The 54967-nt window shown below is 53.9% G+C and carries 58 protein-coding genes and 4 pseudogenes (1 of these 62 only partly in view); 42 read left to right on the top strand and 20 right to left on the bottom strand.

The genetic code is table 11. The features are described 5' to 3' along the window. Window positions 1-287: 287 nt before the first annotated feature. Window positions 288-896: a site-specific integrase gene (locus GRH90_RS15470; RefSeq protein WP_162366852.1), complete on the bottom strand. Its 609-nt coding sequence runs from the start codon at window positions 894-896 to the stop codon at window positions 288-290. A 372-nt stretch (window positions 897-1268) separates the two neighbouring features. Here GRH90_RS15470 and GRH90_RS15465 point away from each other — a divergent pair, with 372 nt between their 5' ends. Continuing rightward, window positions 1269-1520: a type II toxin-antitoxin system Phd/YefM family antitoxin gene (locus GRH90_RS15465; protein ID WP_162366851.1), complete on the top strand. Its 252-nt coding sequence runs from the start codon at window positions 1269-1271 to the stop codon at window positions 1518-1520. Continuing rightward, window positions 1510-1794 (top strand): type II toxin-antitoxin system RelE family toxin, encoded by a 285-nt coding sequence (locus GRH90_RS15460; RefSeq protein WP_162366850.1) that lies wholly within the window; start codon window positions 1510-1512, stop codon window positions 1792-1794. The genes GRH90_RS15465 and GRH90_RS15460 overlap by 11 nt, the downstream gene beginning before the upstream one ends. Window positions 1795-1997: 203 nt before the next feature. On the opposite strand, the gene GRH90_RS15455 is transcribed toward GRH90_RS15460, so the two are convergent. Beyond that, window positions 1998-2471, bottom strand: a complete 474-nt coding sequence (locus GRH90_RS15455) for an RICIN domain-containing protein (protein WP_162366849.1) — start codon at window positions 2469-2471, stop codon at window positions 1998-2000. A 226-nt stretch (window positions 2472-2697) separates the two neighbouring features. Between GRH90_RS15455 and GRH90_RS15450 the strand changes: the two are divergent. Continuing rightward, window positions 2698-2973: pseudogene (locus GRH90_RS15450) on the top strand (IS110 family transposase); the annotation flags it as partial. A 195-nt stretch (window positions 2974-3168) separates the two neighbouring features. Here GRH90_RS15450 and GRH90_RS15445 read toward each other — a convergent pair. The 3 genes from GRH90_RS15445 to GRH90_RS15435 form a co-directional block, all read right to left on the bottom strand. Continuing rightward, entirely contained in the window at window positions 3169-3651 is a 483-nt protein-coding gene (locus tag GRH90_RS15445) for a cold-shock protein (protein ID WP_162366848.1), read from the bottom strand. Window positions 3652-4234: 583 nt separating this feature from the next. Then, window positions 4235-4774 (bottom strand): DUF2058 domain-containing protein, encoded by a 540-nt coding sequence (locus tag GRH90_RS15440; protein WP_162366847.1) that lies wholly within the window; start codon window positions 4772-4774, stop codon window positions 4235-4237. A gap of 225 nt (window positions 4775-4999) precedes the next feature. Beyond that, a complete protein-coding gene (locus GRH90_RS15435) occupies window positions 5000-5872 on the bottom strand; it encodes an AraC family transcriptional regulator (RefSeq protein WP_162366864.1) in 873 nt (290 codons plus the stop codon). A 263-nt stretch (window positions 5873-6135) separates the two neighbouring features. Between GRH90_RS15435 and GRH90_RS26275 the strand changes: the two are divergent. The 21 genes and pseudogenes from GRH90_RS26275 to GRH90_RS26260 form a co-directional block, all read left to right on the top strand. Continuing rightward, a pseudogene (locus GRH90_RS26275) lies at window positions 6136-6363 on the top strand (SDR family oxidoreductase); the annotation flags it as partial. Between the two features lie 14 nt (window positions 6364-6377). Then, complete coding sequence (locus tag GRH90_RS15425; protein WP_162366846.1) at window positions 6378-6779, top strand: VOC family protein; 402 nt, start codon at window positions 6378-6380, stop codon at window positions 6777-6779. Then, the gene (locus tag GRH90_RS15420; protein WP_162366845.1) at window positions 6769-7131 is read left to right on the top strand and encodes a nuclear transport factor 2 family protein; all 363 of its coding nucleotides are present in this window, start codon (window positions 6769-6771) and stop codon (window positions 7129-7131) included. The genes GRH90_RS15425 and GRH90_RS15420 overlap by 11 nt, the downstream gene beginning before the upstream one ends. A 26-nt stretch (window positions 7132-7157) precedes the next feature. Continuing rightward, the gene (locus GRH90_RS15415) at window positions 7158-8135 is read left to right on the top strand and encodes a saccharopine dehydrogenase family protein (protein ID WP_162366844.1); all 978 of its coding nucleotides are present in this window, start codon (window positions 7158-7160) and stop codon (window positions 8133-8135) included. Between the two features lie 16 nt (window positions 8136-8151). Beyond that, window positions 8152-8466, top strand: coding sequence for a hypothetical protein (locus tag GRH90_RS15410; protein WP_162366843.1), 315 nt, complete (start codon window positions 8152-8154; stop codon window positions 8464-8466). Window positions 8467-8521: 55 nt separating this feature from the next. Beyond that, on the top strand, window positions 8522-8836 hold the full coding sequence (locus tag GRH90_RS15405; protein ID WP_162366842.1) for a hypothetical protein: 315 nt from the start codon (window positions 8522-8524) through the stop codon (window positions 8834-8836). Between the two features lie 399 nt (window positions 8837-9235). Continuing rightward, window positions 9236-10201 carry a glycosyltransferase family 2 protein gene (locus GRH90_RS15400; protein WP_162366841.1) on the top strand — a complete coding sequence of 322 codons (966 nt, stop codon included), beginning with the start codon at window positions 9236-9238 and terminating at the stop codon, window positions 10199-10201. Beyond that, window positions 10201-10764 carry a class I SAM-dependent methyltransferase gene (locus GRH90_RS15395; RefSeq protein ID WP_162366840.1) on the top strand — a complete coding sequence of 188 codons (564 nt, stop codon included), beginning with the start codon at window positions 10201-10203 and terminating at the stop codon, window positions 10762-10764. Before GRH90_RS15400 ends, GRH90_RS15395 begins: the two co-directional genes overlap by 1 nt. Continuing rightward, the gene (locus tag GRH90_RS15390; protein WP_162366839.1) at window positions 10761-11402 is read left to right on the top strand and encodes a class I SAM-dependent methyltransferase; all 642 of its coding nucleotides are present in this window, start codon (window positions 10761-10763) and stop codon (window positions 11400-11402) included. The genes GRH90_RS15395 and GRH90_RS15390 overlap by 4 nt, the downstream gene beginning before the upstream one ends. After that, window positions 11369-12259 (top strand): hypothetical protein, encoded by an 891-nt coding sequence (locus tag GRH90_RS15385; protein ID WP_162366838.1) that lies wholly within the window; start codon window positions 11369-11371, stop codon window positions 12257-12259. The genes GRH90_RS15390 and GRH90_RS15385 overlap by 34 nt, the downstream gene beginning before the upstream one ends. A 199-nt stretch (window positions 12260-12458) precedes the next feature. Continuing rightward, window positions 12459-14495: a DUF6077 domain-containing protein gene (locus GRH90_RS15380; RefSeq protein ID WP_162366837.1), complete on the top strand. Its 2037-nt coding sequence runs from the start codon at window positions 12459-12461 to the stop codon at window positions 14493-14495. Beyond that, the gene (locus GRH90_RS15375) at window positions 14482-15873 is read left to right on the top strand and encodes a hypothetical protein (protein ID WP_162366836.1); all 1392 of its coding nucleotides are present in this window, start codon (window positions 14482-14484) and stop codon (window positions 15871-15873) included. The genes GRH90_RS15380 and GRH90_RS15375 overlap by 14 nt, the downstream gene beginning before the upstream one ends. A gap of 383 nt (window positions 15874-16256) precedes the next feature. Continuing rightward, complete coding sequence (locus GRH90_RS26270; protein ID WP_246236071.1) at window positions 16257-16505, top strand: hypothetical protein; 249 nt, start codon at window positions 16257-16259, stop codon at window positions 16503-16505. Window positions 16506-16656: 151 nt separating this feature from the next. Beyond that, a complete protein-coding gene (locus GRH90_RS25935; RefSeq protein WP_178113166.1) occupies window positions 16657-16803 on the top strand; it encodes a hypothetical protein in 147 nt (48 codons plus the stop codon). Between the two features lie 511 nt (window positions 16804-17314). Continuing rightward, window positions 17315-18406 (top strand): ABC transporter ATP-binding protein, encoded by a 1092-nt coding sequence (locus GRH90_RS15365; protein WP_162366835.1) that lies wholly within the window; start codon window positions 17315-17317, stop codon window positions 18404-18406. 4 nt (window positions 18407-18410) lie between these two features. Then, on the top strand, window positions 18411-19061 hold the full coding sequence (locus GRH90_RS15360; RefSeq protein WP_162366834.1) for an ABC transporter permease: 651 nt from the start codon (window positions 18411-18413) through the stop codon (window positions 19059-19061). Beyond that, on the top strand, window positions 19058-19783 hold the full coding sequence (locus GRH90_RS15355) for an ABC transporter permease (protein ID WP_162366833.1): 726 nt from the start codon (window positions 19058-19060) through the stop codon (window positions 19781-19783). Before GRH90_RS15360 ends, GRH90_RS15355 begins: the two co-directional genes overlap by 4 nt. 1 nt (window position 19784) lies before the next feature. Next, window positions 19785-20687: an ABC transporter substrate-binding protein gene (locus GRH90_RS15350; RefSeq protein WP_162366832.1), complete on the top strand. Its 903-nt coding sequence runs from the start codon at window positions 19785-19787 to the stop codon at window positions 20685-20687. Window positions 20688-20724: 37 nt separating this feature from the next. Further along, on the top strand, window positions 20725-22272 hold the full coding sequence (locus tag GRH90_RS15345) for an HAL/PAL/TAL family ammonia-lyase (protein ID WP_162366831.1): 1548 nt from the start codon (window positions 20725-20727) through the stop codon (window positions 22270-22272). Between the two features lie 12 nt (window positions 22273-22284). Continuing rightward, window positions 22285-22538: pseudogene (locus tag GRH90_RS26265) on the top strand (CoA transferase); the annotation flags it as partial. Between the two features lie 84 nt (window positions 22539-22622). Continuing rightward, on the top strand, window positions 22623-22868 hold the full coding sequence (locus tag GRH90_RS26260; RefSeq protein WP_246236067.1) for a CoA transferase: 246 nt from the start codon (window positions 22623-22625) through the stop codon (window positions 22866-22868). Between the two features lie 10 nt (window positions 22869-22878). On the opposite strand, the gene GRH90_RS15335 is transcribed toward GRH90_RS26260, so the two are convergent. Beyond that, a complete protein-coding gene (locus GRH90_RS15335; RefSeq protein ID WP_162366830.1) occupies window positions 22879-23184 on the bottom strand; it encodes a hypothetical protein in 306 nt (101 codons plus the stop codon). A 1696-nt stretch (window positions 23185-24880) separates the two neighbouring features. Here GRH90_RS15335 and GRH90_RS15330 point away from each other — a divergent pair. Beyond that, complete coding sequence (locus GRH90_RS15330; protein ID WP_162366829.1) at window positions 24881-25870, top strand: GlxA family transcriptional regulator; 990 nt, start codon at window positions 24881-24883, stop codon at window positions 25868-25870. 12 nt (window positions 25871-25882) lie between these two features. Here the strand turns inward: GRH90_RS15330 and GRH90_RS15325 are convergent, their stop codons facing one another. Continuing rightward, a complete protein-coding gene (locus tag GRH90_RS15325) occupies window positions 25883-26551 on the bottom strand; it encodes a trypsin-like peptidase domain-containing protein (RefSeq protein ID WP_376766085.1) in 669 nt (222 codons plus the stop codon). A gap of 847 nt (window positions 26552-27398) precedes the next feature. On the opposite strand from GRH90_RS15325, the gene GRH90_RS15320 reads away from it, so the two are divergent. Continuing rightward, on the top strand, window positions 27399-27893 hold the full coding sequence (locus tag GRH90_RS15320; protein ID WP_162366827.1) for a GNAT family N-acetyltransferase: 495 nt from the start codon (window positions 27399-27401) through the stop codon (window positions 27891-27893). Here GRH90_RS15320 and GRH90_RS15315 read toward each other — a convergent pair. Continuing rightward, window positions 27869-28087 carry a hypothetical protein gene (locus GRH90_RS15315; protein ID WP_162366826.1) on the bottom strand — a complete coding sequence of 73 codons (219 nt, stop codon included), beginning with the start codon at window positions 28085-28087 and terminating at the stop codon, window positions 27869-27871. The two genes, GRH90_RS15320 and GRH90_RS15315, sit on opposite strands and share 25 nt — an antisense overlap. 132 nt (window positions 28088-28219) lie before the next feature. Here GRH90_RS15315 and GRH90_RS15310 point away from each other — a divergent pair, with 132 nt between their 5' ends. After that, window positions 28220-29092: a LysR family transcriptional regulator gene (locus GRH90_RS15310; protein ID WP_162366825.1), complete on the top strand. Its 873-nt coding sequence runs from the start codon at window positions 28220-28222 to the stop codon at window positions 29090-29092. Window positions 29093-29109: 17 nt separating this feature from the next. After that, entirely contained in the window at window positions 29110-29664 is a 555-nt protein-coding gene (locus tag GRH90_RS15305; RefSeq protein WP_162366824.1) for a sugar O-acetyltransferase, read from the top strand. A gap of 288 nt (window positions 29665-29952) precedes the next feature. On the opposite strand, the gene GRH90_RS15300 is transcribed toward GRH90_RS15305, so the two are convergent. The 3 genes and pseudogenes from GRH90_RS15300 to GRH90_RS15290 form a co-directional block, all read right to left on the bottom strand. Next, a complete protein-coding gene (locus GRH90_RS15300; RefSeq protein ID WP_162366823.1) occupies window positions 29953-30099 on the bottom strand; it encodes a hypothetical protein in 147 nt (48 codons plus the stop codon). A gap of 410 nt (window positions 30100-30509) precedes the next feature. Further along, a pseudogene (locus tag GRH90_RS15295) lies at window positions 30510-31067 on the bottom strand (methyl-accepting chemotaxis protein); the annotation flags it as partial. A gap of 418 nt (window positions 31068-31485) precedes the next feature. After that, window positions 31486-32946 carry a sensor domain-containing diguanylate cyclase gene (locus GRH90_RS15290; RefSeq protein ID WP_162366821.1) on the bottom strand — a complete coding sequence of 487 codons (1461 nt, stop codon included), beginning with the start codon at window positions 32944-32946 and terminating at the stop codon, window positions 31486-31488. 159 nt (window positions 32947-33105) lie between these two features. Between GRH90_RS15290 and GRH90_RS15285 the strand changes: the two genes are divergently transcribed. Continuing rightward, on the top strand, window positions 33106-33390 hold the full coding sequence (locus GRH90_RS15285; protein ID WP_162366820.1) for a YciI family protein: 285 nt from the start codon (window positions 33106-33108) through the stop codon (window positions 33388-33390). Between the two features lie 87 nt (window positions 33391-33477). Here the strand turns inward: GRH90_RS15285 and GRH90_RS15280 are convergent, their stop codons facing one another. Next, on the bottom strand, window positions 33478-35040 hold the full coding sequence (locus GRH90_RS15280; protein WP_246236066.1) for a sensor domain-containing diguanylate cyclase: 1563 nt from the start codon (window positions 35038-35040) through the stop codon (window positions 33478-33480). 527 nt (window positions 35041-35567) lie between these two features. Here GRH90_RS15280 and aldA point away from each other — a divergent pair. Next, window positions 35568-37010, top strand: coding sequence for an aldehyde dehydrogenase (gene aldA, locus GRH90_RS15275; protein ID WP_162366819.1), 1443 nt, complete (start codon window positions 35568-35570; stop codon window positions 37008-37010). 120 nt (window positions 37011-37130) lie between these two features. After that, window positions 37131-38096, top strand: a complete 966-nt coding sequence (locus GRH90_RS15270; RefSeq protein ID WP_162366818.1) for a 2-hydroxyacid dehydrogenase — start codon at window positions 37131-37133, stop codon at window positions 38094-38096. 104 nt (window positions 38097-38200) lie between these two features. On the opposite strand, the gene GRH90_RS15265 is transcribed toward GRH90_RS15270, so the two are convergent. The 3 genes from GRH90_RS15265 to GRH90_RS15255 all read right to left on the bottom strand — a co-directional run bounded on the left by GRH90_RS15265 (window position 38201) and on the right by GRH90_RS15255 (window position 40407). Further along, on the bottom strand, window positions 38201-38764 hold the full coding sequence (locus GRH90_RS15265) for a DUF1003 domain-containing protein (protein WP_162366817.1): 564 nt from the start codon (window positions 38762-38764) through the stop codon (window positions 38201-38203). A gap of 235 nt (window positions 38765-38999) precedes the next feature. Then, window positions 39000-39899: a hypothetical protein gene (locus GRH90_RS15260; RefSeq protein ID WP_162366816.1), complete on the bottom strand. Its 900-nt coding sequence runs from the start codon at window positions 39897-39899 to the stop codon at window positions 39000-39002. A 139-nt stretch (window positions 39900-40038) separates the two neighbouring features. Next, on the bottom strand, window positions 40039-40407 hold the full coding sequence (locus GRH90_RS15255; protein ID WP_162366815.1) for an ArsR/SmtB family transcription factor: 369 nt from the start codon (window positions 40405-40407) through the stop codon (window positions 40039-40041). A gap of 115 nt (window positions 40408-40522) precedes the next feature. Between GRH90_RS15255 and GRH90_RS15250 the strand changes: the two genes are divergently transcribed. The 4 genes from GRH90_RS15250 to GRH90_RS15235 all read left to right on the top strand — a co-directional run bounded on the left by GRH90_RS15250 (window position 40523) and on the right by GRH90_RS15235 (window position 43375). Next, complete coding sequence (locus GRH90_RS15250; RefSeq protein ID WP_162366814.1) at window positions 40523-41272, top strand: SDR family NAD(P)-dependent oxidoreductase; 750 nt, start codon at window positions 40523-40525, stop codon at window positions 41270-41272. 104 nt (window positions 41273-41376) lie between these two features. Continuing rightward, window positions 41377-41664, top strand: a complete 288-nt coding sequence (locus GRH90_RS15245) for a DUF1330 domain-containing protein (RefSeq protein WP_162366813.1) — start codon at window positions 41377-41379, stop codon at window positions 41662-41664. 27 nt (window positions 41665-41691) lie between these two features. Further along, window positions 41692-42381, top strand: a complete 690-nt coding sequence (locus tag GRH90_RS15240) for an NAD(P)H-binding protein (RefSeq protein WP_162366812.1) — start codon at window positions 41692-41694, stop codon at window positions 42379-42381. Between the two features lie 49 nt (window positions 42382-42430). After that, on the top strand, window positions 42431-43375 hold the full coding sequence (locus tag GRH90_RS15235; RefSeq protein WP_246236065.1) for an AEC family transporter: 945 nt from the start codon (window positions 42431-42433) through the stop codon (window positions 43373-43375). 40 nt (window positions 43376-43415) lie between these two features. Here the strand turns inward: GRH90_RS15235 and GRH90_RS15230 are convergent, their stop codons facing one another. Continuing rightward, window positions 43416-43715, bottom strand: a complete 300-nt coding sequence (locus GRH90_RS15230) for a hypothetical protein (protein WP_162366661.1) — start codon at window positions 43713-43715, stop codon at window positions 43416-43418. Here GRH90_RS15230 and GRH90_RS15225 point away from each other — a divergent pair. After that, window positions 43705-43935 carry an AMP-binding enzyme gene (locus GRH90_RS15225; RefSeq protein ID WP_162366811.1) on the top strand — a complete coding sequence of 77 codons (231 nt, stop codon included), beginning with the start codon at window positions 43705-43707 and terminating at the stop codon, window positions 43933-43935. The genes GRH90_RS15230 and GRH90_RS15225 overlap by 11 nt on opposite strands. 33 nt (window positions 43936-43968) lie before the next feature. Beyond that, complete coding sequence (locus tag GRH90_RS15220) at window positions 43969-44697, top strand: SDR family oxidoreductase (protein ID WP_162366810.1); 729 nt, start codon at window positions 43969-43971, stop codon at window positions 44695-44697. Between the two features lie 16 nt (window positions 44698-44713). On the opposite strand, the gene GRH90_RS15215 is transcribed toward GRH90_RS15220, so the two are convergent. Continuing rightward, complete coding sequence (locus tag GRH90_RS15215) at window positions 44714-45685, bottom strand: AMP-binding protein (RefSeq protein WP_162366809.1); 972 nt, start codon at window positions 45683-45685, stop codon at window positions 44714-44716. Window positions 45686-46040: 355 nt separating this feature from the next. On the opposite strand from GRH90_RS15215, the gene metQ reads away from it, so the two are divergent. After that, window positions 46041-46856 carry a methionine ABC transporter substrate-binding lipoprotein MetQ gene (metQ, locus tag GRH90_RS15210; protein ID WP_162366808.1) on the top strand — a complete coding sequence of 272 codons (816 nt, stop codon included), beginning with the start codon at window positions 46041-46043 and terminating at the stop codon, window positions 46854-46856. Window positions 46857-46922: 66 nt separating this feature from the next. Here metQ and GRH90_RS15205 read toward each other — a convergent pair whose 3' ends face one another. From GRH90_RS15205 to GRH90_RS15195, 3 genes are read right to left on the bottom strand one after another with little or no spacing between them, the layout of a single operon-like run. After that, window positions 46923-47741 (bottom strand): MetQ/NlpA family ABC transporter substrate-binding protein, encoded by an 819-nt coding sequence (locus GRH90_RS15205; RefSeq protein WP_162366807.1) that lies wholly within the window; start codon window positions 47739-47741, stop codon window positions 46923-46925. A gap of 18 nt (window positions 47742-47759) precedes the next feature. Next, entirely contained in the window at window positions 47760-48428 is a 669-nt protein-coding gene (locus GRH90_RS15200; protein ID WP_162366806.1) for a methionine ABC transporter permease, read from the bottom strand. Then, on the bottom strand, window positions 48421-49446 hold the full coding sequence (locus GRH90_RS15195; RefSeq protein WP_162366805.1) for a methionine ABC transporter ATP-binding protein: 1026 nt from the start codon (window positions 49444-49446) through the stop codon (window positions 48421-48423). The genes GRH90_RS15200 and GRH90_RS15195 overlap by 8 nt, the downstream gene beginning before the upstream one ends. 355 nt (window positions 49447-49801) lie before the next feature. On the opposite strand from GRH90_RS15195, the gene GRH90_RS15190 reads away from it, so the two are divergent. The 4 genes in view from GRH90_RS15190 to GRH90_RS15175 are tightly spaced (at most 35 nt apart) and all read left to right on the top strand, a layout consistent with a single transcriptional unit that may run on beyond the window. Further along, window positions 49802-51472, top strand: coding sequence for a TIGR04028 family ABC transporter substrate-binding protein (locus GRH90_RS15190; RefSeq protein ID WP_162366804.1), 1671 nt, complete (start codon window positions 49802-49804; stop codon window positions 51470-51472). Window positions 51473-51507: 35 nt separating this feature from the next. Continuing rightward, the gene (locus tag GRH90_RS15185) at window positions 51508-52452 is read left to right on the top strand and encodes an ABC transporter permease (RefSeq protein ID WP_162366803.1); all 945 of its coding nucleotides are present in this window, start codon (window positions 51508-51510) and stop codon (window positions 52450-52452) included. Next, complete coding sequence (locus tag GRH90_RS15180; protein ID WP_162366802.1) at window positions 52449-53345, top strand: ABC transporter permease; 897 nt, start codon at window positions 52449-52451, stop codon at window positions 53343-53345. Before GRH90_RS15185 ends, GRH90_RS15180 begins: the two co-directional genes overlap by 4 nt. Continuing rightward, on the top strand, window positions 53342-54967 hold the 5' portion of the coding sequence (locus GRH90_RS15175) for a dipeptide ABC transporter ATP-binding protein (protein WP_162366801.1). The gene runs 135 nt beyond the window's last position; 1626 of the gene's 1761 nt are visible here — the first part of the coding sequence; the start codon lies at window positions 53342-53344; its stop codon lies off the right edge, out of view. Before GRH90_RS15180 ends, GRH90_RS15175 begins: the two co-directional genes overlap by 4 nt.

Below are 54967 nucleotides of genomic sequence, written 5' to 3'. Positions count from 1 at the left end.
GAGATTTTTGGCCAGTTCGTTAGCCAGAGCTTGCAACTGCTTTTCGTCCATAAATTAACCTGTTTTTGATGTTGGATTGAAGATATCAAAATCAGGCAATTACACAAATCTATGTACAGGCTCCGTGATTTCCTCATCAATGAGGGAAACAGTTCCCATCGTCCGAAACCACAGCGCCGCCTTATCCCACCACACCCCATATTTGATCTGCTCTCCATTGATTAACACAGACAGATGTAAGCAACGTCTGCTACTGGCACAGGGCTGCTGTTGCAGCCCTGACAACTTTAGACTTCAATCGACTCAGAGATCTCTAACGCATCATCGACTTCAATGCCGAGATAACGCACTGTGCTTTCCAGTTTCTTATGACCCAACAGAAGTTGGATCACCCGGAGATTCTTGGTCTTCTTGTATATCAGGAAAGGTTTTGTTCTTCTCATGGAATGTGTGCTGTACAGCGAATCTTCGAGACCAAGCTTTTCTACCCATCCATGAAAAATACGGTTATATTGCCGGGTTGAAATGTGTTGGCAAGAACCGACCCGAGATTGGAACAAGTAGTCTTTACTGTGCAGATTGCCATTGCCCCGCTTTATTAGCGCTGCAACTGCTTCTCTTGTCCCTTTGGTTATCTCAAATTGGACGGGGCTACCGGTTTTCTGTTGTAACACCGTTGCTCTGCTCGAAACAGAACTGCCATATGCAACATCTGATACTTTGAGTTTTACCAAATCACAGCCCCGAAGTTTACTGTCTAAAGCCATGTTGAACAGGGCTAGATCGCGCGTTTTGCCTTCCAGTTCAAGTCTGATTCGAATCCCCCAGATATGAGATATCTGAAGCGGTCTTTTTTGTCCGATGATACGATTTTTGTTCCACGGTGACGTGCTCATGCTCAAACCTCCTGCAATGTAGGAGATTTAAGTATGATTGTCCCTCATGAGCGAGGAGCGGACGTAAATGTTTAAGGTATCGCTAACCAAGAGAATATCGGCGCAGGGGCAGTCCAACGAACCAACCGGCACCGGCCGGTTTTTTCGTATCTGCTACAAGGGTAGTCACCCTGGGGTGATGAGTTTAGGATAGCTATTCACCAACTCATCACCACTTATCATTATGTTTTATATAAATAAAGAACAAAAATGAGCAGGGTGAACAGTTTTGCGTAAAATCTTTTTTTTCCGGCAGACTTGCATAACACTGTTGCTGCCGTTTTGACTTAGTGCTAGATTTAGTATCAAATATCGTACTAAAAAGGACTCGTTATGGCTGTACAACCTATCCTGGCTAATGCGTCGGTGAGTATCAGCGATTTTAAAAAGTCACCCAATGGCGCCCTGAAAGAGGCCCACGGCCAACCGGTGGCGGTGTTGACCAACGGCCATATCTCCGGTTACTACATTTCACCGGAAACATGGGAAGCCATGGTGGATTATCAGGAAGATATCGAACTCGGCAAAATCGCCCGTTCACGGATGAAAGGTAAGCGCGTTAAGGTCAAGCTGGATGAGCTATGAGTTGGAGTTTGAAGAGCATGCCCTTAAGGAGTTTAAAAAGCTGGGCGCGCCGTTACGGGAGCAGTTCAAAAAGAAGTTAAACGAGATTTTGGTCAATCCCCATATTCCCGCCAATCGGCTCGGCGGCATGCCTGATTGTTATAAAATCAAGCTCAGGTCTGCCGGGTATCGGTTGGTTTACCAGGCGATCGATGAAGAGGTGATTGTGCTGGTGCTGGCGGTTGGCAAACGCGACCGCTCAGAAGTGTATAACGCAGCAAAAGCCCGGCTCTAACCGGCTGGCGTGTGCGGGAACAACGGTTCAAAATCTGACCACATAATCCCATCACTTTCCCGCATTGGTATACGTTTAGGTATATCCTGAAATCTGAATTGTCTTTTAATCCATATATACCAATACCTTACGTGAAAAATTCAGATTCCAGTCGCCCTGCGCATTATCGATGGCTCTCGTTGAAAGCCACCTGTAATGCTACTTTACCGAGGTAACATCCAATTCTGTGCGGGCAGACCAGCACATGCAGCCATCGTCACCGGCTTGCTCAACCCTGCAGTCGTCAGGCACTTATTTGATGCCATATTACGGACATCCGTACCAACACCTTGAAGAGCTTTCCATTGCTGTTTTGTGTCATTAAAGTCACAGGCAACCGTCACGGGTACTTTACCACCGTCATCAGACAGACACTGACCGCTTTTCAGTACGATGTAATGAAAAGTGTTTTTTACAGGGCTGGCTTTCGCCACGTTATCACAAGCTAACAAACTGGGTTTACCCTGGTCATTCTCATCCAAACAGTTACGGCCGTTTGCAATATTAAGATGACCAGATACTGTTTCAGTAGTCACAGTCACTACTTTGGCCCCTTGGATACCTTCTTGTGAAGCTGCTGCAATCGAAGAGAACGATACAGTTAAAGCAACAATTAATGCAGATAAACGAACTACCATATAATCACTCCTTGTGAATTAATTATCTTTTTGATTATTAACATGTTGCACTTAATAACTAGTTAATGACCTGTTTTTTAATACACTTGAATAATGTCCCAATCAAGACTTTATTTACAAATTATTAACTACGTTTATATAACGTTTAGCTGTGAGCATTGTTCGAGGTTTGTACATCAATATTATTAGCGCACAAAATTTGTATTAGTCCCCTGATGATCCATACGTAACCGAACGAAGTGGTCAGAAATCGTGGGTACACTGGCGATGGCAATGTGCCAGGTTTGTCCGGCAGACTTTTGTTGAATGGGCAGCCAAGACAGTTAAATCATCATACTGGGCCGAACTGTATTACCAGGGACGGCGCGAAAAAGGAAAGTCTGATCAATCCGCGATCCGGGCACTGGCGTTTAAATGGATACGGATAATTTACCATTGTTGGAAGAGTAGGATCTGTTACGACGAGGCGAAATACTTAAAGGCGCTCAAAGAGCGAAATTAGCCTTTGCTGAAAGCTTAAAAAGCGAGTCGAATGCCTCAGGGCGTGAAGCGGACATACCATGTATTTTATATGGCCTGGTAGCTGGCGGAGTTTGTGAAAAAGCCGTATATCACAGCGCACTGAGGTCAGTAAGCGATGCCGAAATTCTGCTTATGAATGGCGCAGGATTCAGGCACAGGGTCAGTCCGAATGATTTCAAACCTTGAGCAGTTTCACCGTGGCATCCACGTCTATCTCATCTTCCGAGAAGATTAACATCGTTCCCTGGAAGGTGGTAATCGCCAGTTTTTTCAGCGAGCGCATTTCACCAGGCTTCGCGGCTGATTTCGGCCTGATACTACTCATCAGTACACCCACAGACAGCACCGCATTTTCTTTATCGATGCGGGTATCGGCAGACACTTCTTCGCTGTAAACCAGGTAAGACTTGATCGACGTAAGCTTAAGGCGCTCGCCTGCGATATAGATGTATTTGCTTTCCGGTACGACTTTCACAGCATAGGCTGACAAACCCTTGTTATTAGTGGCGGCTTCGAAAGTCACCACCGCATCTTTCTTAATCAGCTCCGGGTTGGCGACCTTAATCACATGAAAATAACGGTTATCACCGTTTTCATCTTTGATAAATCCAAAACCTTTATCTTTAAACCACGTTGTGACCGTTCCGTTCATCGCCATTACCGCCTACTTAATCGTTTATCTACTCAGTTTTTACAGCGCGCAGTGTAAAGCACAATGCCTGCGCAGACTACGTCTTTGGTTCAAGTCTGGATGATAAATGTCTGGAATGCGAAGGGGACGGCCAGGTGAAGGCGTAAGCGACGCAGAGTGAAACGCTGCGGCCAGACGTGGCGGAAGAGTTAACGGGGCCGCTGCAGTATAGGGTCTGGCTGCCGGAGGGGGTTGCGGGGGAACCGTATATCGCTGCGCATCAAGCGCGGCTGAAAATCGCCGGGAGATTTCCGGGCACCGGGATTGGCAAGGGGCTGTGGAAGGACACGATGAAATTTGACGGACGGTCAAGAGCGAAAATTGGACTTTAATGCCGAACAACCTTCAAGATGAAGACGTTTTAACATCATTGTGTTAATCAACGGGGAACAGGTCAGGGCAGCCAAAAGACGTAATCCAGTCGGGCCGGCAGCAAAGTTGTTGGCAACTATCGAGAATAACCCTGCGTTTTCCATGAACTGGCTGAACATAAAATCTTGATGAAAAGCCCTGAGGGACTTTTCATACATAGGCATCCGCAAAACGTTAATTACCACATCAAGTCATCGGGCACTTTAAAATCGGCATACGGATCTTCTTCATCTTGCTCTTCCTGACTCAGCGCGCTATTTAATACAATACTGTTCGCATCCCGCTGCGCAATTTTATCGGCTACGCTCGCGGGGATAATAGCGTATTCACTCACGCCACTGTTATCAACAACCAAACGAGCAATGGCGAGACGACCACTAATCAGCTGAGCTTGAGTAATCTTATCCACAACTATTTTCTTGATTAAATTATTATCTGTGAAGTTAAAACCAATATCGCCTTTTGAAATATTAATTCTGTTCATTTCAATGAGCTGCTTCACCTGGGCTTTATACTCTTTAGATAAGGCAGCTTGTCTTTGTTGTTCGCTTAGCTGTTTATCACGTTCAAGTTGCGCTTTTTTATTTTCTTCCACAGCCTCTCTTGCCTCACGAGCCTGAACCCGTGATTTTTTAGCCGTTCTTTGGACTTTGGCCATTTTTTTGCTGGTCACTAATCCAGCTTTTAGCATCTGTTCTTGTAAGGTGAGTTTCGTCATCTTCGTTTCCAAACCAGTTGAATAATTTGTGGGATTATACCTGTAATTTTTGGGGCTGTACCAGATTGCAGGACCTGATCGCTGTGTGGCTTGAGTTTGGCGGGGTTATCAGAGGCTGGCGTGACCTGGGTTCGCTCATGTACCAGGCACCAACGGCACGGTTAACGAAACCTCTCACCGATACCGAGATAAAAGCCGCCAGGCCGCAGGAGCGGTCCAGCCGGGTTAATTCATCCTGCCGCGCTCAGTTGACGGTGGCCGCCCAAACAGTCGTGAATACTCCCGGCTGAACTGCGTATGACTCTGATAACCAACAGACAAAGCAATTGTCGTGATATTGGCGCTCCTGGTGGCAAGCATTGCCCGAGCCTGCATCAACCGGATCCGTTTCTGATATTGTACAGGGCTAAGCGCTGTAATTGCCTTAAAGTGGCGATGAAACGCCGAAACACTCAGCGCGGCCATGTCAGCCAGTTCTTCCACCCGTACGGCTTGCATATAGTTCTGCTTTATCCAGTTAATCACCGCATAAATCCGGGACAGATGCGTATCAGGCGTTGCAATATCCCGTAGCATCCAGCCAAGTGGCCCCTGAAGAACACGGAACAGGATTTCTCGTTCATACGCCGGAGCCAGCGCGGCAATTTCCTCCGGCTTGTTTATCAGACGCAGCATTCTCAGCCAGGCATCCAGTAATTCGGATGTAACAGGCGCGACAGCGAATCCAGAACCGTAGCGCGATGCTGTGCCGGAATCAGGCAAACCGGCAAGCAGGTCGGCGATAATTTCCGGTTCAGGCGTCAGGCTGACGGCAAGATAAGGGGCATCGGTCAGATCATCCGCATAAACCTGACCGACGGCCGGTAAATCCACCGACATCACAAAATAGGTCGCAGGGTCGTATCTGTAGGTTCTGTCCCCCACCGTCATGCTTTTCGATCCGGTCAGGATCAGATTAATCATCGGTTCATATACTGCGGCCAACCGGTGTTCAGGGATCTCCCCCTGAACCATCGCCACGCGCGGTATTCCTGTTTCAGTGCGCTGATTTCCGGCACCGGATGCCAGCTCACGTAGTTCATGCAATTGTTTTTCCATTTTCGATAAATAACATGCCCCTGCGCCTGCAACAAGAGAAAAGCAGTATCGGGCAACATCTAAAGAGGATTGCATGAGCCAGGCTAAAAAATCCCGCGTACTCTTGTTCTGGCCAAACTTTTCCACAAGAGTTGGGTTCTATGCGTTATGTTTTGATTACTGGTGGAAGCCGGGGAATAGGCGCCAGCACGGCACTTGAGTGTGCTCGCCGCGGGTTCAGCGTCATACTGACCTGAAATAACCAGCCTGATGCCGCCAGAGAGTTCGGGGAGCGGGGTATCCGGGTCAACGCCGTGTCGCCAGGCCCGATTAGCACTGAACTTGGCGGCGGTTTGAATGCCGGGTTCGACGCTTTGCTCGCTGCGCAGACGGCACTCGGACGGGTCGGCGAACCCGAAGAAGTCGCCAGTGTCATCGCTTCACGGCTCACCGCCGATGGAGGCTGGATTAATGCCCAGACAATTGAAGTCTCGGGCGGTTATATCATCTGACAAAGGAGCACAGCATGCTGGATCATATATTCATTACCGTAAGCAATATTGAGCGTTCAGTCGCCTTTTATGAAAGGGTACTCCCCCTCCTCGGGATCACCAGCCGTCATGACTATGACGGCAAAGACGGTCCTGCGGGCCATCCCGACCTGAAGGGCTTTGGCGCGAACGGTCGGGTCTTTTTCTGGCTCAGGCAGGGCAATGTTTCAGCCGATGCCGTCCACGTTGGTTTCGTTGCCGAATCGGAAGCGATGGTAAAGCTGGCCCACGCCGAGGCCCTGGCGGTTGGCGCGGTGGAAATTCATCCGCCTGGCGCGCAATTTCACTATGACCCACGCTACTACGCGGCGCAGGTCAGGGATCCGGACGGCTACAGCCTCGAGTTCGTTTACAAAAGCTGGCAGCATGGGAGTTGATGCCGTGACCATACGGACAAACCCATTGCGCGGGATAGCTGATGCGCTGCTCGCGGCAACCAACGCCTTCGACGTCGATCGTGCGTTAACGCTGTTTACACCAGATGCGGTAGTCGACGACCCATCCACCGGCCACCGTTTTGATGGTCATACCGGTATCCGAAACTATATCGAACAGTATTTCATCGGTTATCGCACGGTGACCCGCTTGCTGTCGATCGTCAGTGCGGGCGAAAGCCGTGTGCGTGCGCGGGTCGATTTCACCGGTAATTTCGGCCATGAGATTGGCGTGCTGGCGATGTCTGTTAATAGCGATGGGTTGATCGAGCGTATCGACGCCGATCTTGAATGACCCACTCCCCAGGACGAATAACAATTATGAAGAAACTGATGATTTATGGTGCGACAGGCTATACCGGCGGCATGATCGTTCAACATGCAATTGCTTGCGGCGTTCCGCTTATACTCGCCGGGCGTAACGAGGCAAAACTGGCTGCAATGGCCTCAGGGCTGAATCTGCCTTACCGCTCCTTTTCCCTGGGTGAGCCGGCAAGTATTGATGAGGCACTTGCCGATGTGGCGGTGCTTCTGAACTGTGCTGGCCCGTTTATGCACACGGCGAATGTGTTGATAAAGGCAGCGCTACGTAAACAGGTGCATTACCTTGATGTGGCTGCCGAACCCGACAGCTACAGGCTGGCTGAAACCCTGGACAGAGAAGCCGCCACCGCTGGCGTGATGCTGCTGCCGGGATGCGGGGGCAGCGTGGCGATGCTGGGGTGTCTCGCCGCCCACGCTAAAGAGCGGGCAACGGCCCCCAAAAGTATATCATTGGCTCTACACGTCGCCGGGCCGATGTCACGGGGTTCGGCAATCAGCGCGACTGAAAATCTGTCTCCGGAATGTCTGATACGCCGCGATGGTTTGCTGATACGGCAGGATCCCACCAAGGTGAGAACCTTCGATTTTGGCATGGGTCCACTGGAATGCTTCCCGGTAACGTTGCCGGACCTGACAACCGTCTGGAAGGCAACGAAAATCCCCGACATTGCTACCTTTGTGCATATCACCGGGGCAGGCTTTCCCCAGGGCGATCTGTCTGTTTTACCCGACGGCCCAACGCCCGAAGAGCGTGACGCCAACCGTTACCAGGCCGTTGCCGAGGTTGTCAGCGCCGATGGCAGTACAGTGCGTATGTTGCTGGACACATTAAACGGTTACAGCTTCACGGCAATGGCTGCCGCTGAGGCCGGACGAAGGGTACTAACAGGCCAGGCGCGTCCGGGCTTCCAGACCCCAGCGGAGTTGTTTGGCAAGGGTTTTGCAGAAACCATTGCAGATACCCGAATTACTTAATGCAGGCTAAAATGGAATGAGTGAGCAAGTCCCCTGGCCGGTAAGGGAAAGAGGATTGTTTAACCACATTACAAAAACAAAGCTGAAGCGCGTTGCCCATCCAAACAACGCATTTCCGTATTGGTTACCAAGGTTGTCCGCCTTCAGGCCCAAAGAACCTCCCGATCGGGCCATCTTTACCGATCAACGCCATCTTGATTGCGGGCTGCGCCCCTTCTTCCGATGTAAAGACTCCGGTATTATTGTTGTTGAGATCGGTTTGTACATGCCCAGGTTCAACCACATCCACATCCACCTTAATGCCAGGCTGCTCCAGCTCTTTGGCAAATGAGACGGTTACCGCATTGAGCGCAACGTTTGCCGTAGTGTAACTGAGACTGTTGACTGTGGAATATATTGAACCGGGATCAGGAAGAGATCACATTGGTGACGCAGGCAAGCGGTTGAGATTGATATTAGATACAGGCGCGAATGTCATTTTGTTACTTGAACAAGATTCCAAAACCAAAACATCAGGTATAACAGAAGTTGTGGCCGGGGAAAATCAGGTTAGTAGAGTCATCCGTGGTTTTAATGCACCTGGGCTCGCTAAAGATGACATAGATGGCGTTGTAGGCTGCGATTTTTTCAAAGGAAAACGCCTGATGAGAGAAAGACCTGACATCGCATCAGGAGAATTAATCATTTTATTACCGGCATGAGTGACTGAATAACGGGCATGTTAGCAAGCGCGTTAACGACAACATACTAATTTATAGATATATTATGGTTACTCATGCAACCGAACACATTATTTATTTGTTTAATTATATTTAGATATAATATTATTATGCTTTTAACACTCAATTTATTAATATAATAATACGCACATCAATAATTAAAATTAATCATTCCCGTTAAAACCAGGCTGCTATAATTTATTGTAAAATACCATCAGATGAATTAAGTAACAACACTCATATATTAGGATGCTTACTTATATAAAAACCGTTTCAATGCTGCAGTTTTAATTTAATAAGAATTTTTGGGTAGATAAAAAAACAAACTAGTAATAGAATCCATAAATATTTTTATGCCACAGATAAACAAAGGGCCATCGGTTGAAACTCATCATCCAAATACCCTGCCTCAATGAGGCAAAAACCCTTGGTGTCGTATTGGCGGCTTTACCCCGAGAAGTTGTCGGCTTTGAATGTGTCGAATGGTTGATTATCGATGATGGCAGTACCGACGAGACGCAGCGCGTAGCAAAGGAGAATGGGGTTGACCACATCGTGGTCCATCCAAGAAACCAAGGGCTGGCCAGGGCTTTCATGACAGGTATAAATGCATGCTTGCTTTTGGGCGCGGATGTCATTGTAAATACCGATGCCGATAATCAATATGAGGCGACCGATATTCCCTTGTTAACTCAGCCTATACTAGACAAGAAAGCCGATTTAGTTATCGGTGCTCGGCCGATAACAACGATTGCACATTTTTCGATAGTAAAGAAGATGCTCCAAAAGCTCGGCAGTTGGGTTGTTCGTGTTGCAAGTAAAACGGATATTCCCGATGCGCCGAGCGGGTTCAGGGCTATCAGCCGTTCAGCGGCGCGGCAGTTAATTGTTTTTAATGATTACACCTACACATTGGAAACAATTATACAAGCTGGTCAAAAAAACATGGCGATATTATCTATTCCTATTAGAGTAAATGAAGATTTACGCCCATCAAGATTGATGAGTAGCACTTCAAATTATATTAAGCGAAGCGTTATTACTATTGTACGAATATTTATCATCTACAGGCCATTCAGGTTTTTTGCATCGGTAGGTACGCTACTGTTTGGATTGGGTTTAGTGATAGGGATACGTTTTTTGGGCTATTACTTAAGCGGCTCTGGCGCAGGACATGTTCAATCGCTAATCTTATCAGCCACATTGCTTGGCATGGGTTTCCAAACCTTTCTGATTGCTTTTATTGCAGATTTATTGGCAGCAAATCGTAAATTACTTGAAGATATTCGCTTCAAGACCGCAAATTTGACATCCAACAAATTTCCACAATGGAGAGAAAAACAATAATGGCGGATCAAGGATCGGAAGGACTTTTATCACCTTATTTGCGAAGAAAGCGTATCCAGGCCGCAGCCCCCTATCTCACTGGGCGTACACTTGATTTTGGTTGTGGATCCGGCGCGCTGGCCGCGCAAATCGATGCAGGAAACTATGTGGGTGTTGAAATAGACAGTCTATCGCTTCGCCTCGCCCTAAAGTGCTTCCCAAAACATGCGTTTGTTGCAAAATCACCCGAATTATCCGAAAAATTCGACACCGTGGTTTCGCTGGCCGTTATCGAGCATGTCAAAGACTCCGCCGATTTTTTAAGGACCTTAGCCGCGTATATGAGGGAGAGCCCTTCATCACGGATAGTAGTCACCACGCCGCATCCTTCCGTTGATTGGGTTCACCATTTAGGGGCGTCGATCGGACTGTTCTCTAAGCACGCCAGTGAGGAACACGAGGCATTGCTGGATCGGTCAAAACTCGAGGCAGCGGGCAAACAAGCCGGGTTGGATCTTATTTATTATCGCCGATTTTTGTTCGGTGCGAATCAGATTGCGATATATGCGAAGAGTGCCCTATGAGTTTCAGGATTTCGGGTGGCGCTAAAGAAGATGGCATTGTTATCGGTAATGCCTATGACAAATATGGCTCACGTAATCCGGCCGTAAAATGGATGATGCAAAGGTTCGAATCGGCTTTGAGTGATTTCGTTTCCCAGGTCATGCCCCAATCGATCCATGAGATCGGTTGTGGCGAGGGTTATTGGGTTTTACGCTGGAATGAGCAGGGCCTGGCGGCCAGAGGTTGCGATTTTTCCCAGCAGGTCATCGAAATTGCGCGTGAAAATGCGCTCGCTCGGGAATTGCCACCGACACTGTTTGAAATCCGCAGCATTTACGATTTAAATTCCAAGCGTGACGGTGCCGATCTAGTTGTCTGTTGCGAAGTGCTTGAGCATTTGGAAAATCCAGAAGCCGGCCTGGAAGCACTCCAACGGGTGGAGTGCGGGCATTTGATCCTCAGCGTGCCACGGGAGCCCCTTTGGCGTTCGCTCAATTTAGCCCGCGGGAAATACATTGCCGACTGGGGTAATACGCCCGGTCATCTTCAGCATTGGTCGAAAAAAAGTTTTATCCGGCTGGTGTCGAAGTATTTTGCAGTCGTCGATCAAAAGAACCCACTACCTTGGACCATGCTGCTTTGTCGACCACGCAATTAAATTTGAAGCGAACCCTTCATTGGGCCGGTGGTGGATTGGCGTTTATCGCCATTGCCTTTTTAGCGTGGCGCCTGCATGGATACTGGGATCGCCTCGACGTTACACAGTTCACGCCCTCAGTTTGGGCTGCGGTAATGGTGCTTGTCCTGGTCTGCGGTGGCGCCAACCTGCTGCTGGCACTGTCCTGGTGGTTATTGCTGACGCAATCAGGCGTCAAAGCCACACGCTGGTGGGCAGTCAGCACCTACGGAATTTCCCAGCTTGGGAAATATCTGCCCGGCAATATTGTCCATTTGGCCGGGAGGCAGGTAATTGGCATGGCTGCGGGGGTTCCGGGGATTACACTGGCCAAGTCGACCTTATGGGAGCTGGGTTTGTTAGCCATCGCGGGATCGATGTATGGCCTTTTGGCAATGTCGCTGCTGTTCAACACGCTGCCGATATGGATAAGCGCGGGGCTATTTCTGAGCGTAGTGTGCGGTGCGGGATATTTTCTACAGGAGACCACCAATGCACGGGTGGCCGCGGCATTTTTTTTACATGTGGTTTTCCTGGCCTCTTCGGGCGCAATATTTGTTGCTTTGCAAGGGATATTAATCAGTACATCCGGGCTTGATATGCAGGTTGGGTTGCAGTTAGGCGCCGCATATATTATCGCCTGGCTGGCCGGGCTCATGACCCCTGGAGCGCCCGCAGGCGTGGGGGTGCGGGAGTTTGTGCTGATGGTTTTAACGAAAGGAATATTGTCGGAGCCTGATTTGTTGTTAATAGTATTAATGGCAAGAGCTGTCTCGGTAATGGGAGATTTCGTGTTTTTCCTTTTTTCTATCACGATGTCGACAATGAGCAGACGGTGAATAAAAACGGCACGTTCTTTCAGTCGGCATTTACCATTTTATAAGGACCGCAAGCCGGCTCAGGACGCATTGGCGATGTTGACAACCAATAATAAATAATGGACTACCGCTACAATACACGGCAAAGATGTTTGGATGATGTTCGCCCACAGCAATGCAATTTTATATATCAACTATAAACAAGCAGCGGGGAGGAAAAATGATTTTTTTCAAAAAATGGTATTCACACAAAAATGAAAGATTAGAACTAACAGTCTCATTCATTGTGTCTGCCGCATGTATTCTATTTTCGCTATGGACCATTTCAGTGCAAATGTCAAGTTTTTTACATATCCCATGGATGATATTATGTAAAACATTCACTTTATCCTTGACGGTTTTTATACCCCTGAGCGTTGTTTGTGCTGTTAAATTCTCAAGCCATTACCTCGACTTTTTAAAAACGACATCCCAGAACATAACAATACCAAACTTTAGAATTATATCGATAATTATTTTCGCAAGCATAATGACGCTAGCATTAGAAGATTACAAAATAAAATTTTCACTCATTATGTTATCTTTTTTATCAATTATCATTATAAAAAGCAATACCAAACAAGACATTGGGCAAACGCGCGCAATACCTACAGCCCAGGTGGCTTATAAGCATGGCTATTTACTATTTATTTTACTTGTTTTTATTTCAGTAATTATTAATATGGTCACTTATCGCTCAGATTTTGATGATTCGCATTTTATACAACTAGCATCCCAAACCCTCTTGCATCCTGAACTTGCGCCGCTCACGTTCGATACCACCCTTGGCTTTGTATATGACCATTTTCGCTTTGCACCCTACCGTATCGCCTCTTATGAAATGCTTATTGCCCTGATATCATATTATAGTAAAATTAATTTATTTGATGTTTATTACCTCGTCGTACCGGCAATTACATCAGCCCTAACCCTAGGTGTCGCTTTCCTCTTTTCCCGCGTTTTTTTAAATACCAACAAAGCGTTATTGGCCACCGCGCTGTTTTTGATAATTATGCTGGCCTGGGGGGATGTTCATGTCGCTTATGGGAATCGGGTGTTTGTCAGATTATTCCAAGGCAAGGGATTGCTCATCGCATTAACGACGCCAATCACGATTATTGCCGGATTAATGTTAATAAAAAAGCCAGGTTTAGCGAATATACTCCCATTACTGATTGCTCAAATAGTTACTATAGGCGTATCTTCATCCGGACTGGTACTCACGGTTTTTACCAGCGCATTAATCATGTTTTGCGCAATTAACAACAATATAATCTCAACGATTAAAAGATGCGCTTATATTGGATTATCTCTTATATACCCGGCGTTTTTCGTATTATGGCTGAAATTATTTAATCCGTCGATTGTGTCTTTAGAGCAGGTTGGCACTTATCTTCCGGTTAACTCATCGTTGGGATTGTCGTTTCGCGCCAGTCTCACACTCATTATACTGTTAATTGGATTTGCATTAACTTATCAACGATTAAAAGTATCATCGTATCCTATATTGGTATTTACAACCATACTCTTTATTCTCAATCCCTGGTTTGCTGATTTAGTTGCTGACTTTTCATCGCGTAATATGAGTTGGCGTCTTGGCTGGGCTGCGCCAGTCCCTCTATTGATAAGCATAGGGCTTGCTATGGCCATAACCCACTTTCCCAAGCCACCGTTTGTCGACCATAAACCCGCATTCGCCATCAGTACGGTGGGTTTAATCCTATTTATCATGTTTCTTTGCGGTGGGCGATGGGCAATCTCACCTACCAACAACGTTGTCTGGGGAAAACCTTCGATTAAGGTTTCACCAGAATACTACACAACTATCAAGATTGTTAATGAGATCACTAAAGCAAAACTGGCAGGAACAATACTGTCTGCCAGCCCTATTGCCGCCTGGATCCCATTGATTAAACCAAATACCGGTATTGTAATGCCTGGACATACCTATCCGGTAATGCTGCAGACCACAATGCCTGCCGGTGAATTCTCAAATAGAATGCGATTATATGATGCCATAAATAGTCAAGTACCTAATCTCACCTCCCTTGTTGACGAAATGAAAAAATACCATGTTGGAATACTTATCATTAATGCTGCGACTCGGCCCGGCGATATTCTTAAAAGCTCGGCACCAGGCAGCAACGAGATATCCATAATATTTATTTCCACTATAAACGAATATTCTATTTATCAGGTGAAGTATGAAAAACGATAAAATAAAAATATTATTTTCTTGTCTCATTTTAATAGCATGCTTTCATTTTCTTTCTGCATTAAAAGGGGACAATATAATAATTGGCGATGGGTATCAAAACATCCAAATTGCGACCAATTTGATGCAAAATCGCACATTCTCGTTACAAGGGGACGGTAGCCCGGATATGATACGGGAACCAGCGTGGCCATTTTTTACCGCAACAGTATTGGAATCGCTTCATTTTCAATCAACGCCCGCTCTTCAATTAGCCACAAAGCATAAGAATGTATTCAAGAACATCAATATCGTTATATATTCAATTATCATTTTGATCATATTTTTATTTATGCAGCATGAAACAAAAAATTACATTTATGCCTTATTAGCTGTGGCATTAGCCATTATAATAATTCACACAACCCCGCGCCTGATTTATCATTACAATAACGAAGCACTCAGCTCTTTATTATTACTATCATCATCCATTTTATTTTTACATGTTTGCCGAAAAAAAAAGCGCCATCTATCGTTTTTTCTAGGCATCAGCATTGGATTACTGACGTTAACAAAAGCGCAATACTTATATATAGCCGCGTTTCCTCTCTTAAGTCTGTATTTCATTGATAAAAAATCAATGGTGTTTGCCATATGTTCATCTATAATCATTATTTCACCTTGGCTAGCCAGAAATTATATTCTCTTTGATAAATATTCCATTGCAGAACGAGGACAGATTGTCGCATCTTTAAGATACATCCTGACCGTTGAGCCTGGAAGTAGCGAATACCCCTGTATGGCTTACTCTTTTTTAGCGCCTGATTTACGTCCACTGGTTAATGGATTTACCAATATCAGGCTAGATGACTACAAGCGCAACGGCCTTTGTGAACGATTCAATCGTGAAACATGTTATGATATGGGGACTAAAAAAATTCCCTGTTCAGCCTTCGCCGAGGACTCCTCTGCCACAGTTGCATGGAATAAAAAAATTCAATATTTTTACCGGGGATATGCGGCGGGGGAAGCAATCGAGGACGGGAAATTATCATTTCAGGACATCGCGCCGTTTAATTTGGCAACTATAGTCAAATATCTGAAAACATATCCCATTTTTACTTTGAGAGGTATCGGCTTCAGCAATCATCCCATATTGGTTTTAAGCATGGCGCTATGTATGTTTGCAACATTATTCACCCCCCTATGGCCGCTTTCACTATTAGCCGTTTTTTCCCATATATTTCATGCTACCCTGACACATAATATTCCACGATATCATGTGATAGAACTACCTATAATGATCATAGGATTTATTTATTGCATAAAAAAAATCTTGGACTATCTTTCCGGGCGGCACGTCTATCGTTTATTATTACCGCGACTGTTTTTTAAATCCTAAGGGCCGCCCATGAGTGCCAACCTTTTGATCTTTCATTATTTGCCAAACCCATTTTTTCGCGGCCATCTCCCGTTATCGGCCCGGGCAAAAACCCATGAGCGGTATTGAAGCTTGGGGCCATAAGGGGCCGCTTAAGGGAAAATTCAGCGGGGAAACCGGCAAGCACGCGCCTGTCGTGCTCATCCCCCCGGGGTCCGGCCCGACGGATCGCGACGGCGATAATCCACTTGGCATAAAGGCTTCGCCCTGCAGGCTACTGGCGGAAGGGCCGGCAGCCAGAGGCGTGGCCAGCGTACGCATAGATAAGCGGGGCATGTTCGCCAGCGCGCCAGCATACCGGCGCACGCGGTGTGTGGTTGCTTGGCCACAGCGAAGGAGGCCGGGTGGCGCTCTCGGCGGCAAAGCAAAGGCTGGAGCATATCTGCGGGCTGGTACTGGTCTCGACGCCGGGACGGCCGGCCGCTGGCTTAACGTTGCTTCCTGATACCAATCATGTGCCCAAGCCGGTTACCGCGGAGGGACCGGAGGCGAATCCGTCGACCCATGCCGATCCACATCTTCCCCTTGCTCCGGGCATCATCGATGCCATCGCGCGGTTCGTCATGTCAAGCCAAGGCGCGCGTGGCACTTAACGGGCAAGCCGCCACCATTGGCCGCCCACAATTTGTCAAATAATCTGAACGACAACAGCGAATTTATTCGATATCCAATTAAGTTAATGAGCGTTATATTTATCCCATCGAAAGCAAAACGCTTTCACTCTCACAACACAGGATATCAATCATGAAAAAGACAATCGCAGCGTTCGCACTTATTGCAGCCATTCTTGCACCAGCTGTTTCAATGGCCGCCGGTGGTGATTACCAGAGCTATGTGAACACCTACCCGGTGGCGCAAAGCGCCAATCAGCACGTTAATACCGCAGAATAATATTGCGTTAAAAACTGATACAAAAAATTTCATCAAATCGCAAATTCATGTCGGAAAATGACATTTGATATGCGATTTTTTTTGCATCTATCCCTGCGGCGTCCCCCCCCCTTTACATCGGATAGTGCATTTCACAACCAATCATACTCCCCGCCATTATCCTGCCTGGTCGCGCCGCCCGTTAACCCAGGTTCAAACCCTAAAGCCCCTTCAGGTGCCTCATTTAAGTGCGCCCCGCCTCATCATGGCACAGACAACCCGCTTAGCACGTTTAGCCCTCTGAAGGGCAACGCGGCGCAATGCCATGGCCGTGGGCAACAGTACCGATGCGTGGAGTTGGCATCTATATTGCTTGGTTGTACATACAAGAATATACATTCCCGATTTCCGGCCGCTGGCGAGGAATAAACCGGTCAGAGCCAGTGTACATCGCGTAGCGCGGGACAATGAATAACTGAAAAAATGTCATGTTATTATATATCTGATAAATAACAATATTAATGGATAAACAATGATTTCATTCGACAATGTCACCAAATTCTACGCCGATGGCACCGTTGCCGTGGACAGGCTGTCTTTCGAAGCGCCTACCTCAAAGATTACCATCCTGGTGGGTCCCTCGGGCTGCGGCAAAACCACCTCGCTGCGCATGATCAACCGCCTTATCGAACCGAGTTCGGGCGCCATTACGCTGAACGGGCAATCCACCCTGGATATGGATGTGGTCCAGCTGCGCCGGAAAATCGGCTATGTCATCCAGAACGCGGGCTTGTTTCCGCATAAAACCGTGCAGGACAATGTTGCCGTTACCGCACGGCTTAACGGCGCAACCAGGCGCGCCGCCAGGACAAAAGCGCTGGATTTATTGGCAAGGGTGGGCCTGTCGCCGGAGATGCACCAGCGTTATCCCTGGCAACTGTCCGGCGGACAACAGCAGCGGGTAGGCGTGGCCCGGGCATTGGCCTCGGATCCTGAATTCATGTTGATGGACGAGCCCTTCAGCGCGGTGGACCCGGTGGTGCGCGAGCAGCTGCAGGATGAATTCCTGCGTCTGCAAAGCGACATCGGTAAAACCATCATCATGGTCACGCATGATATTGATGAGGCCATGAAGCTGGGCGACCGGGTGGCGGTGTTCAGGCCCGGCGGCCGGCTGGCGCAGATCGATTCGCCGGCCATGTTGCTTAACCATCCCAAGGATCCGTTTGTCGCCGATTTTATCGGCCGGGACCGTGGCTATCGCAAGCTCGCCTTCAGCGCCATCCAACCCGGGCTGAGCTTATTCAGCGAACCCTGCGCCAGCCTGGGAATGACGGTTGCCGAGGCCCGCGAACGCGCGATCGGGCAATGGATACTGGTGACGGAAAATAACCAGCCCCTGGGCTGGTTTGATGTCACCCAGCCCAAAGACCAGATCCTTGCCGACGGCATTAACCTGAGCAGTACCTTTGCCCCGCTCACCGGCTCGTTAAGGCAGTTGATGGACGCGGTGCTGAGTTCGCCCTGCGGCAGGGGAATCGTCGTTGACGACCGGCGGCAGCTGCTTGGCTCGGTGAATGTCGAGCAGGCTTTCGGCACCGGTCAACCGATAAAGGCGGGGTAACACCATGCGATTCGATTGGCTGTGGGGGCAAAAAGAGGCCATTTTCAACCTGCTGTGCTGGCACCTGTACCTGTCCGTGGTGCCGGTGCTGATAGGGTTAATCCTGGCGATCCCGGCCGGGATCCTGATCTATCGCGCCGCGCATATCAAGCACCTGATCCTTAATATACTGGGCTTGTTATATACCATCCCTTCCCTGGCGCTGTTCGTCCTGCTGCCGGGTATCCTGGGCACCAAAATACTCGATACCCTGAACGTGGTGGTTGCGCTGACGCTGTACGCCTTTTCATTACTGGCGCGTACCGTATGCGACGGCCTTGATTCCGTGCCGGAGGATACCCGCCAGGCTGCCGTCGCCCTGGGTTACCGGCCGTTACAACGTTTTTTTAGGGTGGAGCTTCCCCTGGCGGTTCCCGTTATCGCCTCGGGGATGCGGGTAGTGCTGGTATCCAATGTGAGTATCGTTTCCATTGCCGCGGTGGTGGGCATGCCGCAGCTTGGGGCGCTGTTTACCCAGGGTTTCCAACTGCACTTCCTGACGCCGATTATCGCCGGCATCGTCTTATGTATCGCGTTGGCATTGATTCTCGATAATTTACTGCTGCTGGGCGCGAATAAAATCACCGCCTGGAAACCTAAACGGAGCGCGCGATGATTGACTGGTTTATGGATGGCGCCCATTGGCTGGGCGATGACGGCCTGCTGGTATTAATGGCCCAACATTTGGTTTATAGCGCCGAAGCGTTGCTAATCGCCTTGATCGTTGCCTTTCCCATCGGCTGTTATGTCGGACATACCGGTGAAGGGACGCGTACGCTTATCGGCATTGCCAATGCCATGCGGGCGTTGCCGTCATTTGGCCTGATTATTTTACTGGTGATTATCTTCGGGCCGGTGTTTGAATCGGATCTGGCGTTTATCGTCCCCTGCCTGATAGTGCTAATCATACTGGCGCTGCCGCCGATTATGCTGGGGGTGTATTCCGGCATGACCTCGATTGACCCGAGCGTCATCGACGCCGCCGTCGGCATGGGATATTCCCCCTGGCGTTTGCTGCTTACCGTGGAGATTCCCTGCGCGTTGGCGCTGATCCTGTCGGGGATTCGCAGCGCGGCGCTGCAAATCATCTCCACCGCCACGATTGCCGCCTATGTTTCACTGGGCGGCCTGGGGCGGCTGATCATTGACGGCCGCGCGCAAAACGATTATCCGCAGATGGTCGCCGGCGCCATTATGGTGGGCGCGCTTGCGCTGATGGTCGATTTTATTTTCTCTTTTTTAATCCGTTTCATGGTTTCGCCCGGCATACAGCGGCGCGAGCGCCGGCGCAACCCCCTTACCTTTTTATCCATCCTTGTGATTAACCGGAGCCTGTAAAATGAAAATGAATCAACTGCTCGCAGCAACGCTTTTTTCGACGGTTTTACTGCATGCCGCCCTGGCATCCGCTGATGATAAGGCCACCGCGACCGGTGATGTCGGCACCATTATCGTGGGTTCGGCGGATTTTCCTGAAAGCCAGCTGCTGGCCACGATTTATGCCGACGCGCTGGCCGCCAAAAACATTAAAGTTGAAAAGAAATTAAATATCGGCAGCCGCGAAGTGTATATGCCGGCGTTACTGGACGGTTCGATTAATCTAATCCCTGAATACAGCGGCGCGACCTTAAGTTATTTAGATGAAAAGACCCAGGCCCACAGCGCGGAAGATGTCGAGGCGGCGCTAGCCAAGGCCCTGCCGGCCAAGATCAAGATGCTGTCGATTTCCCCGGCCCAGGACAGCGACGTGCTGGCGGTGACAGCTAAAACCGCCAAGCAGCACAACCTGAAGACCATCGGCGATTTGCAACCCGTCGCCGGTAAGCTGGTGCTGGGCGGACCGGCGGAATGGAAAAGCCGCCGCGAAGGGGTCAAGGGTCTGCAGGAGGTCTACGGCCTGACCTTTAAAAACTTCAGGGTATTGGATGTGGCGGGCCCGCTGACCTTATCGGCATTGGTCAACAACCAGATCCAGGTGGCGGACATGACCTCCACCGATCCGGCAATGAAAAAAAATAACCTGGTGGCCCTTGAGGATCCCAAGCATCTGTTCCCCGCGCAAAATATCGTGCCGCTGATTGCCGCCGATAAGCTGAGTGCGCCGATCGAGGAAACGCTGAATAAAATATCCGCCCAGCTCACCACCGACGATCTGATCGTGATGAACGGCAAATTGGCCAATTTTGACAGCATCGACGCGGTGTCGAAGGAATGGCTGAGCCGGCATGGCCTGGATAAATAATGTCCGGCTATAAGCGCCATCAGGCCGGGAGTGAGAGATGACAATGATAAACAACGTCACGTTGGGCAAAGCCGCAACGACCACCCAGGATATCGCCGCTATCGCCGGAGGCGCTGAAGTCCGGCTCGATCCGCAGGCGCTGGCGGACATGCGGTCGGTACATCAGGAGATCAATAAGGCGCTCGCCGGGGATCGGGTGATTTACGGCCTGACCACCGGGGTCGGCGATCTGGTCACCCAGCGCCTGTCGTCCCCACAGATCGCCGCCGTGCAGCTGAATATGTTGAAAAGCCACGCCTGCGGCACCGGCCCCGACCTGGCGCCCAGGGACGTGCGCGCCATGATGGCGATTATGATCAAATCCCTGCTGCAGGGTTACAGCGGCGTGAACCCCGCGCTTCCCGCCACCATGGCCATGATGCTGAACAAAAGCGTTATCCCCTGGTCGCCCGCCAAAGGTTCGGTGGGCTATCTGATTGCCACCGCGCATATCGGCCTGGCGGTATTCGGTTATGGCAAAGCCTGGTACCAGGGAGAACTCCTGCCAGGCGGTGAGGCGCTGCGGCGGGCGGGCATCGAGGTAAGAACGCCCGGGCCGCGGGAAGGACATGCCCTGGTCAGCGGCACTTATGAAATAACCGCCTTGGGCTGCCTGGCGGTGGAGGATTTTAGCGCGCTGTTGCCCGTCGCCGACGCGGCCGGCGCGATAAGCCTTGAGGCGTTAAAAGGCAATACCCGTGGTTATGACGCCCGTTTGCACGCCCTGCGCCCACATCCGGGCCAGCAGGAGACGGCGCGCATCCTGAGGTGCCTGCTGACGGACAGTGAAATTTTGGACCAATATCGTGATTTCCGCGTGCAGGATGCGCTCAGCCTGCGCTGTATTCCGCAAATTCACGGCGCGGTGCGGGATGTATTGGCCTTTTGCCGGCAGGTGCTGACCACCGAGATCAATTCGGTCACCGATAATCCGATCTTTATGATGGAGAACGGCGAACTGCAGGTGTTGCCGGGCGGCAACGGCCACGGCGCGCCCATCGCCCTGTGCCTTGACGCGCTGGCTATCGCCATTGCGGAACTCAGCACGGCGTCGCAGGCGCGTTCCGATCGCTTGACCAACGGCCATCTTAGCGGACTGCCGGCGTTTTTGATTACGCCGGGCGCAGCCCATTCCGGCATGATGATCCCGCCCTACGCCGCCGCGGCGCTGGCCGGCGAGAACCGCGCCCTGGCGGCGCCGGCCAGCGTCCATACGGTGTCAACCTGCGCGGGCCAGGAGGATCATCTCAGCATGGGGGTTACCGCCGCGCGCAAAGCGCTGGACTCCATTGAGAATGTCATCGACATCGTGGCCATCGAACTGCTGTGCGCGACCCAGGCCATTGAGTTCCACCGCCCGCTGCGGCCCGCCCGCGGAACCAGGGCGGTGCTGGCGCTGATACGGCTGGAGGTTAAGTTCCGGCAACAGGACGACGAGATTTATCCGGATATGCTGGCCATCCGGCAACTGATCGCCCAGGGGCGGTTATTGCAGGTCCTGCAGCCCATTATCGCTGCCGACGCCGCTAACGGAGATCGCGCATGAGCGCCTCCTGCATTGCCCAGTCCGCTCGAAGGCAGCAAGTTGCTCGATCTCACCCGCGCGCCGGCGGGCGCTTATTGCGCCGCCCTGCTGAACGATTTGGGGGCGGATGTAATTAAGGCCGAAATGCCGGGAAAAGGCGACGGCTCCCGTGATTTCGCGCCGCATATCAATGGCGAAAGCAGCTATTTCATGCGGCTTAACCATGGCAAAAAAACCTCACCCTGAACCTTAAATCTCCTGAAGGCAGGCTACTGCTGGAAAAGCTAATCGAAAAGGCCGATGTGCTGGTGGAAAACTTCCGCCCCGGCGTGACCCAACGACTGGGCAACGCGCACCCCATCGGCGCCCCGATGGACAGTTACCGGGCCGCCCACGGCTATATCGCGATCGCGGTGGCGAACGATAATCTCTTTTCCCGCCTGGCGAGCACCATTAACCAGCCCGGACTGACCGGGGATCCGCGCTTCGCCGCCGATCCGCAGCGTCTGCGGCACCAGGCCGGGCTGCGCGTCCATATCGAGACGTGGCGGGGGACAAAAGCGTGGCGTGGGCAGGATAACGCCAACCGCCCGCGGGCGGCTGGCGTTGACGGGTAATAATTGATGGCTAATGCGCCGATGCGTGCCACAGTTGCCAATGCCGTTCGCACGCTTCGGTCGCGGTGTGCACATCTTTCGGCACCCGGGGTTCATTGCTTGCCTGGGCCTGGAACCCCGTCTTTTTTTGCCATCCCAGGTGGCTTAAATCGACATTTTCCAAACGCTGCCAGAGTTTTACCTCCCCCAGCGCCACCTCACGATAGGCAGTCGCGATGATGCCCTGATCGGTGCCGTCGGAGACAATCTCATATTTCAAATAGTCATTTTCATCCGTTCCCACATACAGTGTTTTTTTAACCGTTAAAGTAACCATTGATTACTCCTGCGAAAAATTTGAGTTGAAATTTTGTCACATACCGGCGGCGCGAAAACAGATCTGTATGCCATTTTTTGTTTAATCTTTGTTCTCGCCCGGAGGTAAAATTGCTTAAGTTAACCTTAAGGAGGAGAGCTATGGCTACCGTTGCCGCGTTTATAATCTATGCCGTGGTGATGACCGTGATTGCGGTCAAAGTACGCGAGTAGGCGGCGGGGATAACCCGCCAGCCGTGCCGCGTTATCTCGACGGCGCCGAGCGATACGCCACGCCGGGCAGTGCGCGGAGCATGTCATACCGCAGGTTGGCGCCCTGATATCATAAGGCGGCGAAACCGCCGCCGATCGCAGCCCGGCAGGCTAGGGCCGCGTTTTTTCACCACCGGTCTTTGTCGTAGCGCCGCCCAGCGCTGGGTACGCGATAAGCGGCTCAGGGCGCTGTTGCCCACGGGGTAGGGCTACCGGGCGCTTCGCCGCTGTTTTACCGCGGACGCGGCAAGAAAATCCTTATGCGCGCCACGCGCGGCTTGCCCAGGGGGTATTCGCTTGCAAAAAACCGTACGTTGGCGTTGTTGAGCTTGCCGGTCAACCCGGTAGTGTTAATTATTCGCGTGTTTTCGCCTGAAATTTGCCCTGGCTCACCTTGCCGGGCTGGTGGATTTTTTTAACCGCGCCCGCCATAAATTGAGTTTTCAGCCGAACGTATTACTGCAAATGCAGTAATGAAAGTATGAATTCAAGGCCAAACGGGTAAAATTTTGCCAGTATCGACGGGTAAAGTCTCAATATGTGGAACTCGACCCAGGACAGGTCCTGACGTGATATATCCACTCCGCGATAAGTATTCCATCATGAAATTATTTACTCAATGTTAATATATGTGAATGTATATGGATTCCGCGATGCTATTTTAGTTGAACTCTCCGGCTATAATTCACGTTACGCGACGGGGCGATTAATACCCCACTTTTTACCAGAAATGGCTTAACATATAGTTAACACTTATATGCAATATTAGGGTTGCGCCCTCAATCTGATGATTTTGCATTCGCAAAACTTATAATCCCTGCGGCGCAATTGTTACTCGCCCCGGGCTTGATATGTTTAATCTTGCGCCGATGTCAAGATATTACATTTTACGCAGGATTTCGTAACGATAGTTGGATGAAGACGGAAAACGAGGATATCAATTATTCCGCTAAAAAAAACCAGCCGTAAGCGTGCATTTAGTCAGCCCCAAAAGCCAAAAAACATCCTCAGTAAAATCCCATCATCCGATGTGGCAACCTGGGACAGGCATAAATAATTACCTTAATTTACAACATATTGCAAACATAGAATTTTCATCGATACGGACTCAACCGCCGCAGGATGAAAACCGGCAAGAAGCTTCGTTATAAAAAATATAAGGCTTACTGCTTTTTATCTTTATGCCGTTAAACAAACTTTTTAACTCTGGTCTGTGAAGATATAAATATTACCATAATATTAAAATGTATCTAATTATTTCAGCTTCTTGCCAAAAAGCTTTACATTACATTACTATCTGGCTATTAATATTTAAGCGAGCTTTATTTTCAGATGCTTACTCACTTTTACGCCAGGGGTAGTGAAATTCCAATTTGCCGACGATTTGTGTCAGATGTTAATAGCTACTATTGCAACACATGTTTATCCGCAGAAGGTAATTAATCATGCCGAATCGCGTGCCCACTAAAAAAATAGTGATTCTTAGCATTCCCCCCATTGATCTTTTGAATGTGGCCGGCCCGATGGAAGCGTTTCGCCTGGCTAACATGCTGGCGGAAAATAAATACCCCTATCAGGTGGAGCTGGTCTCCGCCGGCCCGGATAAAACCATTGAAACCGAAGCCGGAATAAGCCTGCTGGGCCACTCATGTCTGCGCGATAAAAAATGGGATAAGTTTGCCATCGACACCCTGATTATCACCACTAATATTGCGTCGTTCGGTATGTATCCGGCGCAAACCATCGAGTGGATACGCGGCCAGGAAAGTCGGGTGCGCCGCATCTGCACCGTTTCCGGCGGAATCTTCGCGCTGGCGCAAACGGGGATGCTGGAGGGAAAGCATGTGACGACCCACTGGCGCGTTATGGATGAATTTGCCAAACACCATCCCGGCGTGCATGTGGACGATCGGCCCATATGGGTAAAGGACGGGAAAATTTATTCCTCGGCCGGCATGTCTTCCGGCATGGACCTGGCGCTGAACCTGATAGCCGACGATCATGGCGATCGCCTGGCCGGGGAAGTGACCAAGGAGTTGGTGATGTTTTTGCGCAGGCCCGCCGATCAGGCGCAGCTGAGTTTTTCCCTGATGGCGCAATACTCCAGCCACCGCAGCCTGAAAACGCTGCAACCCTGGATACATGAGCATTTAGCCCAGGAACTTACCGTGGATGTACTGGCGGATCAGTTGGCCATGAGCAGGAGCACCCTGATCCGGATTTTCAAACATGAGCTGAATACTACGCCGGCTAAATATATTGAAAACATCCGCCTGGAAACCGCGCAACGTTTCCTGCAAATGACCCAGATGAATCTGGACAGCATTGCGGCCAAATGTGGTTTCACCAGCGCGGACGTGCTCCGGCGGGTTTTTCTGCGCAATATCGGTATCAGTCCCCTGACCTATCGCCAGCAGTTGAGCAAGCAGGAGTGATTGCAGCGCAGGTCAATCCAGGCCGCCGGCGACCACCTTGACCATGGGTAACGCCGCCGGGGGGTGTGGAACCTCAGGTAGTGCTTCCGATTTTTTCAGGCTGGCCAAATCCTTACCATCCATTTCTTTTGCCACCCAACCCGCGATGTTTTGGTAAGGAACAAAAATGCTTTGGTTTCGCTTGGGATGGGTGGCGGTGAATACCCCGACGATAGCGCCATCGGCGACGTATACCGGCCCGCCGCTCATGCCCTGTATGCCGCCGGCGTCGGTTAATCCCATCCGGCAGCTGGTGCCGGGCTTATCCCACCAGCCGAACGCTTGCAGCGTACCGGTCGACGATGTCGGTAACGTGGTGTAGGCGTTGTAGCCATAGAGATTTAGGCGTTCGCCTTTGACCGCCGATTCCAATTTCGGCAAAGCCCGGCCTTTATTATCATGATAGATAATCGCCACGTCACAGATGGGATTATAGGCTTTCACCCTGACCATCATTAATTTGGCCACATGGCCGGCGGTAAGACTATAATTTTCCGTCAGCGGAAAACTCGAGCCGACGGCGCCCGCCAGCACGGGAATACCGATGAAGTGAAAATCGGCTTTATTGCTGGCGGTTTTGTCGACATTATAATGACCTACCGCGCTGCAGCCGGTCAATAATGAGGTAAAGATAAAGGACATTAATTTCACGTTAGGGCCTGCTTATGACGTCCATTTGAAAGAATCGCTTTACGACTGCTAATATCATTCATGCCTTATTGTTCATAAGTAATACTGAACAATAGAAATCGCACTGATGCCTTTCATATTTTCAGGTATGCCCTAATTTCCTTATACGCGCGAGCTCACGGTCATTTTCGCTATTACGTCATTAAAACCGGATGTGCTTGATCGCTTGATTTATATCGTTTTTCACGCCGCTCTGTCCATCATGCTCCCATGCGATCCGGTGTTCGCCATGCCATTGTCTATGGATGTTAAACCCTGATGACTCGCCACGGTGGTGAACGGTCGTCTTACATGTCCATAAGTTCTTCTTACTTTTACATGATGTTGCCTGGGTAGGGTACGGCTTTCAATAAATTGAGCATGCCGGTAAAAGCTATATGCCATGACAACAATCAACATTGCAGATAACAATAACAAGTTCATTCATTAAAACTCTATTTACATTTTGAATAAATATGACAATATCATTACCATCAGATGGTCATACGGTATCTTTTTTCAGCGTAGGTTTATTTACAGTGAGCGCCAAAAATAGGTTCTATCATTTCAGCTGATATTTACCCAAGCGCGCTATTATATTAACGCTATAGGAAAATTCCTAGGTGTCATTGTTCCGACGATATGCTTCTTTTTTAGCAGGGGTGTTTTTACCGGCAATAGGTCGTTTTCCCTTTCACTGATATCCTGCGCTGACGACGGCGGTGAGTATCCGGCCCGTCATAATATAACCATTAAAAATCAGTTTGTTATGGTGTAATATATTGACCAGGGGATTCATAAAGCAGGGTAAGGGGGATGCGTGGTGAACATTATTATTCGTCACGCGGAAGCAGGCGATTATGAGCAAATCCACCTGATATACGCTCAACTACAGGTCTATAGCAACACGCTTCAGCTTCCGTATCCTTCCCAGGATCTTTGGAAAAACCGCACGGCCCAGCCGACTCCCGGGCATTATAGCCTGGCTGCCTGTATCGATGAACTTATCGTCGGCGAACTAGGGATAGAAACCAATCCACGGCCGCGACGGCGGCATGTCGCCTCATTTGGCATGGGTGCGCGTCCTGATTATCACCGACGCGGCGTCGCCGCCCAACTGATGACGGCGATGCTCGACCTGTGCGGTAACTGGCTGATTACTGGACGTATAGAACTGAACGTCTATATCGACAACCCTGCGGCTATCGCGTTATATAAAAAATTTGGCTTTACCATAGAAGGCACCGCCAGGAATTTTGCGTTCCGCAATGGCCAGTATGTTGACGTTTATTATATGAGCCGCGTCGGAGAATGATCGGCCTCCCCCGCCGTGACGCGCTGGAATTTATCCAGCGCCGCGTGGCTGCTTGCCGCCAGGATATGTACCGGGGAAATGCTGAACCCTTGCAACAGCACCGAGCGGATAATATCGCCCGCGTCCGGATCGTCCAGGGACTGGGGGGTAATCACGTCGGCCTTGCGCAAAAAGATAAAATGCTGTTGTTTCATACCAATCTCCTCAGATAAAGGGAACGTTATGTGAGCACGGTCACAACGGTGTCCATAGGGTACGGAAAGAGTAGAACGCAAAAAATGATTGAAATATAATCACTTAAATTTCGCTATCGATAACCAACCGGAATGGATACTCGTCTGCTGCGTGCTTTTGTCGTCCTGGCGGAAACCAAGAACTACCGCGAGGCGGCGCAACGGCTGTTTATTACCCAGCCCGCGCTGTCAAAACAGATCAAGACCCTGGAACATGAGCTGGGCGTCACCCTGTTTGTCCGGGGGAGACACGGCGCGCTGCTGACGCGACCGGGGGAACTGTTGCTGGGGCGAGCCGATGAACTGGTGCGCCGGGCGGGCGCGTTCCGGGACTATGCCCGCGGAGTGTCGAAGGGGACCACCGGCAACCTGAGCATTGGTTTCGGCATCTCCGCCATTAAAGTGGTGCCGGAACTGGTCGCCCGCTTCCGGTGTTCGTTTCCGGATGTGATTGTCAGCCTGGAAGATCTCTCATCGGAACAACAGCACGCCCGGTTGTTATCCGGCCAGCTGCAGCTGGCATTTATGCGCCTGCCCGTGGAGCCGCCGCTGGCGGGCCGGAAGTTTATGGCGGAATCCCTGGTGCTGGCGGTAAAAAAAAACGCCTGCCCGGCAATGGCCCGGGATGGCCGGGCGAATAAGCGCCGGTTGCTTGCGCAGCCCTGGGTTCAGCTGTTGCCGGATAAAGGGCCGGGACTGTTTCAGCAGATAGAAAACTACCTGGGGTATAACCATATTATCCCCGAGGTGGTGCAGCAAACCCGGGATATGCAGACCCTGATGGCGCTGGTGGCAGCCGGCGTGGGTGTCGCCATCGTGCCGGAGAGCGCCACGCATATCGCCCCCAAGAATATAGAAATGATGCCGCTTGAAGGTCCTTACGCCAGTTGGGATGTGGGCATGATCTGGAATCCCGCGCTTGCGGATCCGCTGCGGGATGTGTTTATCGGGATGGTTAACGTTTAACAGGAGGCGGCAATAACATGAGCGAACTGGATAAGATGCGGCGGGGCGAGCGCTATTTTATCAACGATCCGGAACTGGTTGAAATACGGCACGCCGTGAGGGATAACGTCGATCGATACAATGCCCTCGGCCACCGGGAAACCGCCCGGCAGCAGGCGTTGCTGCGGGAGATTTTCGCCCGGGTCGGCGATGATGTGCATATCGAGAAGAACCTGCGGATTGATTACGGCCTGAACACCACGCTTGGCAGCCATGTGTTTATCAATTTTAACTTTGTCCTGCTGGACTGCGCGCCGGTAACCATAGGGAACCATGTGTTTATCGGTCCGGAGGTCCAGCTCTACACCGCCCACCATCCCCTCGATCCGCTGGAGCGCGGCCAGCATATCGGCTGGGCCGAGCCGGTAACGCTTGGCGATAATGTGTGGATTGCCGGCGGCTGCGTTATCCTGCCCGGCGTCGCCATTGGCGACAATACCACCATCGGCGCCGGCAGCGTGGTGACGCGCCCAATCCCCGCCAACGTGGTGGCCTGCGGTAACCCTTGCCGGGTGGTGCGCTCCCTGCGGTGAACCGGTTACGTCTCCAGCAATTCCGCCATGCCGGCCAAAGAGGCTTGAGCTTATTTTGTCTTAATTTTTTGGCCAGGGCGCCGGCGGCGTCTTGTAGTTGCGCATTTATCATTATGCCCGCCGTCACGGCGCCAGCTTTTGTTTTAAATATAACCGCCAGCCAGCGAATAGCGCCAACTACATTATTGTATCAGCCCTTATTATCCCTCGGGTAAAAAAACATGGGCTGCTGACGTCGAGCATCAGCAGCCCATGGGCTTTGGCTAACAGGGTTGCCTGCCGGCGTCATTATTTTTTGGTACTGCTTTTTCCTTTGGCCTTATCGTCTTTTTTATCTTTGTCGTCACTTTTGGCTTTGGGAGGCGACTTCACTTTTTCAGACGGTTTGTCCTTTGACGGGGCAAACGTTCTCTTACCTTCATGATATTTGCTCATTTTGGCTCCAACTGATTGGATAATGATAATATGGTAAGAAATATACAAAGTGCCGTTGTCTGCTAATTACCGACATTAACCACAGGCACCTTTATCCTACGTGCCTTATTAGTTTAGACGGGGCACGGCTTAACACAACTTTATTTTACCCTGATATGAGATGCGCGGATTGAAGGGAAAGTTTTTATGTTTAATAATGTACCGTTGCTGCCGGGGGGATAGCACAACGCCGCCGGAATCAAGACACCGCGCCAGCGCCGAATCGAGGATAACGCCATGCCGACATTAGAGTTTATCAGTGAACTCCTGAAGCTTATACACAGCCTGTTCAACTGAGGAGCGAACCACGCGTCAGCCGCGGCTTGACCTCGAATGCAGACAGATACGGATGTTTACGGCATGGCGGCCCGCTATCGCCCGCCCTGAGCCAATACGTTTTGCACGCCGCCGGCGGCCAGCGTTTGGGATATGCGAAATATCGAGACCACGTTAATCAACAGTGAAGCCTGTTCTTCCAGCGATGCGGCGGTTGCGCCGGCTTCCCGCACCAACGCGGCATTTTGCCGGATCGGGGTTTCCATTTCGTTAATAGCCTTGCCGGGCCGGCCGATGCCGTAAACCGGCCCATCGGACGCCGAGGCGATTTCCCCGATGGTATCCGTCACGCTGATAACCGACGCCGCCATCTCCTTCATGGTTTGGCCCGCGCGGTCGACCAATATCGAACCGTTGCCCACCAGTTCCACCGATTCGTTCACCAGGCTGGCAATCTCTTTCGCCGCCTGTCCGCTATGCCGGGCCAGGTCTCTTACCTCACAGGCAATCTCCGCGAACCCCAGCCCCATTTCGCCGGCCCGCGCCGCCTTCACCGCCGCGTTTAGCGCCAGGATAGTGGTCTGGAAGGCAATGCTGTTAATCACCGACGTCATCTCGGTAATTTTCTTCGAATTGCCGAAAATATTATTCACGAAACGCTGGTCGCATAAAAAACGGTTTTTTTTCTGCTGCTGTGAAGGCGCCATTGTTTTCATTTTCCTTACTCTTAGATAAATAGATAAACCGTGATGAGATTGCTGGAAATTAGCGGTACATTTGCAGTGAGGACCGGAAAGAGAAGCAGGCTTCCATGCCTTTGTGCTATAGGTTATTGATCGGCATGGAAGAATAAAACTTTAGCCGGGCGGCGAATAATAAATCAATCGCACCGGTTCATTCTATTTGCAGGCAAACATGCCAAACATTAAATAAATTTAATAATACAACGTTATTATTGCAGGCGATTGTTCAGGCCTGTTTATAGATATATTCAATATCGGCCACTCTATTTATAAATGTCGGTGGTATGGAATTTATTTTCGCGCCGGCAAACGCAAACCGACGCGTTCGCTAATCGCGCATTTTAGCCTGGTTGCGTCCCGCTTGTTTAGCCTGGTATAAAACGATATCGGCGCGATCGATCAGGGCATCCAGGTTTTCCATCCCCCGGTGCTCCGCTACGCCGCAGCTGACCGTGACCTTTATCACCGCACGATCGGTACTCACTTCCGTCTGCTCGATAACCCGGGCCAGGGTTTCCATGCGCGCCAGCGCCTCATCGCCGCGACAACCTTTCAACAGCACCAAAAATTCATCGCCCCCCCAGCGGCATACGGAATCGGAGCGCCGCAGGGTGGCCTGGATTAAATGGGCAATGTGCTGGATAACCCGGTCGCCGGCGCCATGTCCATAACGATCGTTGATGTGTTTGAAATGGTCAATATCAATGATCGCCATGGAAAGCAGGCCGTTTTCGTCTAGGTTCTGACCGCGCAGGCGTTGGAAACGGTATTCAAACGCCTGCCGGTTCATGATGCCGGTCAGCTTATCGGTCGTGGCCATATATTCCAGCCGGCGCTGGTACCCGCCGATGGTCAGCCATAAAAGCAGGAGAAACAGCGCGCTGACGCCAATACCGATGCCAAGGTTCTTGATTAACGTCCTGAACAGGACCCGCTGCAGCGGATGTTCGCTTTGTTCAACCATTAAGTACCAGTCAAACTCGGGGATCAGCCGCGTATTAAGCAGCACCTTCCTGCCCCGATCATCATATTGGTAACTCCCGCCCGGCACGGTAAGAATCGACGTGGCCAGCTGGCTTAGGCCCGGCTGCAACCGGATTTGCAGCGGCCGTTTAAACGTTGTCCCGTGCAAGACCACCGCGCCGGTTTTATCTATAAAATAGATGGCGCGATTATAACGGCGCTCGTATTTTTCTATCAGGGCCCTGACCTTCTGGACGGAGATGCCGATACCGGTGATACCGATAAAATTGCCCTGGTAATCCATGACCTTATGGTTAACAAAAATATCCAGGTGGCTAGGGTCCTCCGGGTCGGGTCGGGCGTCGATAACATAGGCTTTGTCGTCCCCCATGGCTTTTATCTGGAAATACCAGCGGTCCCGGTCCGCCTGTTCGGAGATGGTTTCCAGCACCCGTTTGGGATCGTAGTAGCGGCGGGTTTTGTCGGAGGCAAAAAATGAAAAGAGGGTATCGAAACGACGATCGATTTCGCCCAGGTAACGGATCATCGCCGCGGGATCTTCTTCCCGATCCACCAACACCCAATCCCGCACGAAGGTGTCATGCGCCATCAGGGATGAAATAAATATGGGCTTCAACAGGTCCTGCTGGATCTCGGAATAGACATTGTCGCTGGTCAGCGGTAGCGTGTTTTCTTCAATTTCGTCGTTCAGGGATTGCCTTGCCACCTCATAACTGCTCCAACTGATGATTAAAAAAGCGGTCAGCAGCATCAGGGTAAATAAAATAATCGCCCGTGTTTTATTCAACCAATGCGGGTTGTTCATCAAGTTCCCCTGGGAGGTCGCATTCTTGCAACATTGTTATATACCTATCATAGTGCAAACGCGTTGGCGCATAAACCCGGGCCGGGCCCTATCGGTCGGTGGAGGTTGCCTTCGTTAAGGTTTATCCTTACCGCATCATAAATCGCGCAGGAGTTGCAGATGTTTATCGTTGATTTGACTTATGAAGAACCTATCGAAAAAGTCGAGGCGCTGCTCGAGGCGCATCTTGCCTGGTTGCAGAAATATTTTGCCGCCGGCGACTTCGTGGCTTCCGGCCGCAAAGTGCCGCGCATCGGCGGCATCATACTGACCCGTACGCTGGCGCGTCCCGACCTGGACAAGATCCTGGCGGAAGACCCCTTTACCGAAGTGGCCAACTACAGCATCACCGAGTTTGCCCCGTCCAGGACCAGCGAAGCGCTCAGCGCCCTGCAAACGATCTGACCCTTTCCCACCGGCGGCCGCGGCGGCCAGGCTAAACGCCAGGCGGCCAGGCGCGCATGGCGACCGGTAGACTGCGCCGCGGCGCCATCAGGCCATTACCACCTGGTCGCGTCCCTGCTTTTTGGCCCGGTAAAGCGCTTCGTCGGCCGATTTTAGCGCCCGATCGATTTCACCCATCGCCGGTGTCCATAACGCCACGCCCAGGGAGATGGTAATCCGCTCCACCACCGGAAACGTCGTCGCCGCGACGCGTTCGCGCAGACGCTCGGCAATCTCGCGGGCCGTTTCCCCGTCGGTGCCGGGCAACAGCATCAGGAACTCCTCGCCGCCGTTGCGGCATAAGATATCGCCGTCGCGCGACCCCGCGCGCAGCTGCTGGGCGAGCAGCCTTATCACCTCATCGCCCACATGATGCCCATAGGTATCATTGACGCGTTTAAACCTGTCGATATCGAGCGCCACCACCGCCAGGTCCTGTTTGCCGGCCCGGCAATACTCCAGCGCAAAAGAGAGCCCGCGCCGGTTAAACAGCCCGGTCAGCAGATCGGTTTGCGCCTCGGTCCTGAGTTTGCCGATTTTATTTTGCAGCAGGCTGATACCCAGGAGCATGGCGCGCTTAAGCTGCGCCACCTCAAAATACCAGGATGGAATGCGCTCGATGTCGTCGGAAATACCCACCCGATCCATATCATTGGCGCTACGCGCCAGCAGCCCGAGCGGTTGGGAAATCAGCCGGGAAAGCAGCCAAACCGCCAGCAGGGTCAGCAGGGTCAGCGGTGTGATCTGATGTAATACTTTTACCATCAGCCCCTGTAGCGACAACAAGGTGTTATCAGTGGTGCGCACGGTCACGATTACCCACCCGGCGGTGGGCACGGACGCGTAGCCCACCAGGCTGTTAACCCCCGAGGGTGTATCCTCCCTTACGCTGCCGTTACCCAGGGATTCGATGGCGTCGCCGATCGGCCCCTGCTTCAGGCTCTGGCCGATGCGGGCGGGATTCTGGTGATAGAGGATATGTTTATCCCGATCAACCACGAAGGTGTTCGCCCCCGCGTCATGGTAATCCTGCCCGAGCAGCTGGTTTAGGATGCCTTTTTGCCTCAGGTAGATGGCGCCGCCCACATAACCGAGATAGCTGCCGGCATCATCGCGGATTGGCGCGGACACAAATATCACCAGATTGCCGGCGGCGGAGATATAGGGTTCGCTGATCCTGGCCTGCCTGTCCTGGAGCGCCTGCAGCGCGCCGGGAGTGGTGAGCTGACGGCCCTTCATCCGGATGGTTTCGGGCGAGGTGGCTAGCACCACGCCGTTGGCATTTACCACCGCCACGGAATTAAAGGTGTTGGTTTGCAATAACAGGCGTCGCGTCTCCGCCCGCAGGAACGCGTCGTCGCCAAAACCTTTGGCCAACAGCGCGGCGCTATAGGCCAGCTGGCGTTGGGTGGTATCAAAGAATATTTCGGTGGTGGACGCCAGTTTGGCCGCATACAGTCGATTGGCGTCCAGCGTGCTGTCGATGAGCAGCTGGCGCTGGACCCGATAGGTGGCAAAAAAACCATTGGCCAGGGTGATCAGGGCGCTCATCACTGCGAGAATCAGGATAAGTCGTCTTAAATCCATGTGTAAAAAAGGTTTTTTTTGCATAACCACGGTTTTACATTGCCCGCCGCCTAATCAGTTACTTATCTTAAACTTTGAGCAACTTTCTGTAAAACCACACAATGTAATTGCAGGTAAATTACGGCGATGGCGGCTATTTCAGCGAATGGCGTAAGCGGGGATGATGCCGGCAGCCCATCGGCGGGCAGGGGTAAAATCGTTGGCCGGCGGAATGGACATGATATTCAGGCGAAAACGAGACAATAAATTTCTGTGATATTGCTCATAAATTTTAATTAATGCCGCCCGCCGTCCGTTCGCGGCACATTCGTGATATTAATCACAGGCTTCTTGAAATGGTTGCCAGGTTTTTTATCTTTTTGGCAGCACGGTGAAGGTATGGCCGGTAAAATACTGAAACAGGTGGGAGTTGGGCCGCCTATTTTGCTGGCGCATATTTTTGCCGACGTCACCCATGGCGCAGGGGGCCATTGATTTATCGCCATGGCCGTAGTAAAACTTTTATCCAATGCGCAACAATTACCCTACAATTTCTTAATGGAGTTGCAGCAATGGCAATTAAACAGCAACAGATGTATATCGACGGCGAGTTTGTCTCCAATCATAGCGATAAATGGATCGATGTCCTTAACCCCGCCACCGAGGAGGTCATTTCCCAGATACCGGACGCGGATGTGGACGATGTGCGCAACGCCATCGACGCCGCCGAACGGGCGCAGCATGATTGGGAAGATCTGCCGGCGCAGGAACGCGGGGTATGGCTGCATAAAATTGCCCAGGGCATCCGCGCCAGGGAGCAGGAGCTGACCGATATCATCGTGGCCGAAGGGGGAAAAACCCAGGGCCTGGCCAGGACCGAGGTATTGTTTACCGCTGATTATCTCGACTATATGGCCGAATGGGCGCGGCGCTACGAGGGCGAGATAATACAAAGCGACCGGCGCAATGAGAATATTTTTGTCTTCAAAAAAGCCATTGGCGTGACCACCGGTATCCTTCCCTGGAACTTTCCGTTTTTCCTGGTGGCGCGCAAGGCGGCGCCCGCGCTTATTACCGGCAATACCATCGTGGTGAAACCCAGCCAGCTGACGCCGAACAACGCCATTGCGTTTGCCGGCATCGTGCACCAGGTGGGCCTGCCCCGCGGCGTGTTTAACCTGGTGACCGGCCGCGGCTCGGTGGTTGGGCAGGAGCTGGCGGCCAATCCCAAGGTCGGCATGGTCAGCCTGACCGGGAGCGTGGCGGCGGGCGAACAGACCATGGCGGCGGCGGCGAAAAACATCACCAAGGTGTCGCTGGAACTGGGCGGCAAGGCGCCGGCCATCGTGATGAACGACGCCGATTTGGATCTGGCGGTCAAGGCGATCGTGGATTCCCGCATTATCAATACCGGCCAGGTCTGCAACTGCGCCGAGCGGGTGTATGTACAGGAAGATATCAAGGACGAATTTATCGCCCGGCTGACCGCCGCCTTTAAGCACATCACTTTTGGCGATCCGGCCAGGGAAAAGGATCTGGACATGGGGCCGCTGATTGACGCGGCCGCGCTGAAAAGCGTGCAGGACAAAGTGGATAACGCCGTGGCGCAAGGCGCCAGGGTGGTCACCGGCGGTCATCGCGCCGGCGACAAGGGCTATTTTTTCCAACCCACCCTGCTGGTGGATGTGCAGCATAAAATGGATATCATGCATGAGGAAACCTTCGGGCCGGTGCTGCCGGTCACGACCTTCCGCACGCTTGACGAGGCCGTTCGCATGGCCAACGACTGCGAGTTCGGCCTGACGTCCTCGATTTATACCAGCAACCTGAATACCGCCATGATGGCCATCAACAAGCTGAAGTTCGGCGAAACCTATATTAACCGGGAAAATTTCGAGGCGATGCAGGGCTTCCACGCCGGCTGGCGCAAGTCGGGCATCGGCGGCGCCGACGGGCGCCACGGGCTGGAAGAGTACCTGCAAACCCATGTGGTTTATCTGCAATACCAGCCTTAAGCCGTTGCGATCGCGGGTGATTGGCCCGCTTCTTTACCTGCGGTAGAATGGCGCTTGTCCGCGGCCTGCCAGGCCGCGGGATCCGGCGGCGGCGGATTGTGGATAAGCGACGAGGTTACCATGTCAGATAAACCGGTACTGTTTATGGCCTGCCCGCTGTTTGCGCAGGCCCATGCCTTATTAAGCGCGCATTTTACCCTGCGCCACACGACGGAGAACACGCTGGCCGGCACCCTGGCGTCGCTGTCCGCCATGGCCGATGTGGAAGCGCTGCTGGTGACGCTGGCGATGCCGCTGGATAGCCAGGCCATTGTAAGGCTGCCCCGCTCTGTCAAGGCCATCTGCACCTATTCGGTGGGCACCAATCATCTCGATCTGGCGGCGGCGAAAAAGCGCGGCATCAAAGTGTTGTATACCCCGAATGTCTTAAGCGAGTCCTGCGCCGACGCCGCCCTGCTGCTGATGCTCGGCGCGAGCCGGCGCGCCCTGGAGGGGCTGCGCCTGTTAAAGGGCGGAGAGTGGTCCGGATGGGCGCCCGACCAGCTGTTGGGCAAGGACGTCTGGAACCAGCGCCTGGGGATCTTCGGCATGGGCCGCATCGGCCAGGCCATTGCCCGGCGGGCGCGGGGTTTTGACATGGAAATTCATTATCATAACCGGCTGCGGCTGCCCCCCGCCGCCGAGCAAAAAGCCATTTATCACGACTCGCTCGCCGCGCTGGCCGCGCACAGTGATTATTTTTGCATTGCCTGTCCCCCCACCCCGGAAACCCTTGGGCTGGTGGATGCCGCCCTGCTGGCCCGGCTGCCCGAGGGCGCGGTGGTGGTGAACATTTCGCGCGGCGACATTGTTAACGATAACGCGCTGATAGCCGCGCTCAACGACGGTCATGTGGCCGCCGCCGGCCTTGACGTTTACGCCGGCGAGCCGGAGATCCATCCCGCCTACCGGCAAATGGATAACGTATTCGGCCTGCCGCATCTGGGCAGCGCCACCCTGGCCACGCGCCTGCGCATGGCCGCGCTGCTGCGCGACGGCCTGTCCAGCATCCTGGCGGGCAAGGCCGCGGCCAATGTGGCCAACTGACCCTCGCGCCTTTAGCCTTTTTCGCACCCGGTATCGCCCCGGCGTAAGTGATTAATTCACTGCCGGGGTCCAGCGCGTGGGCGGGCTAACACGGCGCACAGGCGCTAGGGCTGCGGTTTCGGCGCATCCTGCAAAAGTTTTTTATGCAATTCGGCGGCCAGCACTTCAATCCGCTCGCTCATGTTTTTAGTCAGGGTGGTCAGCTCGGTATTCTGCTGGAGCAACGCCATCATTTGCGCCGCGGTTTGCGCGGCCAGTTCCTGGCGCCCGGCGTTGGCGACGGCCAGCGCCTCGCGGTGCAGGGCATCCGCGTCGGCATGCGCCTTATCCCGCTCCGCCTGCCGTGTCTGCGCCAGCAGGATCAGCGGCGCCGCGTAGGCCGACTGTAAACTGAATGCCAGGTTAAGCAGGATGAACGGATAGATATCGAATTTGGCCCAGCCGAAGGTATTGACGCACACCCAGCCGATGACAATCAGCGTCTGCGCGCCTAAAAACATCGGCGTGCCGAAAAAACGGGCAAACCCTTCGGCCTTGCGCGCAAACCAGCCTTCGCCGAACGGCGTGGACAGATGGGCGTGGCGCCGGTGAAAACGCAGGTGGTCAATCTTAGGGGCGGCGGCGGGCTTCTCCCCGGCCACGATACTTAGGGTCTCTTTTTGACTCATGGTTTTCTCATTCCGGAAATGATGCCTGGTCTATCTGGCCAACAATATCCTTTACGCCAATGATGCGCTAAGGTAAAAAGATTGGCGCCTGAATCGATGCGCCAATTATAGTCGCCGGCGTACCTTGAAAGGGATAAATGATTTGTAACCAGGATACCCGTTCTGGATGGTTTTTTCACCGGAACGCTCGCCATTGCCTTCCAGTAAAGGAAATTAGGTATCCAGGCGCCGGCGTTTAGACAGCGGCGTTTGGCACGCTCCTGACAAATACATTATCAAGATTATTTTTCTTGGAATATTTATATTCCGAAAAAGTAATCGGCCTATAGCCTGTCCGGGAGGGTGTCATGGCGCTGTCGTGCGCAAAACTGGCGTCGAACATGACCGCGATCTTCAGTTCGCTGCTCCATTTCAGCGCCAGCTTCGAGGCGCGGCGGAAAAATATCGTTTTTACCACACTGTCCAGCGGGTGGAAGATCTTGCCGCCGCCATCCCTTATAGTCTTGAAACCGGCGGCGTCGTTTTTGCGTAAAAACATGATGAAGACCTCCATGGCCCTATTTTTTAGCGTGGGGGTGATATAGAGATCAAGAATATTATTTTTTATCAGCGTATATTCTAGGCAACCCCGGCATTGCTGAACGCACTTTGCCGTTTTTGTTTCAAGCCGCGATTTGATGGATAAAAATTCATAATTTTCGCTCAAATACCTTGACCAGGAGCGCAAGAGTTCTTCCGCAAGAGCGGTTTTAATGCCGGTAGGTTGTAAGAATTTTTTTATCATTATTTTGTCAACATTAATACCGCGTTGTATCTTTTTTATTTTATTATGATTTAGTCTTTTGTATGTTATGCCTAGCGCATGGTTGAGCTGATCGATAGAAAATTTTTTTATGCCGTCCCGATCGTCAAAATTTCTTGCGTACGCAAAACCATATACCAGAGCAACCCGCTTATTCAACGGTCGTTTAACGGTTTTTACCGATGCCGGCGCGAGTTTATTGTTAGCAGTATAATTTATTTCATTCGCCATATCAGCGGCAGCCCGGCCAGGGTGTTTATCCACGTCGGTTAGTTGATTAGCGGGAGGGTTATTAATTAAAACAGCATTACTTTTGTACATAATGTCAAACATAGGAGACCCTTCTATATTTAATAAAATAATTTTATTAAATTAATTACAGATTGAATAGACAGTCCGGAATTATATCCGGCGGCGTGCGGATTATGATATTTACCGTTGAATATTGCTAATATTTTTTCAGCGGAAAATATCAATCACCGTCGGCGGGGCAGCCCGGGTTTTTAGGCGTCCTGGCGCACTGCGCGCTATAGGATCCAAGGATCGCCTGGATAAGCGCGCCGAAGCGTTCTTGCAGATCGTCATGGCGCAGAGTATTGCGCACTTCCACGCCTTTGCGCTCGCTGCGGATAAGCCCGGCTTCCCGCAATATCTTGAAGTGCTGGGACAATGTGGATTTCGGCACGCTGCGCTCGCTGAACTCAAGAAACGCCGAGCAGGGCTGGGAGCATTCGGCGCGGGCGATGGCGGTGAAAATATGCACGCGCAGGGGATCGGACAGAGCGTGCAGGATCCCCTCTACGGTGATGTCTTCGGCGGCGGGGTGAATTATCGGTCTCATCGAATATTTATAACAGATGGTTGACAAATTGTCCAATAGTTCATATTTTACGAACTAATATAGTTCATTAATTCCGAACTATCGTACTTAACGTTTCATCATCAGGAGTCTTGTCATGACCCAGCTACAAGGTAAAGTCGCCGTCGTCACCGGCGCATCCAAAGGTATCGGCGCCGGTATCGCCAAAAGCTTCGCCGCCGCCGGCGCCTCGGTGGTGGTTAACTATGCCTCCAGCCGCGAGGATGCGGATAAGGTGGTGGCGGCCATCGTCGGCAGCGGCGGCAAGGCGATCGCCGTCCAGGGCGATGTCGCCAGCGCGCTTGACGTCCAGCGCATTTTCAGCGCGGCGCGAGACGCCTACGGCCCCCTCGACGTGCTGGTGAACAACGCCGGAGTGTTTGCCTTTGGCCCGCTGGAGGAAGTTACCGAAGCCGAGTTCCACCGGCAGTTTAATATCAATGTGCTCGGCACTATCCTCTCGACGCGGGAAGCGCTAAAGTATTTTAGTCCACTGGGCGGCAGCGTTATTAATATCACGTCGGTGGTCAGTACCCATCCAACGCCGGGCACCACCATTTACGCGGCGACCAAAGGGGCGATTGATACCCTGACCGTCGGGCTGTCGAAGGAGCTGGGCCCCCGCGGCATCCGGGTAAATGCCGTTGCGCCGGGCGGCGTGGCGACCGAAGGCGCTGCCCAGGCAGGCGTACTGGGCAGCGACTTTGAAAAAGAACTGGTGGCGCAAACGCCGCTGGGCCGCTTCGGGCAGCCGGCGGATATTGCCAAGGTTGCGCTGTTCCTGGCCTCGGATGCCGCCGCCTGGCTGACCGGCGAACGCATCAGCGCCTCCGGCGGCTGGCGCTGATACCGGGCCTGGCCTGTCCCGGCGACACCGCGTTTTCCGCCGGGACAGGTTTTTTAACCGGCGGCGATTATCGCCGCCGGTTCATCACTGCCCGGGAGTTACCGATGCCAGCCTATTTTGTTGCCGTACGCGCAGCCACCCATGATCCGGAACAAATGAAAATCTATAGCGAGAAAGCGGAAAAAAGCGCCGGCCGCCTCCACCCGATCCCCCTGGCGCTGTATGGCCGCCTGCGCCATACCGACGGCGAGCCGGTGGACGGAGCGGTGATATTCACCTTCGAGGCGGCGGAAGCCTGGTATGACGGCCCCGAGTATCAGGAAGCGGTAGTACACCGCTTGCGCGGGGCGGCCTACCGGACGTTTATCATTCAGGGCGTGGAGGGCGGATAACGCGTTCCGCCCTGCGGAGACACTGACATGAAAGTAATAATCTGGGGCGCCACCGGCATGGTGGGCCAAGGGGTACTGCGGGAATGCCTGCTGGCCGATGATGTAACCACGGTGATCGCGTTAGGGCGCTCCGCGCCGCGCGTTCAACATGCCAAACTGCAGATCCTGATCCACACCGACCTGTTGCGTTATGACGAAATAACCCACCGGCTCGGCGGCGTCGACGCCGCTTTTTTTTGCCTCGGGGTAAGCTCGGTAGGCATGGATGAACAACGCTATACCGCCATTACCAATGACCTGACCCTGGCCGCGGCCGGGGCGCTGGCGCGGATAAGCCCGGCGTCGACCTTTGTCTATTTATCCGGGGCCGGGGCCGACAGCGCGGAAAAAAGCCGCACCATGTGGGAACGGGTGCGCGGCGGCACTGAAAACGCCCTGCAACGCCTGGGGCTAAAAGCGGTATATATCATCCGCCCCGGCATTATCTTGCCTAAGCACGGCGCGCGATCCAAAACCGCGCTGTATCGGCTGTTATATCTGCTGCTGGTGCCGGTGGCGACGTTGCTGCGCCCGCTGTACCCACGCAGTATCCTGACCACGGAAACCATAGGGCGGGCGATGCTTAACCTCGCCCGCCGGGGTTTTCCCCGTCCGGTGCTTGAAACCGGCGATATCTATGACATCTCCCGAATTCCCGCTGCCACGGCGGAAACATAATGTCGCGCGGGCGCTGACAAAACGATGTGACTGGCCCAGGTGGTAATGTATGATGAATGCATTATTTCGCCGGGGCGGTGCTATGCTGGACGTTCTCCTTAAAGCCTTTTCTTTCTTTTTGATTATCGTGGCCGGCTATCTGTTAAAGCAATACGGCATGCTGCAGCGCTCAGATAGTGTTGCCTTGTCGAAAATAATGATGAACCTGACGCTGCCGGCGGCGGTAATCAACGGCTTTGCCAGCTTTGAGGTTGATCATTCCCTGCTGGTGCTGGTGCTTATCGGTTTTGTCTGCAATATCCTGCTGATGTATGGCGGCTACCTGATCGCCCGCAAACGCGATAATGAAACCAAAGCCTTTTATATGATCAACTCGCCCGGCTACAATATCGGGTGTTTTACCCTGCCTTATGTCCAGGGCTTTCTCGGTCCCGTCGGCATTGTCGCCACCTGCCTGTTTGACGCCGGCAATTCCGTTATCTGTACCGGCGGGAGTTATGTCGCCGCGTCCAATGCCACCGGCAAGAGTTCCGGCCTGAAAAATACCTTTAAGCGCTTATTTTCGTCTGTTCCGTTTGACGTCTATATGCTGCTGCTGGCGGCGGCGCTGTGCGGCTATCATCTTCCCAGCCAGGTCACCATCCTGACCTCGATCGTCGGCAACGCCAACCCGTTTATCGCCATGCTGATTATCGGCATGATGCTTGAAATCAATATCGACCGTTCGCAGCTGAAACACGTGTATAAAGTCCTGGCGCTGCGGTACGGCGCCGGCGCCCTGTTCGCCGTCTTGTTCTATTTTTATACTCCGTTGCCGCTTGAAATCCGCCAGGTGCTGGCAGTGGCGGTATTTGCGCCGGGCTCCGCCCTGTCGCCGATGTTTACCTCCCGGTGGTCCGTTCCCCTTGGCTCGGTGTCCAGTTTTACCGGTTCCCTGTCGATATTTATCAGCATTATCATTATCACCACCCTGCTGACCCTGATGCAGGCGTGAGCCCTTATCGGCCGAGCCGGCCGGGTCGACGCGTCCCTGGTTAAAGCGCCACGCTGGAAAAGTGCGCCGAATATTCAAGCTGGTCGGCCACCGTCATCAGGTTCTCTTCACACAGCTGCCGGGTAACCGGACCGCCCAGGCATATATGGTTAAGGAGCAAATAGTCGATTACCTCGAACGCTACGCCGCGCGCTTCCAGCCGCCGCTGCGCGAAGGCGTCGGGGTGGATCGGGTAACGCGTGGCGGTGAACAGGCTGCGCCCGGTGATCCCCCGTCGCTTAACCGTCGTTGACGCCGATACCGGAGCGGCCTGCGCGGCCGACGCGGCGGTGATTGGCATTGCCCACTTCCTGCTGGGCCAGTTGCCCGAGCTGTACGTGGTGCTGGCGGACCCGTCGGCGGCAAAGGCAACGGTAGCGCGGCTAAAGGCCCGGCTTGCGGCCGCGATTGCCGCCCGTCTTGGCCGCTGCACGCGGCCAAGACGCGTGCGCATCGTCGACGTCCTGCCCCGCACCCGTTCCGGCAAAGTAGTACGCCGGGAACTTAAGCTGGTAAGATAGCGCTGATGATAAGCCCGACCACAGGAAATCAATATGCAAATCGAAGGCTGTACCGCACTGGTGACCGGGGCGAACCGGGGGCTGGGCAAAGCCTATGCCGAGGCGCTGCTTGGCGCGGGCGCCGCCAAGGTCTACGCCGCGGCGCGCGATCCCGCAGCCATTACCGACGGGCGGCTGACGCCGGTGAAGCTGGACGTAACCTCGCCGGCCGACGTTGCCGCGGCGGCGCGGCGGTGCGCGGACGTGGATATCCTGGTTAACAACGCCGGCATCCTGCTGCAAAGCCCCATGCTGGCCGAGGGGTCCATCGCGGCCATGCGCCGGGAAATGGAGGTGAACGTCTACGGACTGCTGGCGATGATCAAGGCCTTTGCGCCGGTGCTGGCCGCCAACGGCGGCGGCGCGCTGGTCAATATGCTGTCGGTGGTCAGTTGGTTTACCTCGCCGCTGAATGCCACCTATGGCGCCTCGAAACACGCGGCGCAGGCGGTTACCGACGCGGCGCGGATCCAGCTGCGGGCGCAGGGAACGCGGGTTATCGGCGTTTACGCCGGTTTTATCGATACCGATATGACGGCGGGCATCGACGCCGCGAAGGTATCGCCCACACAGGTGGCGGAGCAAACGCTGGAAGGCATCCGGCTCGATCGGGAATATGTACTGGCCGATAAGCGCGCGCGGGACGTATGGGACAGCCTCAGGCGGGATCCGTCATCGATAGACGCGCAAATGCAACAGTTGTGGGATCAACGACGGGCCTAACGCGCGCCGCTATTACTCATATAGCTGGGATCTCACGATATAACGGGCCGGCCGGGTTGCCGTAAGCCGGTCCGGCGTTCAATAGATGCCGTGGCGCCCCGTATTTTAATACCCGGCTCACGTCCGCGCCGTCAAGGGCATCGCCTGCCACCAGCAGGTACTGCAGGGACCGGAACGCATCCGGACACCGGCGCGCCACCTGGTTAAACGCCTTGGCGCTGATAAAAAGGATGCTGATGGCAAACTGGGCCAATGCCGTGGTTAACCGAACGGGGTCGAGGACGATACTCATCGGCAGCACCACCGCCGCCGCGCCGTTAAGCAAGGCGCCCCATACCTCAAGCTGATATGCAAAGCCCGTGGGTTCGGCAATGCAGCCAACCCGATCGTCATGGTTCACCCGCACGTGCCGGCGATTGATGACCCGGCCTGTGATCCTGCGCGCGTCAATCTCCCTGCAGGCGCCCCCCGTCACCAGCAGATGGGTGCGTTGCGGCGGAGAGGCGCGCGCCGGGATAAAATCCAGATCATTGCCATCCCCCACCGCTATGTGTTCCAGGACGACAAAATGGGTAGGCAAAACCCGCGCCTGGGACAAGCCGTCGGTGAGGGTAAACCGCACCCGCCACTGCCGCAGCAAACCGGCCAGCTGTTCATCCGGCATCGAGGCGTCCAGCGGCAGCACGCTGCCGCCGGCCAGGATAATCGCCACCTGGGCGGTGATCTGCTCAATGCCGGGCTCCAATAACACCGCCACCGGCGTTTCCGGTCCCACGCCCAGCCGGCGCAGGTGCGCGGCCAGGGGGCGCGCGTCCCGGGCCAGTTCGCCATAGCTCAGGATACGGTCCAGCGTGATAATCGCCGGCCTGGTTTTGTTCAGCACGGCCTGGCGCATAAAGCGCTCGCTTAACGCGCAATCCTGCGCGGACGTGTCGGCTGCGCGCTGCTGGTAACAACGAACGCCGGGATGAACCGATAGCTGGACCATGTATTTACCTGGGCACTGGGGATGGAGTTAACATTATGGGTCAAATAGTGTTGCAGTTTTATTAAATAGAGTAAAAATTATCATTATGTGATTATTATCTCACTTAAGATTAACAAAAATACTTACTTTTTGATTATTAATGCTTTTTTTATTTATTCTTAGCTAATAATGCTAATAACAATTCATCATTTCTTAATGCGTTTTCAGCAATATATTACGCTTGTCGTTTAATGTAACCTTTATAAAAGAATGCAGGCATTTGACAACGCCAGACGCATTCGGATCAACAGCGCCATTGGCTAAAACTCAGCTGGTTAACCATTCGGCAATTCACCCATTCTGGAGTCGCGGCAACATGACACTCACTTATAAAACCATCGCCCTTGCCGGCCTGATGGTCATTCCCCTATGGTTAAGCGCGTGCGATAACGCGGATAAAAACGCCAACCATATCAAGGTCGGCGTCAGCGCGGGCATCGATCAGCCTTTGTGGGACGCGGTAAAAAAAGTGGCGAAGGATAAGTACAACCTGGACGTGGAGGTGGTGACCTTCACCGACTATGTCCTGCCGAACGAGGCGTTGAACACCAAGGATATCGACGCCAACGCCTTCCAGCACGGTCCTTACCTGGCCCAGCAGATCAAGGAGCGCGGCTATCGGCTGGCGGCGGTCGGCAAAACCTTTGTCTACCCCATCGCCGGTTATTCACGCAAAATCCACGCCATCGGCCAGTTGCCGGACGGCGCCCAGATCGCCATACCCAACGATCCGACCAATCTGGGACGTTCCCTGCTGCTGCTGCAGAAAAACGGTCTGATCAAACTCAGGGACGGCACCGGCCTGCTGCCGACCTCGCTTGATATTATCGACAATCCCAAGCATCTGAAAATTGTTGAAATCGAGGCGGCCCAGCTGCCGCGCACGCTGGACGACGGCAAAGTCGACGCGGCGATCATTAATACCAACTACTCCACGCAAATCGGGCTATCGCCCCATAAGGACGGCCTGTTTATCGAGGATAAGGATTCCCCTTACGTCAACCTGATTGTCGCCCGGGAAGATAACAAGGATAGCGATAAGGTCAAAAACCTGGTGAAAGCCTATCAAACCGATGAAGTGGCCGCCGCGGCGGATAAAATCTATCATGGCGACGCGGTCAAGGGCTGGTAAAACGGTGCTTATGTGCCGGCTTGTTAATAGCCTGAGGGCCGATATTCCGGCCCTGTTTTCTCATCATTAATGATTAACCGGGATAACCGCGCCTTTATATTTTTCGCGGATCCAATCCTGGATGGCTTTGGAATGCAGCACCGTTACCAGCGCTTTTATATCCGGCTTGTTTTCATCGCCGCGGTGTACGGTAATAATATTGGCATAAGGGTTGTTCTCGCCGCTTTCCACCGCAATGGGGTCTTTAACCGGATTAAGGCCGGCGTCGATGGCATAGTTGGCGTTTATCACCACCGCGTCGCCTTCATCGTTATTATACATCTGCGGCAGCAGGGAGCCTTCGATATTCGGCAGGAACTGCAGATGCTTCGGGTTAGAGATGATATCGGTAATGCGCGCGTCCACCTTGCTGACGCCCGGCTTAAGTTTAACCACCCCCTCGCGTTCAAAAATCGACAGGATGCGACCCTCTTCCGCCACCGAGTCGCGCATGATTATCTTGCCGTTCTGCGGCAGATCCTTCAGGCTTTTGAACCGTTTCGAGTAGATGCCGATGGGCTCGATATGGATGGCCCCCGCGCTGACGAAATCATAGGTCTTGTCGCCGGCGTGATCCTTGAGCACGCTGTTCAGGTACGGCACGTGCTGGAAATAGTTGGCGTCGATATCGCCGCTCGCCAGGGCGGTATTGGGCAGGATATAGTCCTGGAACGGCTTGATTTCCAGGTCAATGCCCTGTTTGGCCAGGATCGGCTTGGCCTGTTCAAGGATTTCGGCGTGGGGCACGTTGGAGGCGCCGACGGTCAGGGTATCGGCCCAGGCCTGGGCCGACAGGCTAAGTAAAGTCATGGTAGCGGCGGCCAGCAGTGTTACGGTTTTTTTCATGGTGTTATCCCGGTCTGTTTAACGTTTATCAAGCAGTGAGGTAATGACGTCGCCCAATAGCTGGATAACGAACACGATGACAAGAATCATCACGGTCGCCACCAGCGTGACATCGTTGTGGTTACGCTGGAATCCTTCCAGATAGGCCAGGTTGCCCAACCCGCCGGCACCGATCACCCCGGCCATGGCGCTGTAGCTGACCAGCGCAATCAGGGTGACGGTGATGCCCGACACCAGGGCGGGAGAGGACTCCGGCAGCAGTACGCGAAAAATCAGCGTGCCGACGCGCGCGCCCATGGCGCGGGACGCCTCGATCACGCCTTTATCCACTTCGCGCAGACCAATCTCCACCAGCCGGGCGTAAAACGGCGCGGCGCCGACGATCAGGGCCGGCAGCGCCGCGTTGGCGCCCAGGATGGTGCCGATCAGAATTTTGGTAAACGGGATCAACAGCACAATCAGGATAATGAAGGGAATGGAACGGAACACATTCACCAGCACCGAGATCGCGCCATAGATAAAGCGATGGGCAAATAGACCGCCGCGGGCGGTCAGGAACAGCGCCAGCCCCAGGGCAATGCCCAACGCCAGGGTCGCCAGGCCGGAGAGCGCGGTCATATAAAGCGTTTCACCGGTGGCCGCCCACAGTTGGTCGAGGCGCAGGTGGGGAAACAGGGATTCAAGCATGTTGCACCACCTCGGTGGCGACGCCCTGATGCGCCAGGTCGGCCAAAATTTCGGCCAACTGCGCTTCGCCGGCCGGCACATGCAGCCACAGTTCGCCGAACACGCCGTTGGCGGTATGCGTCATCTTGCCGTGCAGGATATTGAACGGCAGGCCATAGCGCAGCGTCAGCTCCGCCACCACCGGCTGATGCGTGCTCTGGCCGAGAAAGGTCAGCTTGAGGATGGCGCCGGGCAGGTGCCGCACCAGCAGCGGATTAAAACCCTGCTCAATCTCCTGGTACTGGCTGACCTGCCTGACGAACTGCCGGGTTATCTCCTGACGGGGGTGGGTAAACACCTCCAGCACCTCGCCCTCCTCCACCACGCGCCCCGCTTCCATCACCGCGACCCGTCGACAGATTTTGCGCACCACATGCATTTCATGGGTAATCAACACAATGGTGAGGTTCAGCCGGCGGTTAATATCGAGCAGCAAATCAAGGATGGCGTCGGTAGTCTGCGGGTCCAGCGCCGAGGTGGCCTCGTCGCACAGCAGCACGTCGGGGTTGTTGGCCAGCGCCCGGGCGATGCCCACCCGCTGCTTTTGCCCGCCGCTGAGCTGCGCGGGATAGGCGTTTTCCCGACCCTGCAAGCCCACCAGCGCCACCAGTTCCGCCACCCGCTGGCTGATGGCGGCTTTCGACGCGCCGGCAATCTGCATGGAAAAGGCGATATTTTGACTGACCGTGCGCGACCACAGCAGGTTAAAGTGCTGGAAGATCATGCTGATTTTCAGCCGGGCCCGGCGCAGCTGTTCACCGCCGGCGCGGGCGATATCCTGGCCGGCCACCCGCACCTCGCCGGAACTGGGTTTTTCCAGGCCGTTCAGCAGACGTACCAGCGTGCTTTTGCCCGCCCCGCTGTAGCCGACAATGCCGTAAATCTGGCCGCGCTCGACGCGCAGGCTGACATTATCCACCGCCACGATCGGCGTTTTATCGCCGTCGAATATTTTGCACACGTTCGTCAGAACGATCATAACCCGTCGATCCTTTTTACCGCCGCTGGGGCTACGCCAATGTGAAGATTAATTCCACTGATTATTTTTTATGCTTTATTTGCCGGGCTAATAATGATCGGCATAGTAGGTGAAGCTTCTGCCCGAAAGAAGAAACAATAAAATATGAGATATATTTAATTCTTCTATATAAATTCGCTGCTGGTTTATAACGTAATTATCGCAGGAACGTTTCTCTTAGCCGTATTCCTTATAAACTTAGCCACTATTGTTATTTGTATATGCGCATTCCGGCAATGGATATTTGAATATATTATTTCGGCTTCCTGGATATTTGCCTGATATTGGCTGTTATATTGTTCCCGAGGTCAACACCATGCAGAAAATATATCGTCTTCACACCGCCGGCCGTCATGCCACCGGAGGAAGCCCGGTCCGCGGCCTGGCGCTGGCGTTGGCGCTGCTGAGCGTAGCCTCCGGCACATTGGCCGCCAACGGCGCGCCGGTAACAGGCGGCACGCTGATTTATCTGGAACAACAGGCGCATACCAATCTTTACCCGCCGGCCGGCGGTTTTTACCCCAACGGCGGCATCCTTAATCAAATTACCGATAAGCTGACTTACCAAAATCCCGCCACGCTCGCCATTGAACCCTGGATCGCCGAATCCTGGACCAGCAACGGCGATAAAACGCAGTACACCTTTAAAATCCGTCCCGGCGTAACGTTTTCGGACGGCACGCCGCTTGACGCCAACGCGGTGGCGAAAAACTTCGATACCTTCGGCCTGGGAAACAAGGAACGCCGCCTGCCGGTATCGGAAGTGATTAATAACTACGATCGCAGCGAGGTTCTCGATCCGCTGACGGTGACCTTTTTCTTTAAAAAATCGTCGCCCGGTTTCCTGCAGGGCACCGCCACCATCGGCTCCGGACTGGTTTCACTCGGCACGCTGGCGCAAAACTTCGACGCCCTGGGCGACGCCCGCCATATTATCGGCTCCGGTCCCTTCGTGGTTAGCGCGGAAACGCTGGGCCGCGAGGTGGACCTGAAGGCGCGGCCGGATTACAACTGGGGCCCGAAAAACCTGCCGCAGCAGGGGCGGGCCAACCTTGACGCCATTAAATATATCGTCACGCCGGAAGACAGCGTGCGTATCGGCGCGCTGCTGGCCGGACAGGCCGACTTTATACGCCAGGTCCAGGCCTATGACGAGAAGCAGGCGGCAGAACAGCACTTCACCCTTTACGCGGCGCCGACGCGGGGCGTCAACGACGGCATCTCTTTCCGGCCGGATAACCCGCTGGTGGCCGATAGCCGGGTACGCCGGGCGCTGCTGCACGCCACCAATAGCAAACAAATCGTCGATACCCTGTTCTCGCCCAACTATCCGCAGGCGACCTCGGTGATTGCCGCCCCGGCGGCCGGTTACGTCAACCTGGCGGACAAACTGGCCTTCGACCCCGCGCAGGCAAAAAAGCTGCTCGACGAGGCCGGCTGGACGCCGGGACCGGACGGGCTGCGGCAAAAAGACGGGCAATCGCTGTCCCTGACGATTTATGAATCGCCGCCGCAGCCGCAAAACAAGGAGGTATTGCAACTGGTGTCACAACAGTGGAACCAGGTGGGCGCGCGGCTGACCATCCTGGCCGGCGACGCCGGCAGCAAGACGGCCGATAGCCTGGACCCGTTAAAAACCCCGGCCAACGTGGTGGAAGTCGGCCGCGCCGATCCGGATGTGATCAAAAGCCAGTTTTACCCCGCCAACCGCGACGCCCTGCTGCAAAAAGGCGGCCTGAGCAATAAGGTGAAAAGTTTCAGCGACGACAAGCTTAACGCGCTGCTGGTGGCCATCTCGGCGGAAGTGGATGCGCAAAAGCGTCTCGAGCTGGCGGGAGACGCCCAGCGCTATCTTCTCGATCAGGCCTATGTGATTCCGATTTTCGAGGAGCCGCAGGTGTTTGCCGGCGCGCCTTACCTGAAGGGCGTCAGCTTCGAGGCGGTGGGACGACCCTCGTTCTACGGCGCCTGGCTGGAAAAACATTAGGCCGCGCCGGCGGGGCCAAGCAACGGGAGACCAGCATGAATCGTTATTTTTACGCACGTATCGGGCAGGCATTGTTGGTGCTCTGGGCGGCGTTCACCGTCTCCTTTATCTTATTGCAGGTACTGCCGGGCGATGCCGTGCTGATTAAATTCCAAAATCCGGATATGGGGCTGAGCCCGGCGCAAATCACCGATATGCGCGCGGCGTACGGCGCCGACCAGTCTTTATGGCGGCAGTATCTGCATACCGCGGGCAATGTGCTGCATGGCAACCTGGGTTATTCGCTGCAGGCGGGGGTGCCGGTGACCCAACTGCTGGCCGATAATTTCCCGTCCACGCTGCGCCTGGCGGCGGCGGGTTTCCTGCTGGCCCTGGCGCTGGCGGTCAGTACCGCGTTTATCGCGACCCTGACCAGGTTCCGTTGGCTGCGATCGCTGCTGCACACCCTGCCCTCGCTGTTTATCTCCGTTCCCACCTTCTGGCTGGGCATTGCCCTGATCCAGCTGTTCTCCTTCCGGCTCAAGCTGATCCCGGTGATCAATCCCGGCGAGTGGCAGGGGCTTATCCTGCCAATCATTACCCTGGCGGTGCCGGTTTCCGCCCCGCTGGCGCAGATCCTGATCCGCAGCATCGATGACGTGTTGACCCTGCCCTTCGTGGCGGTGGCGCGGGCCAAGGGCGGGAGCCGTGGCGGCGTGCTGTGGCGGCATGTGGCGCGCAACGCCGTCCTGCCGGCGCTGACCATTGCCGGGCTGCTGCTGGGGGAACTGATCGCCGGCGCCCTGATCACCGAAACGGTGTTCGGCCTCAGCGGACTGGGCCAACTGACCCAGCAGGCGGTCAATAACCAGGATGTGGCGGTGCTGCAGGCCATTGTGCTGATATCAAGCGCGGCGTTTGTCGCCATTAACCTGGCGGTGGATATGATCTATCCGCTGCTCGATCCCCGTCTGAAAATCACCCCAGGAGCCATGATATGAGCAGCCTGCCGCTGGCCACCCCGCCGTCGCCACAGTCCGCCCCCACGCCGCCGCGGCCGTCCGGCTTCACCGAGGGCCGTCGTTCCCGGCCGCGGCCGCCCTTGCCGCGGCCAAGCCTGCTGCTGGCCTGGCTGGTGCTTGCCGTGGTGATTTGCTGGGCGGTGGCGCCGGGGCTGTTTACGCCCTATAGCGGCACGGAAGGCATAACCGGCGCGCAGCGGCTGGCGCCGGGCGCCGGCCACTGGCTCGGCACCGATCAACTGGGGCGCGATCTCTACGCGCGCATCGTCTATGGCGCGGCCTATTCTTTGTCCGGCGCGCTGGTGGCGGTGGCGCTGGGATTGATATTGGGCACCGCGCTGGGGGTGGTGGCCGGCGCCGCCGGCGGCTGGGCCGACAGCCTGATCATGCGTTTTATCGACGTCCTGCTGTCGATACCCGGCCTGCTGCTATCGCTGAGCATCATCATCCTGCTGGGGTTCGGCACCGTGCATGCCGCCATTGCCGTGGGGATTACCTCGGTGGCCAATTTTGCCCGTCTCGCCCGCGCCGAGGTAGTGCGGGTGCGCCACAGCGACTACGTCGAGGCGGCCTATGGCAGCGGCGGCACCTTTGCCGCGGTATTGTGGCGGCATATCCTGCCCAATTCCCTGACCTCGGCGATCGCGTTTTCCGCCCTGCAGTTCGGCAGCGCCATCCTGGCGATTTCCACCCTGAGCTTCCTGGGCTACGGGACGCCGCCGCCGACGCCGGAATGGGGCCTGTTGATTGCCGAAGGCCGTAATTATATTTCCACCGCCTGGTGGCTGACGACATTTCCGGGCATCGTGGTGGTGCTGGTGGTGCTGGCGGCCAACCGTATCAGCCACTCTTTCGCCGGGAGCCGCCGATGAGCCTGCTGCACTCGCTATTAGGATTGGGCGGCGGGCCTGCGGCCGCGCAGGATAACGCCGCGCCGGTGCTGGAGCTGGATGACGTCTGCATCGCCTATGACAGCGCGGGGCAGCGCCGGCGGGTGGTGCATAACGTCTCTTTTGCCATCCATCCCGGCGAGGTAGTGGCCCTGGTGGGCGAATCCGGCTCGGGGAAAACCACCACCGCCCAGGCGATTATCGGCCTGCTGGCGGAAAACGGCCGGCTCGAGCAGGGCGATATCCGCCTGAACGGCGTCGAGATCGGCCGCTGGCCGCAGCGTCGCCTCGACGCCCTGCGCGGGGCGCGGATCAGCCTTATCCCCCAAGACCCGACCAGTTCCCTTAATCCGGTCAAGACCATCGGCAGCCAGGTGGCCGAGATCCTCTCGATCCATGGCCGCCTGCCGCGCCGGGAGCGCAACGCCCGGGTGATAGCGCTGTTAACCCGCGTCGGCCTGTCGCATCCTGAACAGCGCGTGCATCAATATCCCCATGAACTGTCCGGCGGCATGAAACAGCGGGTGCTGATTGCCATCGCCGTTGCGCTGCGACCGGCGCTGATCGTTGCCGATGAGCCCACCAGCGCCCTGGATGTGACGGTACAAAAACGCATCCTTGACCTGATCGACGAGCTGCGGCGCGAATTCGGCACCGCGGTGCTGTTTGTTACCCACGATCTGGCGGTGGCGGCGGAACGCGCCGACCGCCTGCTGGTATTTCGCCATGGCCGGGTACAGGAGCAGGGGCCCACCGCCGAGGTACTGCGCGCGCCCAAAAACGAGTATACCCGGCAGCTGTTCAACGATGCGCCGGCGCTGTCCGCGCGCCATAGTCCCTTACCGCCTAGCCCAGTACCGCCTGGTCCTGTATCGCATGGCCCCGCCCGGCATGGCCCCGCGCCGCGCCGGCAGGCGCCGGCCCCGCTGGCGATCGTGGTCGATAATGTCAGTAAAACATTCAGCCTGGGGGGCAAAAACGCGGCGCCCTTGCGGGCGGTGGACCAGGTATCCTTTACGGTGGAACAGGGCACCACTCACTCCCTGGTCGGGGAATCCGGCTCGGGTAAAACCACGCTGGCGCGCATCCTGCTGGGTTTCCAGGCCCCCGGCGCGGGCAAGGTTCTCATCGACGGCGCCGATATCACCCGGTTAACCGGGGAAGCGCTGCGCCGGTTCCGCCAGAAAATCCAGCTGGTCTACCAAAACCCGTTTGGCTCCCTGGACCCGTCGCAACGCCTGTTTACTATTATTGAAGAACCGCTGCGCAATTTTGCGCCCCTGGATAAAATTGAACGTCGCCGCCGCGTGGAGGAGATGGCCGACCGCGTCGCCCTGCCCCTGGCGCTGCTCGACCGTAAACCGCGCGAGCTGTCCGGCGGCCAGCGACAGCGGGTGGCCATTGCCCGCGCGCTGGTGCTGCGGCCGCGCATCCTGATACTTGACGAGGCCACCTCGGCGCTGGATGTAACGGTACAGGCGCAAATCCTGGCGCTGCTGCAAGAATTGCAGGACCAGTTGGGACTGACCTATATCTTTATTTCCCACGATCTCGCCACCGTGCGCCGGATTTCCCATAGCGTTTCCGTGTTGTTTAAGGGCCGG

The organism is Acerihabitans arboris, from assembly GCF_010131535.1.
In the GTDB taxonomy this organism is placed as follows: Bacteria; Pseudomonadota; Gammaproteobacteria; order Enterobacterales; family Enterobacteriaceae; genus Acerihabitans; species Acerihabitans arboris.
Note: the sequence above shows the minus strand (reverse complement) of the source record. Positions and strands in the feature narration are given on the sequence as shown.

What these genes read in the sequence shown, in the direction of transcription:
- GRH90_RS15470 (WP_162366852.1), bottom strand. Translation starts at nt 896, where the DNA reads ATGAGCACGTCACCGTGGAACAAAAATCGTATCATCGGACAAAAAAGA.
- GRH90_RS15465 (WP_162366851.1), top strand. Translation starts at nt 1,269, where the DNA reads ATGGCTGTACAACCTATCCTGGCTAATGCGTCGGTGAGTATCAGCGAT.
- GRH90_RS15460 (WP_162366850.1), top strand. Translation starts at nt 1,510, where the DNA reads ATGAGCTATGAGTTGGAGTTTGAAGAGCATGCCCTTAAGGAGTTTAAA.
- GRH90_RS15455 (WP_162366849.1), bottom strand. Translation starts at nt 2,471, where the DNA reads ATGGTAGTTCGTTTATCTGCATTAATTGTTGCTTTAACTGTATCGTTC.
- GRH90_RS15445 (WP_162366848.1), bottom strand. Translation starts at nt 3,651, where the DNA reads ATGGCGATGAACGGAACGGTCACAACGTGGTTTAAAGATAAAGGTTTT.
- GRH90_RS15440 (WP_162366847.1), bottom strand. Translation starts at nt 4,774, where the DNA reads ATGACGAAACTCACCTTACAAGAACAGATGCTAAAAGCTGGATTAGTG.
- GRH90_RS15435 (WP_162366864.1), bottom strand. Translation starts at nt 5,872, where the DNA reads ATGGAAAAACAATTGCATGAACTACGTGAGCTGGCATCCGGTGCCGGA.
- GRH90_RS15425 (WP_162366846.1), top strand. Translation starts at nt 6,378, where the DNA reads ATGCTGGATCATATATTCATTACCGTAAGCAATATTGAGCGTTCAGTC.
- GRH90_RS15420 (WP_162366845.1), top strand. Translation starts at nt 6,769, where the DNA reads ATGGGAGTTGATGCCGTGACCATACGGACAAACCCATTGCGCGGGATA.
- GRH90_RS15415 (WP_162366844.1), top strand. Translation starts at nt 7,158, where the DNA reads ATGAAGAAACTGATGATTTATGGTGCGACAGGCTATACCGGCGGCATG.
- GRH90_RS15410 (WP_162366843.1), top strand. Translation starts at nt 8,152, where the DNA reads ATGAGTGAGCAAGTCCCCTGGCCGGTAAGGGAAAGAGGATTGTTTAAC.
- GRH90_RS15395 (WP_162366840.1), top strand. Translation starts at nt 10,201, where the DNA reads ATGGCGGATCAAGGATCGGAAGGACTTTTATCACCTTATTTGCGAAGA.
- GRH90_RS15390 (WP_162366839.1), top strand. Translation starts at nt 10,761, where the DNA reads ATGAGTTTCAGGATTTCGGGTGGCGCTAAAGAAGATGGCATTGTTATC.
- GRH90_RS15380 (WP_162366837.1), top strand. Translation starts at nt 12,459, where the DNA reads ATGATTTTTTTCAAAAAATGGTATTCACACAAAAATGAAAGATTAGAA.
- GRH90_RS15375 (WP_162366836.1), top strand. Translation starts at nt 14,482, where the DNA reads ATGAAAAACGATAAAATAAAAATATTATTTTCTTGTCTCATTTTAATA.
- GRH90_RS25935 (WP_178113166.1), top strand. Translation starts at nt 16,657, where the DNA reads ATGAAAAAGACAATCGCAGCGTTCGCACTTATTGCAGCCATTCTTGCA.
- GRH90_RS15365 (WP_162366835.1), top strand. Translation starts at nt 17,315, where the DNA reads ATGATTTCATTCGACAATGTCACCAAATTCTACGCCGATGGCACCGTT.
- GRH90_RS15360 (WP_162366834.1), top strand. Translation starts at nt 18,411, where the DNA reads ATGCGATTCGATTGGCTGTGGGGGCAAAAAGAGGCCATTTTCAACCTG.
- GRH90_RS15355 (WP_162366833.1), top strand. Translation starts at nt 19,058, where the DNA reads ATGATTGACTGGTTTATGGATGGCGCCCATTGGCTGGGCGATGACGGC.
- GRH90_RS15350 (WP_162366832.1), top strand. Translation starts at nt 19,785, where the DNA reads ATGAAAATGAATCAACTGCTCGCAGCAACGCTTTTTTCGACGGTTTTA.
- GRH90_RS15345 (WP_162366831.1), top strand. Translation starts at nt 20,725, where the DNA reads ATGACAATGATAAACAACGTCACGTTGGGCAAAGCCGCAACGACCACC.
- GRH90_RS26260 (WP_246236067.1), top strand. Translation starts at nt 22,623, where the DNA reads ATGGACAGTTACCGGGCCGCCCACGGCTATATCGCGATCGCGGTGGCG.
- GRH90_RS15335 (WP_162366830.1), bottom strand. Translation starts at nt 23,184, where the DNA reads ATGGTTACTTTAACGGTTAAAAAAACACTGTATGTGGGAACGGATGAA.
- GRH90_RS15330 (WP_162366829.1), top strand. Translation starts at nt 24,881, where the DNA reads ATGCCGAATCGCGTGCCCACTAAAAAAATAGTGATTCTTAGCATTCCC.
- GRH90_RS15325 (WP_376766085.1), bottom strand. Translation starts at nt 26,551, where the DNA reads ATGTCCTTTATCTTTACCTCATTATTGACCGGCTGCAGCGCGGTAGGT.
- GRH90_RS15315 (WP_162366826.1), bottom strand. Translation starts at nt 28,087, where the DNA reads ATGAAACAACAGCATTTTATCTTTTTGCGCAAGGCCGACGTGATTACC.
- GRH90_RS15310 (WP_162366825.1), top strand. Translation starts at nt 28,220, where the DNA reads ATGGATACTCGTCTGCTGCGTGCTTTTGTCGTCCTGGCGGAAACCAAG.
- GRH90_RS15305 (WP_162366824.1), top strand. Translation starts at nt 29,110, where the DNA reads ATGAGCGAACTGGATAAGATGCGGCGGGGCGAGCGCTATTTTATCAAC.
- GRH90_RS15300 (WP_162366823.1), bottom strand. Translation starts at nt 30,099, where the DNA reads ATGAGCAAATATCATGAAGGTAAGAGAACGTTTGCCCCGTCAAAGGAC.
- GRH90_RS15290 (WP_162366821.1), bottom strand. Translation starts at nt 32,946, where the DNA reads ATGAACAACCCGCATTGGTTGAATAAAACACGGGCGATTATTTTATTT.
- GRH90_RS15285 (WP_162366820.1), top strand. Translation starts at nt 33,106, where the DNA reads ATGTTTATCGTTGATTTGACTTATGAAGAACCTATCGAAAAAGTCGAG.
- GRH90_RS15280 (WP_246236066.1), bottom strand. Translation starts at nt 35,040, where the DNA reads ATGCAAAAAAAACCTTTTTTACACATGGATTTAAGACGACTTATCCTG.
- aldA (WP_162366819.1), top strand. Translation starts at nt 35,568, where the DNA reads ATGGCAATTAAACAGCAACAGATGTATATCGACGGCGAGTTTGTCTCC.
- GRH90_RS15270 (WP_162366818.1), top strand. Translation starts at nt 37,131, where the DNA reads ATGTCAGATAAACCGGTACTGTTTATGGCCTGCCCGCTGTTTGCGCAG.
- GRH90_RS15265 (WP_162366817.1), bottom strand. Translation starts at nt 38,764, where the DNA reads ATGAGTCAAAAAGAGACCCTAAGTATCGTGGCCGGGGAGAAGCCCGCC.
- GRH90_RS15260 (WP_162366816.1), bottom strand. Translation starts at nt 39,899, where the DNA reads ATGTTTGACATTATGTACAAAAGTAATGCTGTTTTAATTAATAACCCT.
- GRH90_RS15255 (WP_162366815.1), bottom strand. Translation starts at nt 40,407, where the DNA reads ATGAGACCGATAATTCACCCCGCCGCCGAAGACATCACCGTAGAGGGG.
- GRH90_RS15250 (WP_162366814.1), top strand. Translation starts at nt 40,523, where the DNA reads ATGACCCAGCTACAAGGTAAAGTCGCCGTCGTCACCGGCGCATCCAAA.
- GRH90_RS15245 (WP_162366813.1), top strand. Translation starts at nt 41,377, where the DNA reads ATGCCAGCCTATTTTGTTGCCGTACGCGCAGCCACCCATGATCCGGAA.
- GRH90_RS15240 (WP_162366812.1), top strand. Translation starts at nt 41,692, where the DNA reads ATGAAAGTAATAATCTGGGGCGCCACCGGCATGGTGGGCCAAGGGGTA.
- GRH90_RS15235 (WP_246236065.1), top strand. Translation starts at nt 42,431, where the DNA reads ATGATGAATGCATTATTTCGCCGGGGCGGTGCTATGCTGGACGTTCTC.
- GRH90_RS15230 (WP_162366661.1), bottom strand. Translation starts at nt 43,715, where the DNA reads ATGCCAATCACCGCCGCGTCGGCCGCGCAGGCCGCTCCGGTATCGGCG.
- GRH90_RS15220 (WP_162366810.1), top strand. Translation starts at nt 43,969, where the DNA reads ATGCAAATCGAAGGCTGTACCGCACTGGTGACCGGGGCGAACCGGGGG.
- GRH90_RS15215 (WP_162366809.1), bottom strand. Translation starts at nt 45,685, where the DNA reads ATGGTCCAGCTATCGGTTCATCCCGGCGTTCGTTGTTACCAGCAGCGC.
- metQ (WP_162366808.1), top strand. Translation starts at nt 46,041, where the DNA reads ATGACACTCACTTATAAAACCATCGCCCTTGCCGGCCTGATGGTCATT.
- GRH90_RS15205 (WP_162366807.1), bottom strand. Translation starts at nt 47,741, where the DNA reads ATGAAAAAAACCGTAACACTGCTGGCCGCCGCTACCATGACTTTACTT.
- GRH90_RS15200 (WP_162366806.1), bottom strand. Translation starts at nt 48,428, where the DNA reads ATGCTTGAATCCCTGTTTCCCCACCTGCGCCTCGACCAACTGTGGGCG.
- GRH90_RS15195 (WP_162366805.1), bottom strand. Translation starts at nt 49,446, where the DNA reads ATGATCGTTCTGACGAACGTGTGCAAAATATTCGACGGCGATAAAACG.
- GRH90_RS15190 (WP_162366804.1), top strand. Translation starts at nt 49,802, where the DNA reads ATGCAGAAAATATATCGTCTTCACACCGCCGGCCGTCATGCCACCGGA.
- GRH90_RS15185 (WP_162366803.1), top strand. Translation starts at nt 51,508, where the DNA reads ATGAATCGTTATTTTTACGCACGTATCGGGCAGGCATTGTTGGTGCTC.
- GRH90_RS15180 (WP_162366802.1), top strand. Translation starts at nt 52,449, where the DNA reads ATGAGCAGCCTGCCGCTGGCCACCCCGCCGTCGCCACAGTCCGCCCCC.